This window comes from Pseudophaeobacter sp. EL27, from assembly GCF_900313025.1.
In the GTDB taxonomy this organism is placed as follows: Bacteria; Pseudomonadota; Alphaproteobacteria; order Rhodobacterales; family Rhodobacteraceae; genus Pseudophaeobacter.
This window is the reverse complement of the sequence record NZ_OMPQ01000004.1, coordinates 57,492-113,995: the sequence shown is the minus strand read 5'-3', so window position 1 is coordinate 113,995 and position 56,504 is coordinate 57,492. Positions and strand designations below refer to the sequence as shown.

The following is a 56,504-nucleotide window of genomic DNA, read 5'->3' as shown; positions in this document are numbered from 1 at the left end:
ACCAGAAGCTGTTTCCAGCCGCAGATTGACCAGTGCCCCCACAAATTCCTCGCCCATGACGCGGGCTGAAACTTCATTTTCAGCCCAGCCAGCCGCTGCAGTGACCGAGATCTGGTCTGCCCGTACGATCAGGCTAACCTTTTCACCTTCGTCCAGTTCAACCAGTTCCGAAGCCGCGCAATCGAAGGTGCCATCCGCTCCTTCCAGTACCAGCTCGCCCGATTTGCGACGTCGTGCCTTGCAGTCGAAAATCGACGACCCGCCCAAGAACCGCGCCACAAATGGTGTGGCCGGGCGCAGATAGATGTCTTCGGGGCTGCCGGCCTGTTCGATCCGGCCCTGGTTCATAATCACCACGGTGTCAGCCATTGAAAACGCCTCGGAGTGGCTGTGGGTGACATAGACGAAAGTGATGCCCAACTCGCGCTGAAGACGTTTCAGCTCTCCCTGCATCTGTACCGACAGATGCGCGTCCAGCGCCGACAGCGGTTCGTCCAGCAACAAAACAGACGGCTCCGTCACAAGACAACGCGCCAGCGCTACACGCTGGCGTTGCCCGCCAGACAGCTGGTCGACGCCGCGATTTGCGTAGCCTTCAAGCCCCAGCTTGCTTAGCCAGTCGAGCGCGCGGGTGCGCCGTTCGGCGCTGGCCACGCCATTCATCCGCAGGCCGAATTCGACGTTTTCGCGCACGGTGAGGAAAGGAAACAGCGCCAGCGACTGCCAGACCATGGGCATGTCGCGTTCCCAGATCGCCAGATCATTGATCCGCTGCCCTTCGCGCAGGATGTCGCCGCTGGTCACGTCCTCCAGCCCCGCCAGCATCCGCAGCAACGTGGATTTGCCACAGCCCGACGGCCCCATGATGGCGATGAATTTACCCTCTTCGATGTCCAGATCCAGCCGGTCGACCGCAACAGAGTCACCATAGGTCTTGTGGATGTTTTTAAGCGAGATATGCGCGTGCGACATGTGGTGGTCCCCTGGATTGGGCGCGACGGGACGCGCGGCTGTGATGTCTGTCAGAGTGTTCATGTTGGTTCTCCCGGTTCAGGCGCGCGCCAGACGGCGCAACACCAGAAACTGTGCGCCAAGGATGAGAGTGATCGAGGTGATGAAGGTGATGGAACCGATGGCGTTGATGCGCGGACTTACCGCCGATTGCAGAAAGCTGAGAATCCGGACCGAGCTTGTCTCCTCCAACCCGCCGACGAACCAGGTGACGGCGTATTCGTCGAAGCTGACGGCCATGCACAACAGGAAGGCGGCGAGGATCGAGGTCTTGGTGGACGGGATGATCACCTCGCGAAAGGCGCGCCAATTGCTGGCGCCCAGGTTTTGTGCAGCAAATTCCAGATCGCCGTCGATCTGGGAAAACCGCAACCGGATGATCGCCATGGCAAAGGGCGAGGTCAGGACGATATGGCTGACCACGATCGCCGGCAACGTGCCAGACAGGCCGATGCGCGACAGATAGGCTAGCATCGCAAGGCCAATGACAACCAGCGGGATCAACGGCGGCATTAGGGCAAAGACCAACACCAACTTCTTGCCGAAGAAGTCAAACCGATAATCCGCATAGGCCGCGGCGAACCCCATGGCGGTGGCGATCGGCGCCACGATCAGCGCGATCTTCACTGTGTTGGCAAAGGCGTCGATCACCAACGCATCAGCCAGGATCAACCGGTACCATTCCAGCGTGACGTCGCCCAGTGGGATGGTCGGAAAGCGGTCCGAGTTCAGCGAGAACACGAAATTTGTTAGGATCGGCGCATAGAGAAAGGTCAGCGCAAGACCCAGAAAAATCACGGTCAGGCGGCGGGTAAGCAGGGAAACACGCATGGCTCAGGCCCTCCGGTATGCATAAGAGATGGCGCCAAGCGCCGAGACCAGCAGCGTCGCGATCATCACCAGTGAGACCACGGCGGCGCGGGGCCATTGCTGGCCGGATTTCACGGTGTCAGCGATCAGGATGGACAGGGTCGTGAACTTGCCTCCACCAAGATAGGTTGCGGTGACAAAATCGCCAAAGCTGAAGATGAAGGCGAACAGCGCGCCCAGCACGATGCCTGGACGCACCGCCGGCAGCACCGTGGCAAAAAGCACCCGGCGCGGGCCACAGCCCAGGTTATAGGCGGCGTCGATCAGCGTTTTATCTAGCGACAACATGGAAATCGACTGGATCACGATCACCAGCGGCAGGGTCAGCGTCACCAGCCCGACCATCAGCGCTAGCGGTGTGTTCAACAGGCTGCCGCTGTCGATGCCGACGGCGGCCAGCGTCTTCATGATGATGCCGTTTTCAGTTAGATAGATCTGCCAGGAATAGATCCGCACCAGATACGAGGTGAAAAACGGCACCACGAACAGTCCCAGAACTACCATCCGCGCCTTGAGCCCAAGGAAGAAGCTGATCGCCAGCGCACAAGGCAGCGCAACTAGGCTCGCCAGAATTGCGGCGCTGATTGCAATCAGGGTGGTGCGCAAATATGCCGCCCAGAAGTAATTGGCACTCAACATCTTTTGCCAATTTTCCAGCTGAAAATCCGGCGTCAGCAGAAAATTCCGGACATCCCAAAAGCTAAGCCAGATTAGCAGGATCATCGGACCCAAAAAGAAACCGGCCAGCCAGAGTGGCAAAGGCAGGCTCCAAAGCCCGCTATACGCCAAGCGCGAAAGGCGCCGTGTGGAAATCGAAGTGGTCATGGTTTATTCCGTTTTACCCAGTGTTCCGGGCTGTTTGGCATCTGCGTTGGAAAAGCTTCCCACCACCCGGGGAGAAAGGGTGGCGGGGAGTCGAGCAGTCCTAAGCCCGCTGGCTCAGGCGCTCTTGTAGGCTGACCAAAAGTCATTCCAGTCTTCGAGTTCCTGTTGAACAGGCAGTTCGCGGATATGGATACGCTCTTTACGGATAAGGTCGATCGCATTTCCTTCGCCCTTGAACATGCCGAGATGACGTGCATCTTCTGGACGCTCCGAAATCATCTGTTCCCAAGCTGGCTTGGATGGCACGATGGCGGGGAACACATTCAGATTGGCCAAATTGAATTGACCCTTAGGACTGGAAACGTGCTGAATGAACTTTTTAGCGAGATCTGCCCGCTGAGATCCGCGCCCAATCGAAAAACTTTCGGTGAACTGAATACCACCCTGCTCAGGAATCGTTGTCGTGACGTTCGCACCATCTCGGCGCAGAACCCCAGTGATCCACTCGCCAATTCCCGGCATTACGGTCACTTCACCTGATTTCAGCGAGGAAAGAACGCCACCATAATCATAAAAGCCCCGCACCTGAGGCTTCAGGCTCAGTGTGCCGTTCATCAGCTGGCCCCAGGCCGCTTCAGAAATGTTGAAGGGTTGGCTATTCCCTTCCTTTAGGCTCAGAACGCCAAGATTGGGGAGATGCCAGTCAAAGTGGCCGACCTTGTCTTTGTGCTTTTCGTCCCACAGCATGTCATAGGACATAGCTTCTTTCACCGAAACCGCGTCGAGATTGTGTGAAATTCCTAGGAAGCCGAAACGGCTGATCACTGCATACAGCTGGTCGCCACTCCAATGGCCTGGAAATCGGTGAAACTCTGGAAAGAAGTCATCAAAGGCGTAGTCGTTTGGATCCAGCTCTTCGACAAATTTGGCGAAAACCAACTGCTGTACATATTCAGCATCCGCGTGGATCAGGTCATAAGTGCCCGGCGGGGATTGCGCCAAAAGGGCCAACATCTGTTCGCCACCCACATAATATTTCGGAGTGATCTTGACGTTATGCAGCTCTTCGAACTCGGCAACAGCATCGGGTTCTGCCTGACCATACCAGGCCAGCATGGTCATCTCAGTCGCCGTTTGTGCTCGGACGATCGACGGCATGGCAAGCGTTCCCGCAGCGATGGCGCCGGACTTCAGCAAGGCGCGTCTTGTGAGTGTAGTATTGGCCATTTTCGGTTCCTCCCTTGATGGATGAAGAGAGTATTCGGGCAAGCTGCCGCCCCAACAATCGAGCAGAATTCAGCAAGCCCCAAGTTTTTCTCAGCCTTTCAGAAGTGTGATTTTCTACCAGGAGCTGCATTGATCTCGGATGGCTTTCCAATAAGGAGTGAGCTGCACTCTAGTGTTGGCCTTGCGGGATGAATTTCATCCCATAGGGGCTATCACGAAACAGATCCGCCTCTTTCAGCAACCAGTCTTGAAAGACGCGCACCTTGGCCGATTGAGCTCGTTCCATCGGGCAGACCAGATAATAGCTTCGATCTTTCAGCACCCGGGGAATCGGGGCAGCGATGCGACCGCGCTCAATCTCGCGCGAAGCGGCGATGATACTGACCAAAGCCGCTGCGCGATTGTCCATCGCCGCCTCGATACACATGATCTCATCACTGAAACTGGCGATCGGACGGATCCCTGACCCGTCGATCCCGACCGAGGCGAACCAGGCCCGCCAATTCGGGTCGCCATCCCGAAACCCCAGCCATTCATATTCCACCAGATCGCTCGCCAGCAGGTCTTCGGCTGTGCGGATCTTTTTCTCCAGACGGCGCGAACAAATCGGGGTGACATAGTCGTCCAGCACCCATGCCGCATGTTCCGTAGGGTCCGGGCTATCGGTATAGCGGATCGACACATCCACGCTGAACCGCGCGAAATCCAACACCGTGTCTGATGCAATCACCTTGACCTCCAACTGAGGATAAAGCTGGCTGAACTTCGGTAAACGCGGGCTTAGCCAGCTCCAGGCAAAAGAGCGTGTGGTGGTGAGCACCAGTTCGCCCTCGACCTCGTCGGTGCTCAGCTGCGCAATGCCAAGGTTCAGGTTGCGAAAGGCATCGCTCACAAATGGGCGCAGTATTGCGCCCTCGGTCGTAAGCTTCAGCGATCGGGTCAAGCGGTGGAACAGCTGCGTGTCCAACTGCGTCTCCAGCGTTTTCAGTCGGTGGCTAATCGCGGTTGGGGTCAGCAACAGCTCTTCGGCCGCCAGTTTGATGCTCATATGGCGGGAGACGGCCTCGAACGCCTGCAGGCTGGTCAGGGGCGGCAATCGTTTCACGGGGTCGGTCCTCCGGTACAAAAAGCGTCGACCCCTCCGCTATCGGAGGGGTCCTTTGCTCCCGATCCTGTGATCAGCTTCGCCTTGCGCGCAAGACGTCCAACCCGGCCGCCACAATCAGAACAAGACCCGTTGTCATCAAACTCAACTCTGTTGGTACATTCATCAGAATCAGACCGTTGGCCAGCATGCCCAGCAACCAGACCCCCAGCACAACCCGCAACACTGATCCCTTGCCACCCGCAAACGGGATGCCGCCCAGCAGCACGGCGGTGAGAACACTCAGTTCCACCCCGATGCCCAGCGTGCCGGCGGGGGCAGAGTTGATGCGCGAAATGCTCATCAGCGCGGCGACGGCGACGAAGAACCCGGTCGCGGCATAAAGTCCGATGCCGATGGCCTTGACTCGAAGGCCCACCAGAAACGCGGCGCGCTGGTTGACACCCAGGGCGACGATCTGCGGCCCGATGGGCAGCAGCGCCATGACGCCAACCCCAAGGGCGATCACCGTCAGCATGATCCAGGTCAGGATCGGCAGGCCCAGCACCCGTTCATAGCCGATCACCAGAAACTCTTCGGGGAAGCCAAAGATAGGGTTGGGCGCAAGCCACTGCGCCAGACCCCGGATCAGGGTCAGCGTGCCAAGCGTCACGATGATCGGCGACATGCCCACCGCCGACACCAGCATTCCGTTGATCAGGCCCACGACTGTGCCAACCGCCAGTGTCAGCAGCACCGCGCCGGTGATCCCCAACGGTTCAAAACTCAGCCCCGCGACCACACCACACAGCGCAAGCGTGGATCCCACCGACAGGTCGATTTTGCCCGCCATCAGCAGCAGAGCAAAGGGGATCGAGATCGTCATCAGCGCAGATACCTGCACCGAAATCGCGATCCAGTTGTTGGCGGTCATAAAGACCGGCGCCTTAATGTAAAAGAACAGCGCCAGCAGTGCGATCGCCACGGGCAACGCAGCCGCCACGGCTAGTTCGAACCAATCGCGGTCCTGCTTGTCCCCCTTCGCGCGCCCACCCAGCGCGTCGCGTGTCAGTCCGGTATCCGTCATTGCACCATTTCCATCTGCGGGGCGTCGTCCGTGACCCCCTCTTGCGTTCCGTGTTCGGCCTTGTGGGCCAGTTCGATCAGCAGCTCTTCGTCATGGGGGTTGTCGATCAGGGCGACCTGCTGGCCTCGCCCCAACACCATCACCTTGTCGGCCAGATGGCAGATCTCGGTCGCGTCCGAGCTGGCGACGATGATCGTCGCGCCCTTGCGTTTGACGTCGGCCAACGCCTCGTAGAGTTCGTGCCGCGCGCCAATATCGACGCCCTGCGTGGGTTCATCGAGCAGCAGCAACTTTAACCCTGCCCCTTCAACCAGCCAGCGGCCCACCATAATCTTTTGCGCATTGCCGCCGCTGAACCGCTGCCCCTGCAGGCGCGGGTTCGGCGGCTGGATGTTGAGCCGCCGCGCCGCGCGTTCGAACTCAATCCCTTCGCGGCTGAAACTGCGCAGCATCCGGGGCATCGGAGAGCGGCCCAGATGCGGCACCAACAGGTTCTCCACCGCGGCAAAACTGGCAAACAGACTTTGTTCCTTGCGGTCGCTGGCGACCAGCGCGATCCCCTGATCCAGCGCTGCGCGGGGAGAGGCGAATTTACGCGCTTCGCCCTCGTACACCATCGCACCACCGCTTTGCGGTGCGGCGCCCGACAGGCATTCCAGCAGCTCAGTCCGCCCTGCCCCCATCAGGCCATAGATGCCCAGCACCTCACCGGGATGCAGCGCCACGTTGATGGGGCCGACAAAGGATGTCTCAAGCGCATCAAGCCGCAGCACCTCGGGTCCATCGGCTTGAAATGGGATCTTCTCCAGCCCTGTCACCAGCGCATCAGGAGAGATCGCGTCGGTCATATCGCCAATGCTCACCTCGCCCACGGGGCGGGTCCACAGGATGCGACCATCGCGCAGAATGGTGACGTCATCGGCGATCTTGGGGATCTCATCCAGGAAATGGGTGACATAGATCACACCGATCCCGTCATTGGCGACCGCCTGGCGGATCACCTCGTGCAGGGCTTTGGCCTCCTGGTCCGACAGCGAGGCCGTGGGTTCGTCCAGGATCAGAAATTTCGGCTTTAGCCGCAGGGCGCGGGCGATTTCCACCACCTTGCGCTCCCCGACCCCCAGCGATCCTAGATCGGTGCGCGGATCGATGTCATCGACCCCCAGTCGGTCCAACAGCGCGCGCGCCTGGTCGTTCTGGGCGCGGCGATCCACACGACCGCCGCACTGGATTTCGTGGCCAAGAAAGATATTCTCGGCCACACTCAACCCTTCAAAGACCTGAAAGTGCTGATAGATGATCGCCACCCCCTGGTCCTGAACCTGCCGGGGCCCAAGCCCCAGCAGTGATGCGTCCCCGACAAGGATGTCGCCGCTATCCGCATCCTGGGCGCCGCTCACACAGTTCAGCAGGGTGGATTTGCCTGCCCCATTGGCTCCGAGAAAGGCCAGAACCCGGCCTGCCTCTACCGCCAGATCCACCCCTTTGAGCACGGCGACCGGCCCATAGGATTTGCGCAGTTCATTCACCTCAAGACGCATTTTTTCGCTCCTTGTCGGGGATGCCATCAGTTGGCGTAGTTGGATAGCAGCTTGTCCAGCAGCGGTTGATCAGCCTTGCTGGCCAGAACCGTCGGCGTGTAGGCAAAGCTGGGTTCAACGTTGCGCACCGCGTTCAATGCCAGATCGACGATATTGGCGCCTAATTCGTTGATCAGGATCGCAGCTGATGCCCGATAGGCGCCGCCGTCATTCACCGCGCTCAACCCTTCGAGCGAGCCGTCCTGACCGCCTACGAACATCGTGTCTGGATTGGCGCCCGTCAGACGGATCGCACGCAGCGCGCCCACAGCGGCGTCGTCCGCCATGCCGATGATAATGTCGAGGCCCGGATGCTGCTGCATCACGGTTTCCGCTACGCGCAACCCATTGGTCTGGTCAGCGGCGTCCTGTTCGGACACAACCGTGATGCCGTTTTCGGCAAAGATCCGGGTGACTTCGGTCCAGCGCGGGCTAAGCGAAGGCAGCGGCGTCAGTGTGGTTACCAGCGCCTTGGCGTTAGTGACGTCATTGGCCTTGGCCCAGTCTACGGCGGCCTGTGCAATGATCTGGCCAGATTGTGCGTGGTCAAAGCCGACAAAGCCGTCCGACCCGTCCATTTTACCCAGATAGGTCAACCACTTGACCCCCTGCGCCTGGGCCTGGCGCTGCAGCGGCTGCAAAGCTGTAGGTTCGACCGGCAGCACGACAATGGCATCCACGCCTAGGGTAATCCAACCCTGGATTGCGTTTATCTGCTGTTCCAGATTGTTGGCCTGGGTGTTGTCATGCAGCACGGTCACGCAGCCTAGCTGGGCGGCGCGCTCATCCGCGAACCGTCGCACCTGCTTGACGATGGCGACCTCGGACACCGAATGGCTGTAGGCAACCTGATAGGTCTTGCCATCGGCGCAGGTATCCGATGCAGCAGCGCGAATCTGATCGATAGTCACGTCCTTGATGTCGGCGGCTTGCGCGCCCGCTCCTATGGCCATCGCCATGGTCAGCGCCAGTGATTTGGTAAGTTTCTTCATGGGTTCATCCCTGTTGATCTGTTGGAAGAGGTCCGCGTTTTCGCGGTTAGTATGGGTGGGTAGGGGCTACCGCAGAGGCAGCCCCTACCGGGTCATCAGAATTCAAAGACGTTGGAGTATTTCACCGACAGCGAATCCCCATCGACCAACGCAAGGAAACCTTTGGTGCGCGGATCTTCGACAAAGCGGGGCAGCGCGGCTTCGGCGGTTTCCAGCGAGGTCCAGTAGACAACCTCGACCCAGGACCCATCGGTGTTGCGCGCCAAATGGCGGGCAACAAATCCGTCGTAACCTTCCAGTACCTCGTCCATAGCCAGGGTTTCACGCAGGAATTCATCCGAGTTTGAACCATCAACCAGGTTGAACTCCAGATATTCAACGATCACTGCGTCGGTAATCGGGCGTTCATCAGCAAAGCTAGAGGTTGCAGCACCAACGAGCAAAGCCGCTGAGAGTGCAAGAGTTTTCAAGGTGGATTTCATCGTTTTTCTCCTGTTGGATTGGAAATAGGTGACCGGCGCCCAGCAACGCTGGGCGGGCAAGGCGCCGATTGGGGAGGTTCAATTGTGTTAGAGTGAGATGCGGTCGTAATGCTGCACCCATGGGCGCAAACGCTCGAAGGCAGCCGCCGCCGCCAGAACATCACCATCAGCCTGACGGCGCCCCGCTATATGCAGACCAACCGGCAAGCCTGATGCGCCCAAGCCCGCAGGTACCGATACCGAAGGATGACCAGTAAAATTGGTCAGGAAAGTTGGACACCAACCGATCAGTGGATCGATAGCAACACCATTGATCTCGCTGGGGCCTTTGGTATTTCCGTCCGTGGCGTTCTTGACCGGCATTGCCGTCACTGTCGGCGACACGATCAGATCGTATTTGGAGAAAGTCGCCTGATAGGCGTCGAACACTTCGGAACGCACCGACAGATCTCGATAGAGATCATCGGCGCTGTAATCCGGGCCTACACGTTCAACCCAGTCCAGCAGATCAGGGGCGAGGCCATGACGGTGTTCGTCAGACAGCAGATCCAGACCACTCTCTTTGATCGCGGCAAAGCTGTGGCGCATGATCGGCACGAACAGGCGACACCAGATATCGCTGTATTCGCGCTGATCCCGGGTCAGGCCGATCTTGATCTCTTCAACCTCGGCGCCTGCCTGTTCGAAGACTTTCACTGCATCGGCCACGACATCAGTAATCTCGCCTTCAACTGGAAAAACATCGAGGTTCGGGCTGAAACCGATCTTCATCCCCTTAACTCCGCGCAGGCCGGCATCCGCGAAGTCATTGAGCATGTTGTGACAGTTTGGATCGCCCGGATGTGCACCCTGCAGAACCCCAAGGCTGACAATGGCATCCTCAACAGTGCGAGTAATGGTGCCTTCAAAGATATAGGGCAGTGTATTGGCAAAAGCATTGGGCCGTACCAGTAGGGGCGTACGCCCGGCCGAGGCGCGATAGCCAACCGTGTTGGTCCAAGCCGCCGGGATACGGATAGACCCGCCGCCATCGGTGCCTTCGGCCACTGGCAACATGCCAGAAGCCACAGCCGCTGCCGATCCGCCCGATGACCCACCGGCATTGCGCGTGGGGTCAAACGGGTTGCCGGTCGGACCAAAGGCTGCGTTGTCGGTGGTGCCGCGATAGCCCATGGCGGGGCTGTTGGTTTTGCCGACAAAGATCGCGCCAGCAGCCTCCATGCTTTCTACAAAGCCGCATTTCATGTCGGCGATGTTTTCCTTTAGCTGCGGGATGCCGCCAAGGGTACTGGGCCAGCCGGGCTTGAAATCAAACAGATCCTTCATCGCTGTTGGCACGCCATGCAGCGGTCCCAGCGCATCGCCGCGCGCCACGGCCTGGTCTGCTTTTTTTGCCTCTCCCAGCGCCTCGTCAAAGGCGGTGAACACAAAGGCGTTCAGTTTGGGGTCCGCCGCCTCGATCCGTTTGATTGCGGCTTGCATCACCTCGGTCGCAGAGACCCGGCGTTCGCGGATGGCAAGCGCGGTTTCGGTGGCGCTGAGTCGGGCTAGATCAGTCACGGTACATACTTTCCTGTTGGGTCAATGGCGCCCGGTCTGGCGGGACGCTCGGTTCTAACCACAGGATCGCCGTCTGCCGGATTCCAGCAACTGAGAAAAGCTCAGCCCACGCGTGAAGATGGCGCTGTGTTGGAAAACGGTTTTTAGTACATATAGTTATAGGAAAACTGCCCCTTCCGCTTCACGAAACAGCGAGGGGGCTTTGTCCTTCCGGCCCCGGCCCATAAACTGGCCCGGACCCTCAGCCCATGCGAAAGGCCGCCCCATGACCCGACATGAAGACTTCCAGACCGGCAACGTCTTTGCCGCGACCTGCCCCTCTCGTCTGTTCCTGTCGCGGATCTCGAATAAATGGGCGCTGCTGACTGTGGATGTTCTGGGTGAGCGCCCACTGCGGGCAACCGAGCTGCGCAACCGGATGGAAGGGATATCGAAAAAGGTGATGGGCGACGTTCTCGGCGATCTGCAGGATCTTGGCCTGGTTGAACGCGCCGAATACCGCAAGTTCCCACCGCACGTGGAATACGGGTTGACCCCAAAGGGCTATTCCCTGCGCGAAGTCGTGGCCCAGCTGGACCGCTGGGTCGAACGCAATTACGGCTGACCCCGGTCAGGGGATCAGCCGTCTGATTTCATACCGGCGTGAACTCAGCCGCGCTTGCGGAACAACCCGGCCATGCCATGCGGCAGAAAAATCACCGTCAGCACCACGGCCATGCCCAGCAGCAACAAGCGATAGTCGTCGAAACTGCGCAACAGCTCGTTCCCGATCACCACGATGAACACCCCCAGCACCGCACCGGGAAACCGACCCATGCCCCCTATGGCCAGCATCACCATCGCCATCAGAAAGAATTCGGTCCCCAACACCCTTGGCGTCACCACGCCAGTGTAATGGGCATACACCCCGCCCGCCACGGCGGTGAACACTGCAGAGGCGACAAACGCCAACAGTTTGTATCGATATTCATTCACGCCGATGGCCTGCGCGAACGTGTCGGCGTCCCGCATCGCAATGAACGCAAGCCCCATCCGTCCGCGCAGGATCACGAAATAGATCAGGTAGACGCAGACAGCCCCGATCGTCAGTGACACCCAGTACCATGTCAGCTTGTCAATCGGCGACACCTGATAGCCAAAGAGGTTCAGCCAGGGGATGCCAAGCAGCCCGGTATTGCCGCCCATGCCAATGGCCCTGCCCTGCTGGATCAACGGCGGCAACGCCAGATGCACGGCGAATGTGAACAGCGCCACATATTCGCCCTTTAGCCGCAGACTCGGCATTGCAATCACCACCCCAATCACCGCGCCTATGCCAGCCGCCGCCAGAATGGCCAGCAGCGGAGTCAGCCCGGCATAGATCGACAACATCCCCGATCCGTAGGCGCCGAATGTAAAGAACACCAACTGCGCGTAGTTAAAGACCCCCGCGTACCCCAGGATCAGGTCCCAGCTGGCGATCACCACGCACCAGATGAACACCAGGATAAAGATATGGCGGATATAGCTGTCTCCGATCAGCCCGCCGACAAGGGCCAGCGCGGCGATCACCAACCAGTAGACCAGTGATTGCTGTTTCAGTCCGACACCGGTGAAGACCGACGCGATCAGCGGAGTTGCGGATTTGGATTTGGATTTGCCTAATGACATCTCAGTTCTCCCACACGCCGAACAGGCCTTTGGGGCGGATCATCAGCACGATGATCAGCATCAGCAGCCAGGCCGGCATGGCCCAGCTTGGGCCGATATAGAAAATGACGAAGGCCTCGAGCACTGCGAGGATGAAGGCCGCAACAAAGGCGCCTTTGGTGCTGCCCAGACCACCCAGAACCACGATGACAAACGCCTTGAGGAAGGGCCCCCACCCCCCTAGCGGCGACACAAGAAACACCGGCGCCAGCAGGATGCCTGCGATGCCGGTCAGCACCACCGACAGGGCGAATGTCAGGCCAAAGATCTGATTGACGTTGATCCCCACCTGGTTGGCGCCCTGCATGTCCTGACTGACCGCACGTACAGCCTGACCATAGCGGGTCGAGGACAGGAAGAATTCAAGCGCGCCGACCAACGCCAGCGAGATCACAAAGATCGACAGCTTGTACCAAGTAATGGTAATGCCGCCGACGCTCAGCGTGCCTTCGACAAAGGGGGCGATGGTTCGAGTGCCGGGGCCGAACACCAGTTGCAGCCCGTTTTCGATGATAAAGGCGAGACCAAGCGTGACCATGATCGTGTTGATCTTCCAGTTTTCGGATCCGCGCAGGGGGCGGATGATGGCGCGTTCGATCCCGATGCCGGTCAGCGCCAGCACCGGCAGCACCAGCAAAACCGCCAGCCACAGCGGTAGGCCGGGACCGTCCGCCACCAGATACCAGGCCAGGAACCCGCCCAGCGAGTAAAGCGAGCCATGGGCAAAGTTCAAAATGCGCGACGCGCCATAGACCAGCGACAGCCCCACCGCGACCACGCAGTAGACGGCGCCCTGGGTGATGCCGCTGATCAGGATTTCCAGGATCTGGGTCATAGGACCTCCTGCATGTTGTCGGTGTCGGTTTCGCGCAGCACGCCTTCTTCGATGGAATAGACCCGGTCGATCATACCGTTGAGCAGCGCCAGACTCTGTTCAACGATCAGCACCGTTAGCCCGTCCTTGTTCAGCTGCGACACAGTCTGCAGCATGGTTTCGGTCAGGTTCGGAGCGAGACCTAGCGAGGGTTCGTCAATCGCCAGCAAGGTCGGATCAGACATCAGCCCGCGCCCCAGCGCGACCATCTGCGCCTCGCCCCCGGACAGCGACCGGCACAGCTGATTGCGTCGCTCTGCCAAACGCGGATAAAGCGAAAACACCCGGTTGAGATTATGTTTCTCCGCCGCGCGTGCGGCGGGCAGATAGGCCCCAAGCAGCAGGTTTTCGAGCACTGTCATATCGGGAAATAGGCGGCGATCTTCGGCCACGTAGACCAACCCCTGCCCCACCAGTTGCGGCGCCTTCAGGCCTGCCGTATCCCCGCCGCCAAACCGAATTACTCCGGATTTGACCGGCGTCAGCCCGCAAATCGCCTTTAACAGCGTGCTCTTGCCGTGACCATTGGCGCCTACGACGGCAACCAACTCCCCCTTGTTCACAGACAGCGAGGCGTCATGCAGCACGTGAAAATCGCCGTAAAGGGCGTTGATCCCTTCGACCTCAAGCATCGTGTTTCTTTCCCAGATAGATCTCGACCACATGGTCATCGTTCAGCACCACCTGCGGGGTGTCGAGCATGACAAATTCGCCAAAGTTGATGATCAGTACCCTGTCGGCGATTTCGGCCAGCGCGCGGGTCTTATGTTCAACCATGACGATGGTGATCCCCAGCTCTTCGCGCACGTGACGGATGACCTGCAGGAACTCCACGATCTCCTCGGCGTTCAGCCCGCCAAGGGGTTCGTCCATGAAAATGATCTCGGGCCCCGTCGCTAGCGCCGCGCCCAGCATGATCCGTTTGCGGGTCAACAGGTCGGCCAGTGCGGCGTCCAATTCCAGGCTGCTTTCCAGCTGGGTCAGGAACAGTATCTCGTCCATCGAAATTCCGGTGGGTTCTCCCCGCGCCTCGGCTCCGAAAATCTGCCCCGCCAGCAGGTTTTCCCCTACTGTGAGCGAAGACAGCAACGTGGGGATCTGGAACGTCTGCGCAATCCCCAACCCACAGCGCGCGTGGCGTTTGAAGCGTGTCACGTCGCAACCGTTGAAAATTACCTGCCCGGAGCTGGCACGCAGCCCCCCGGTGCAGACATTCATCAGTGTCGATTTTCCGGCACCGTTCGGCCCCGCCACGCCCAGGATCTCTCCCCGGTCGATATGAAAGGACATGTCCGTCAGCGCCCGGAACGGTCCGAACTGCATGGTGACATTTTCCAGAGACATTTGCGTCATTGGTGGACGCTCCTCATGCTGTCAGTTGGAATGTAGGAGAAGTGGACCAGCTGCATTCCCGGGAAACAGCGGGCGCAGCCGGTCCGGAAAGGGCGTTAGCGCACCCACGCAGGCGTCACGATGTCGCCAACCTTCTGATCACCCACGACCATACGCACCCGTTCACCGTTCTGCACCTGGAACAGCTGGGCCGGCTGAGTATCCGAGCCATTGTCGATGAAGTTGCGCTCATTAAAGGCAAAAGTCCCAACAAGGCCTTCGTACTTCATCGAACGGATCGCATCGGCGACTGCGGAGTGATCGCTCGCGTCACCCACCTGCTCGACCGCAGCGGCCCACATGTAAACCATGTCATAAACCGCCGCCGCGAGGCTGACAGAGGGTTCAAACCCATAGGCTGTTTCCCAACGTTCCACAAAGGCGTTCCCTGCTGCATTGTCCTGATGAGCATTCAGCGTGAAAGACAGCAGACCTTCGGCATTGCCCTGCCGGATCACGTCATCCAGCCCGGTTGTCGCGCCGATATAACCCACGTTCAGCAGCGCCGAACCGGCGGGGTTTTCCTTGTACTGGGACAGGAAGGTGGTCGCCACCGCAGGCTCCAGCGCTTCCAGATATATCAGCGCAGGCTCGGCGGCGCGGATCTGGCTTTGGATGCCGGTCCATTCTACGGTGTCATAGGGCACTTCCTGAAAGTAAACGACTTCCCAGCCTGCAGCCTCTGCCGCTTCCGCCATGGATTTGGCGTTGTTGATGTCCCACTCAAAATCGCCATGCACGATGGCCAGTCGATTGTTTTCAAACGCATAGCCAGTGTTCAACACCATGTCGAACTGGGCCTTGCCATAGTTCAGGTCGATATCTGAAGCGTTAAAGATCGCATTGCAGCGCATCCGTTCGGCCAGGTCGATCACGCCCGCAACCGCGTCATTGTGGATATAGGGAATACCATAAGGACAGAAGGCCGGGATATCCGGCCCCATGCCGCCATAGCCGTTGATCAGGGCGCTGACGCCCTCGCGTTCGATCAGATTAGCAGCAGCAGCGGCCAACTTGTCCGGGGTCAGATCGCCGATGTCGAAGGTCACGACCTCAACCTCACTCCCCAGCAAGCCGCCCTTTGCGTTGATCTCACCTACGGCGAGATTGATCGCCTGCTCCATCGTTTCGCCATCGGCAGCGAAATACCCGGTCAACGGAATCGGCGCGCCCAGCGAAATACTGTCCGCCATCGCGATACTGCCAAGCGCCGTCATCGCACAGGCCGCAGCCCCTGTCTGGATCGCCTTGAATGTTGTTGTGAAAGCCATGTGGTTCCTCCCGTTTGGAACTTTTTCAGGTTCTTGAGCGGGCACGGTCGGCGATGCGTTGGCCGCATCCCACCGTAGCCCGGAAACAGATTCCGGGCCGGTCCGCCTGGTTGAATGAACGGCCCCTTATCCAGCAGGGCCTGATCGACGCCATCGGGAACAAACCCCGGCGGCGTTGATCCATTTCCTAACCAGTGAACCTGCAGAATCGCGCCTGAAATCTCTTCAGCCTTGGGATGAAGTTTCGTCGGGTGACAACAATGGGCTGTGATTGCGACGGTTAAGGTCGAAACCAAATTGGAGACACACATGACCAATCAGGACCGCAACAAGGCCACCGTCGCTGATATCTACGCGACCTGCTGGAACAAGAACGATATGCAGCGCGTCGATGAGATCTTTGACGAAAACGTGCGCCATGGGCTGCTGCTGGAGGGTTGGCCGTCGGGTCGCGACGGGTTCAAAAAGCTAGTGGCCTTCTGGCGCGAGGCCTTTCCCGACATCCACGAAGACGCGATTGACCTAGTCGCCGATGGCGACACGGTCATGTCCCGCTTTCGCCTGCGCGGCACGCATCAGGGCGATTTCTACGGGATTCCGGGAACAGGCCGCAAAATCGACATCTTTGGTGCCGAGTGGTTCAAGTTTGACGAGCACGGCAAGGTCACCGACTACCTTTATCACGAAGATACTCTGGGCCTGTTCTTTCAATTGGGCGTGATGCCGTTGCCACATCTTGCCATCGCAGGCGTCGACGGCGCGGAAAAGTAAGGCACAGCCCATGGACCTCTCTACCCTCCCCACTGTGCTGAGTGATGAATCCCTGTCCAACACCATGCTTGGCAATGTGGTCGAACTTTGCATCGTTACCGATGATCACGTCAAAACGATGCAGGGGCTGACCCGGCTGGGGATTGGTCCATGGGCAGTCTACACCTTTTCGCCTGAAACGGTTACCGATCAGACCTATAACGGCCAGCCTTGCGAATTTGCTCTAAAGGTCTGTTTCGCCAAATCCGGCAACATGATCTGGGAACTGATGCAACCTCTTTGGGGGCCGTCGATCTTTCAGGATTTCCTGACCCGCAATGGCGCAGGTTTTCACCACGTGGCCTATGACTGCAACGACATTCCGTGGGAAGAGCGCATCGAGGCTCTTGAAGCGCGTGGCTTTCGTATGGTGCAGTCGGGCAAGTGGATGGGGCGCAATGCTTTTGCGTTTTTCGACACAGAAGATAGCACCAGAACCACCTTTGAAACCTACCAATTTCCCGAAGAATGGGACTACCCAGAACCGGAAAGTTGGTATCCCTCCCCGCCTCCGTCAGACACGCGACAGAGAAATTTACTCCCATAACCCCGACCGACGTGCAGATCCGCCCGGCGTCGTCATTTATTAGGAGCTTCGCCATGGACAAGATCCCCGGCCTTGATTTCAGCAACCAGACCGTCATGGTTACCGGCGCCAGCCGTGGCATTGGCTACGGCGTCGCCCGCGCCTTTGCCGTGCATGGTGCCAGCGTGCACATCCTGTCCCAAGGGATCGATGTCCACAACGCCGCCACGACCTTGGCAAATGAGACTGGCCAAGAGGTAACCGGGTGGGTCTGTGACATCACCGACAGCGCGGGAGTAAAAGAGGTGTTCTCAGATATTCCCTCATTAGACGTGCTGGTCGCTAATGCCGGGCTTGAAGATGTTACACCCATTAAAGATCAGAGTGATGAAGCTGAAGCCAGGTTTCGCCGTATCATAGACATCAACATCAATGGCACATATCTCACGACCCGTGCGGCGGTGCCATTCATGGGGCAAGGTGGGCGGATCATCATCACCGCATCTATCTGGGGCACCACGGCGGAACCAGATCTCGGTGCCTATATCGCATCGAAACATGCCAATATTGGCTTTATGCGTGTCATGGCCAAAGAGCTGGGCCCGCAAGGTATTCGTGTCAACGCTGTCTGTCCTGGCTGGGTCTTGACCGGCCCTGCTTTGAACACGTTGCATGAAATGGCACAGGACCGAGATGTCTCGGAAGATGTCATCAAAGAGGAAATCAGCGCAGGCCAGTCCCTGCCTGGCGTACAAGACGTCAACGATATCGCACTGAGCTATCTGTATCTCGCCTCTCCATTAGCTGCCAACATCACCGGACAGAAGTTGAACGCCGATCGCGGGGCGGTCCAAGGATAATCAAGCATCGGATCAGGCCGAACTGGATGAAAAGGATACGCGCTCGATCCGTCCGGATCCAACGTCCCTTTCACGAGGTTCTGATCATGCAAAACATTAGAATATCTACCGCTTCGCCTGAATTTTCCTCAGTTTTCCCGGCAGACGCTTTGCTGTCTGCTGGGAAACAACAATTGCTTCCGAACAAAGGCCCTTGCCATGACTGCTCCTGCCTCTTCCTTCGATCCCGGTCTACCTGACGGCACCAACCAAAGCCTCGACATTGCGATTTCGCCCGATGGCACCCCGGAACAGGGCCGCCGCTACGACATTCCCGCGCGTTGCGGCATGGCTGTACGTGTCAAGGCAGGAGAGCTTCTGACCATCACTAACCCTGTGGGCTATCAGGTCTGTGATTTTTGGATTTTTAACGTTGATGATCTGCAAGAATACAGTTCGATGGAGCATCTGCATACCTCGATCCTGTCGCTCTTCCCCAAGGTCGGAGACGGCGTCATCTCGAACCTGCGCCGAGCGCTGATGACCATCACCGAAGACACCTCGCCCGGCATCCACGACACGGTTATCGCCAGCTGCGACCACGCGCGATATCAGCAGCTCGGCGTTGAGCACTACCACAACAACTGCACCGACAACCTGCGCCAGGCATTGATCGCCATCGGGTTACGCGCGCCTGCTGTTCCAGCCCCCTTCAATCTGTGGATGAACGTACCAGTGCAGCCAGACGGAACGCTCAGCTTTGAGCCGCCGGTGTCAAAGCCCGGTGATCACATGCGGTTCCGCGCTGAAATGGACGTTGTCGCCGTCATGTCCGCCTGCCCGCAGGATGTGACACCGGTTAACGGTGAAGGCACCTTTCCTGCAGGGCTGTCATTCCAGGTCGATCAGAGCTGACTTGTAGACTGTGATGAATGAACTGCTTCTCTCCGGTCGATGGGTGATATTGTCTCCCCATGACATCCGAACGGATCATACGTTGCTGGTCCGGTGCGGCCGGGTGGCCGAAGCCGGACCAATGGCACAGATGCGCGCACGCCACCCTGGCCTGCCCGAATTTGGCGGCGTGGACTGCGCCGTCCTTCCCGGTCTGATCAACGCCCATCACCACTGCTATGGCGTAGAGCTCTCCAATCAGTGTATCAAGGACGACTTCCTCGAACCCTGGATGTTCAACGGCCCGGCGATGGTCGATCTGCCGCCGCAATTGGCAACCGGCCATGCGGCCCTGCGCCTGCTGCAAAGCGGGGTCACTACTGTGGTGGACATGTGCGCCGCAGGGCCGGATCGCGCGCGTGCCGAAACCCGCCTGCGAGACAAGGCACAGGCCTACCGCCGCGTCGGCCTGCGCGCCGTCATCGCACCGGGCGAGCGTTGGTCAAACCGCATCATTCATGGCGCGGGCGAGGAAGCCGCGTTTCTCGCCACTCTGCCGCCGCCCCTGCACGCCCGCCTGCGCAAGGCCGAAGCCGCGCGTCAGCGACTGACGCCCGCCGACTACCTCGATCTGCTGGGCGATCTGATTGGTGAAAACGACGGGCAAACAGACTTCTGGTTCGGCCCAACCGGTCCCCAATGGATGTCCGAAGATCTGCTCGCCGACATCGCGCGCCATGCGGAACGGCTTGATGCCCGGGTGCAGACCCACGCGCTGGAAAGTCACTATGAAAACATCGAAAGTCCTCGCATTCACGGCCATTCGGCGATCGAACATTTCGCACGGCATGGTCTCCTGAATGGTCGCCTGTCTCTGGCGCATGCGGTCTGGGCGACTGACGCCGATCTGGATCAGATTGCTCGCGCCGGCACACAAATCAGCCATAATCCCGGCTCAAACCTACGACTGCGTTCCGGCATCGCGCCTGCTTCCCGGATGCGCGCGGCCGGTGTCACCACTGCGCTCGGTATGGACGGCACAACACTCGCCGGGGATGAAGACATGTTCGCCGAAATGCGTCTCGCCCTGCATCTGAACCGCCCGCCGCATTCCTCTGCCCCATCTCTCACAGCCCGCGACGTTCTGGAAATGGCGACGGTGGGTGGTGCCCGTCTGCTGGGGCGCGCGGATGAGCTGGGACAACTGCATCCGGGCTTTCTCGCAGATGCGGTGGTTCTGGATCTGACGCGTCTGCTCAGACCCTGGACGGATCCTTCCACTGACCCGGCAGAGCTAATCATTGCGCGCGCCAAGGCCTGTGATGTTCGTGATGTGCTGGTCGGGGGGCGCTCCGCCTTACTGGATGGCACGCCCGTCGGCATCAGCGAAGACGCCCTGATGGACGATCTGCGCGCCGCGCTGGACGCACAACCGCCGAACCCGGACGCCCGTGACCTACAAGCCGATCTGCACCCCTGGCTGATGGATTGGTACGCCCGCTGGGATCAGGACCACGCAAACACCCACCCCCCGGTGCAGCGCTACGGCGCCCGGCCCCTGCCGACAGGAAAGGAAACATCATGATCCGAAATCCGATCAAATGGCCGGGAGGCGCACGCTGCGCCTGTGCCATCAGTTTTGACATAGACGCCGATAGCTTGATCCACATCTCGCGCCCCCGCGATGGCCATGATCGTCTCTATCCGATCTCGATGGGCCGATACGGCCCCACCGTGGCGATCCCCCGGATCCTCGAAACCTATCGCAAATTCGGACTAAAACAGTCCTTTTTCGTCCCTGGCTGGGTGGTCGAACAATATCCCGACACGATGGAAATGATCCTGAAGGACGGCCACGAGATAGGTCATCATGGATATCTGCACGAAGATCCTACTACCCATGGCCCTGCTGAACAGCGCGAATGGTTCGAACGGACACTCGACGCGCACAAACGGGTTATTGGCAACACACCTCGCGGCTACCGCGCGCCGGTCTACAACGTCAATCAAACAGTGATCGACCTCATGGTTGAACACGGCTTTGAGTATGAAAGCTCTCTAATGGCCGACGATGTCCCCTATCTGATGAAGACGGATAAGGGATCTTTGGTTGAACTTCCTGTACATTGGGGCACGGATGATTGGCCTCCTTTTGCCCATTATGACGAAATTGGATATATGATGCCCGTGGCAGGCCCCAGCCATGGCCTACAGGGTTTTTGGGAGGAATTCGAAGCCCAGTACGAGGCGGGGGGGTTCTGGCTGGCAATTTGGCACCCCTTTCTGACCGGACGGTTGGCGCGTTGGCGTCAGGTAGAAGCCTGGCTTGAAACAGTACTGAACCTCGGCGATGTCTGGTTCGCACCGATGCACGAGATCGCAGCCCACGTGCGGGCCGAGGCGGCAAAGGATCCCAATGCCGTCCGCATCGAAAATCTGCCATATTATACCAAACCCGTATTGTTCTGATGTCCGCTGTCCTGAACCTGGCGCGAACCTTGGAGCGCGCTGACCTCCCATCTGCGAAGCATGTGTTCTTACGCAGGGATGACGCTCGGCTTTTTGAGCTGGCGCGTAGTTTCGACACCTGCGCTGCCCATGGGCTCGCCATTGGTCCTCTCGCCGGCCGGATTGTTGTTATCAAAGGCAATATTGACGTCCAAGGTTTTCCCACCAACGCCGGGTCGCGCAGTTTCACTGCCTCCCCGCCAGCCGACAGTGCACCTCTGGTACAGAACTTGGTGGATTCGGGAGGCGTGCCAATGGGGCAGGCCAACATGTCTGAATTTGCCTTTTCAGGTCTGGGGTTGAATCCGCATTTCGGCACAGCACGCAATGCTCTGGATCCTGATTTGGTGCCAGGCGGATCCTCCTCGGGCTGCGCCACAGCCGTGTCACTTGGTATCGCGGATATGGCGATTGGCACAGATACTTCGGGATCCACTCGAGTGCCTGCTGCCTGTCAGGGGATTTACGGGTTTCGCCCGACAATGGGGCGCTACAATGGCCAAGGTATCGTTCCACTGGCGCCTTCACTCGACACACCAGGGCCGATGGCGCGCAATATGATCTCGCTGTTGCAACTGGACATGGCTCTGCGCAGAGAAACAACAAACACGCCTGACATTCCGCTACCTCGGCTAATCGTCCCCGAACCCAAACATTTGGAACCCCTGCACCCGGAAATCCGCGCGATGTTCGCCTGTGCCGCCCGTGAGTTAGCCTATGCAGGTCATAGAATTGAGGTTCGAGCGTTGCCTGTCCTAGATGACCTGGGTGAGCTGTTTCGCAGGCACGGCACCCTTGTCGCTGTCGAAGCTCCAGAAACCCTCGCCGGTCTTGCTGATCTGGATGATCCCCAGATCGACCCTGTGATCCGTCAGCGTCTAAAGGCATCGCAGTCCATCGCTCCTGCTGCAGCGGCTCACATACGTGCCGCCCGTGCAACTCTGAAGACAAAGCTCGCAAAGCAGTTAGATGGTGATCTCCTCGTTTTACCTACTCTTTCTGGGCCCCCTCCACGGCTGCGGGCCGTACAGGATAACAGAGAAGCCTTTGCAACCGAGAACGCCCGTATCTTGCGGCTCAGCATGCTGGGAGCCTATCTCGACATGCCCTCGCTGGCCATGCCCTGCGGAACTCGCCCAGGCCACTCCCTGACTCTCGCGGGCGTCTCCGGTGATGATGACCGGGTACTGTGGACGGGGCAACAGATCGAACCCCTCCTCTCCCCTTTAGCATCGGAGGTACTAGCATGACCAAATCCGAAACGTTCGAAACTGACCGAGTAGAGATCGCAGCTCTGATCAAAAGCCAGTTTCGCGCATTGTGCTGGGACGAAACAACTCCGCCAGATACCCAAGTGTTGACTGCATCGTATCTGCCAGATGCACTGCTTTACGCATCGCCCCGACCAGCTAAACCGCAAACCGTTGAACAATTTGCAACCCGCATGGTTGGCTTACGCAACAACGGCTCAATGCCGGTATTCCAGGAAAAAGGCCGGGGACTGCATATCTGGATCGCGGGCAATGTTGCCATCGCCTTGGCCGGTTGCGAAATGCATGAAAACTGTACCGAGGTGACTGAAGATATCAGCGCTTTCCTGCTGGTGCGTAACCCTGACGGTTGGGCCATAGCTGGCCAGGCTTGGGACGTTCTGCCTTCAATCACCGCCACCTTCGCCGTCAATGGTCTGGATGACACCCCCTTTGACGTATGATCCTTCAGTAAAACAGGAGCACCTAACCATGCCCAAATCCCTGCTCATCATTCATTCCAGTGCCCGCGCAAACCGCTCTCTTACCCGAGAGTTAGCGCAAATTTTTGAAGATAACTGGACAGCATCAGGTGGCGGAGCGATCACCCATCGCGATGTAGGTCTGACCCCGCCCAAGATCATCAATGAGGGCTGGATCGCTGCTGCCTTTACCGACCCGGCCGAGCTAACCACTGTTCAACGTGAGGTGCTTGCTGAATCCGACGCACTCATAGAGGAAATCAAGTCCGCCGGTGTCATCGCTCTATGCGCGCCCATGTACAATTATTCGATGCCAGCTGCGCTCAAGGCGTGGTTTGATCTGATCGCGCGTGTCGGTGTCACCTTCAGTTTTGACCTGTCGCGCGGCGACACGCCGATCGAACCGATCCTGACCGGCAAGAAGCTCGTGGTGCTGTCCTCGCGCGGGGAGTTCGGCTTTGCTCCTGGCGGCGAACGCGCCCACCTTAACGGCTTGGACCCGGCCATCGCCGCCAGCGCCCACTACCTCGGCGCCGACGCACGCGAGATGGAAACCATCGCCATCGAATATCAAGAATTCGGAGACAGACGTTTCGAGGATTCTGTGGCCACGGCCCAAGCTCGCGCGAAGCAGGCAGCACGCGAATTGGCAATCTGAATCCAGAAATCAACGGATCCGGCTAAATCGCATCTCTTCAAAGATAAAAGGTAACCTGTCGCACCGTTTCAATCCGTTTGGTGCGACAACCCGGCTTTACTGTACAAATTGGTTGTGGGATCCACCGTATGAATCCAACATGATAGCTGAACGGCATGGGCAGTTGGCATCCTACAAAATACAAGACCACGAACTGGTCGGCTCACAACGAGGCGTAGAAGCAGCGTGGATCCCTTATGATTTGGTTCGATCCTGGGAGGGCATGGCGGCCACCACCGAGCAGGAAGCGTGGTCTTCAGCAGCAGCTCAACGATGCGGCAACCCAAGCCTATCTGATCATGAAAGTACTGTTTGGCATGCCCCTGAGACAAACGACTGGGGCTGCCCCGCAAACGTGACATCAGATCGATGACCGATCACGACATTAAACAGATTTGCGACCGCTTGAACAATACGCCCCGTGAACAGCCCCACTTGAGTGGTCCAAATTGAAAGTTAGTGCATGGTTGGCCTTTGCTCCATCGGGACGATGGTCTCTGGCGCAGGTGGGCGGTAGCCCAGAGCACTGTGAGGTCGTTTTGTGTTGTAGTGTTTCCTCAAGTTTTCAATGATGATCTCGGCCTCTCGTAACGAGAAAAAGACCTTACCGTTCAGCAATTCATCTCGCATCCGTTCATTGAAGCTCTCAAAGTATCCGTTCTCCCATGCACTGCCCGGCAGGACATCGCATCGCGATGTCCCGAAAGGGGTGATCCAGGCTCAATGTATGCGGTCTTGGCGCCGACAGGCGGTGTTTACACCGCCGAGAGGGGTCAACCAGCGTTCCGCAACAGGGCCGCAACCCTGCGGTAGCCATATCGACCGTATTGACGTGTCAGTTCGATCATGTCGGCGACCAAACGTTCCTCGTCAGTACGCCCCTGTGGCAATCGCCGTTGTATGGATCGATGCTGGCCCAAGACGCGACAAACACGACGTTCGGAAACCTTCATCTGACAACGTACTAGATCGATGCAAGCACGCCGACGCGAGGGGCTCAGAAGTTTCCCTTTGCGGCCTCCGACGGGATCAATTTGTCCAGTGTCAGGTCCGATACCGCCCGACGCAGGCGCTCGTTCTCCTACTGTAGCCGCTTCAGTTCCTTGAGTTGTTCCGTGCCCATTCCGCCATACTTCTTCTTCCAGCGGTAATAGGTTTGTTCAGTCACACCGATCGGTCTGATCGCGTCTATCCGAGGCATGCCTAGCCCCATCAATACTTCAACCTGTCGTAAGTTCACGACAATCTCTTCAGGTTTGGGTCTCTTAATCGCCATCTATGGTCCTCCGATGTCCTAATTTTTAGAGGCGGACCACTTCTTGGAGGGAGGCACACCTGAGGCCAACAAGAGTCGCAGTTCAGGTATCGCTCACAGATGCTAGGATTTCTCCTTTGAGCTTAGGATCTTCACAAGGCTTGAAGTTTTTTTTGGTGTGCGAACCAATTCTAACCCATCTTGAATATGGGTGAGGTGCTCGATTGTCAGTTGTTTCGCAGCACTTCTGTCTCCCCTTTCAATAGCATTCAAAATTTCATCATGCTCGTCTTCACGACAGCTGGTACCTCTGCCAGCCCCGAATAAGCCGACAATCAGCGAAGTTCGGGTCACCAACTCCTTGACAATTCGAGTTAACAACGCGTTCCCTGACACGTCGGTCATTTTCACATGGAACTCACCAGAAAGCCGAATGATTTCAGGTCGGCTCCCTCTTTGTTTGGCCTGCTTTTCAAGTGCGACATGCTCACGAAGGATTTGGATCCGGGATTGATCGATAGGAAGGCTCAGGGGGACTGTCACAATTTTGAATTACTCGTGAAACGAGGATGGGGCCATGCGTGCAATTTCTGCCAGGTTCCTAAAGACAGTTCTGATCATGGTGATGGGTTCGGCAGTAGGTAAAGAGGGGCATAAATTGAGCTGAATTCTGAGTTTTGGCCATTTTCCTGAGGCTAATATTCCCTTTCAGCCAGCTGCTGGCATGTTTCGACTTAAGTTTTTTGCCCTTTAGGTGATCCAAAAATTGTAACCATCCGTAGTCTTGGTATGATGCAGACAGTGTTAGAACATCACCAGGTAGGACAGGCGCCAAAGGGCCCGCCCAAGACAGGACGAGCCGTGCCGCAACAATCCCCGCAAATGTCACAGATGACGGTCTGGTTGGTCGCAGTGCGCGATGAGCGCGATCGCGATGCCTTTGGGTCTTTGTTCGATTATTTTGCGCCTCGTCTTAAGGGCTTCATCATGCGCTCGGGCACAGGAGCTGCCCAGGCAGAAGAGATCGTGCAGGATGTGATGTTGACCGTTTGGCGCAAGGCCACGATGTTCGATCCGCATCGCGCCCAGGCTTCTGCTTGGATTTATCAAATCGCTCGAAATCGGCAGATCGATATTATCCGCAAAGAAAACCGACCTGTTCCTGATGAGTTGGCACAGGATCCGGGTTCTGAACCGGATGCCAGTCAGATCTTGGCGTTTGATCAAGAGGCAGAGCAGTTGAAAAGCGCTCTGGACCAACTGCAACCCGACCAGAAAGAGATGATCGAGAAAGCCTATATGGGGGATCTCACCCATCAGGAAATCAGCGTTCAGACCGGGTTGCCGCTTGGCACCGTAAAATCACGAATTCGTCTTGGCCTTAACCGGCTGCGCAAAGAACTAAAGGGGTTGCGATAGATGTCTGCAATCACACACCACATTCCAGACGATATGATGGCGGCCTATGCCGCAGGCACGCTACCGCATCCTTTTGCTATGGTTGTTGCGGCCCATGTCTCACTTTGTGAGGATTGTCGTGCGACTTTGGAATCCTATCACGCTGTTGGCGGAGCCTTGCTGGAGCAGACTGCAGATATCGCTGTATCTAGTGGCTTGAAATCCAATTTGATGGCGCTGTTGGATGACCCAGTCCATCCTGAACCAGTATACGAGGCGAAGGGCATCTACCCAGGCCCGGTGATGGAGGCATTGAAAGGAAGGCAGCCGCGCTGGAGAACACTTGGGATGGGGGTGAAACAGAGCATCCTTTCAGAAACGGACGGTGGATCAGCCCGGTTGCTGTACATACCGGCGGGGCAAGCGGTTCCTGATCACAGCCACAACGGGCTGGAGTTAACACTGGTTCTACAAGGGAGCTTCAGTGATGAGACCGGTCGCTTTGGCGTTGGAGATGTAGAGATCGGCGACGAAGATCTTGAGCACACCCCAATTGCCGACGCTGGCGACGCCTGTATATGCCTTGCAGCAACAGATGCGCCATTGCGTTTCAACGCATTTATGCCGCGATTGCTGCAACCACTGTTTCGCATTTAGGTCCTGCCATACACTTCCTTCAAAAGCCCGCAGTCAGCGGGCTTTTTTTATTTAAGAACCTGTATTTAATAACATATTCGTGATGTTGAGATCTGCCAAGCCTCCTGCTGCGTACCCTTAGTACGATCCAAAGAGAAATGAAAACACACTCAATAGTTTGCTTGGAGATAGATCATGAAAACCACATTCAAAACCGCCCTCGCCGCCCTTGCCCTGGCAACATCTGTTAGCGCAGCACAGGCCAATACAATCGTAGAGATCGCAGCAGGGGACGAGCGTTTCTCGACCTTGGTGGCAGCAGTTGGCGCGGCTGGTCTGGCCGATGCCCTTTCTGGGCCGGGGCCATTTACGGTCTACGCCCCGACAAACCAGGCCTTTGCGGCATTGCCAGAAGGGACGGTTGAGACGCTGCTGAAACCGGAAAACAAAGGCCAACTGACAAATGTGCTTTTGTACCATGTGGATGATAGAAAGCTGTCTGCTGATATGATCCCAGCCGGCTCCAACTACTTCAAACCGCTGCTGACCAGCGAGCGCCTATGCATTACTGCTGGCACAGAAGGGGTGAAGATTGCCGATGGGTCCGGGCAAATGGCCAATGTCGTGATTGCAGATATTCAGGCAGACAATGGCGTGATCCATGTGATCGACAAAGTCCTGCTGCCCGGAAGCCTCCCAGCCTGTCACTAACAAAAAAAGGCCCCGCATAATGGCGGGGCCTGCCTATTTGAAACGATAGACCACCCAGTCTGGTAAAGAAGACAGCGCTTTGATGAACCAGGAAAAGGGCCGAGGAAAATCTGTCCGAAACCGCTGCCGCTGCATGGCCCGGAGCACATGATCAGCAGCCTCTTCAGCTGACATCAACTGTGGCATCGCAAATTCGTTTTTGTCCGTCAGGCGTGTTTTGATGAAGCCGGGGTTAACAAGACGTACGGCCACACCGCTGCCTCGCAGGTCGTGGCGCATGGTTTCAGCCAAACTGATCAGCGCTGCCTTGCTTGCTGCATATCCTATGGCTGCTGGCAATCCGTGATATCCTGCCAGTGATCCGACCAAGGTGATGTTCCCCTGACCCTTGGCGATAAACGCGGGCAAGACATGCCCCAGAACCCGCACAGCCCCAGCAAAATTCACCTCCATCATTGCCAGGGCTTCGGCGCTGTCCCAGTCTTGGCTTCGCATTGGGGTATAGGCGCCGGCATTGTAGATTACCCCATCGATCGGCCCCAGGTTTTTTGCAGCCTCAGCAACTGAGCGACCATCTGTTACATCCATGGCCAGTGGTGTCGCAGCCCCAAGAGCCCAGGTCAGCTCTTGTAGCCGCCCCTGTGATCTGGCGGACACAATCACGTGCGCACCGGCGCCGACCAGGCCTTTGGCGATTTCCCGCCCCAATCCTTCGCTGGCGCCAATCAGCCAATAGGTCTTTCCCCTCAAATCATTCATGAGTTGATCCTAGAAGGGGAGCTGTCAGAGACGAGTGGTTCAGGTGGTTTAGGCTTGCGCAGGAACGGCGCACCTTTGAGCCAGAGCTTCACAGCCTGCCAGTAAATCAGTGCCACAATCCGCATTGCCCCTAAGGGGCGCCGAAAAGCGACCCCGGCCAGACGCGCTGTCGTCACCGGGCGACGCAGTCCGTTCAAGGTTGCCAGAACGCCCTGGTCCCGATTTTGATAAGATATGCGAATATTGAAGGCGCGATCTGTCATTTCAAAATTGAAACGATAGGTGCCTGCTACCTGCTGAAACGGCGAGACATGCATCAGTTTATCAGCCTCGATTTGATCGGAGCGCTTGATGGTGCGGAAATCACTATGTGCACAGAAATAGCAATGGCGGTGGCCAAAGGTATTGTTCACCTCCGCAACGAATGCGCAGGGCGCACCATCTATAGTCGCAATCCAGAAACTTACGGGATTGAAATGAAACCCCAAGAAGCTCGGCTGGGTTAAAAGCAGCAGCTTTGCCTGCTCAACCGGAAACCCGCGCTGTTGCAGCAATTGTCGAAACCAGACCACCCCCTGTCCCTTACCACGAGGACCGCCGTGGTGATGGTCATGTAGTGAAAAGAGGTTGAAACGGTTGCGCGACAACAAAGGGGCAGCGCCCTCAGTCAGATCGGTCAACACGTAATCCACTCCATATCGGAAGGCGTTTTTCAGACTTCCGCGACGGGCGTGATAAGTTTGGGCTGTAACAAGTTCAATCATAGTTAGGTTACGGGAAAAAACAGAAACTGGATCACCCCGCCAACTGTTTTTTACAGAGGAAAGTGATCCGGAGCCGCCGTCCAAGCGTAATGCCTTCATTACCTAGCCTAAAATGAGGACAGCATGCTGGATCAAACTCAAGGCCCACGCCGTAAAATTGCGATTGTAGGAGGCGGCATCTCCGGACTGTCAGCAGCCTACTATCTGTCCGCCACACAGGATGTGACCCTATTTGAGGCCGCGCCGCGTCTGGGCGGACATGCACGCACTGTCCTGGCAGGCAGAAACGGTGACCAGCCGGTTGATACAGGCTTTATTGTCTTCAACTACGCCACATACCCCTATTTGACGCGGCTGTTCCGGGATCTCGACGTTCCTGTGATCAAAAGCGAGATGAGCTTTTGCGCCAGTATTGATGGTGGTGAAATCGAATATGGGCTGAACAGCCTTTCTGCGATCACAGCGCAAAAGCGCAATCTCGTCAGGCCACAGTTTTACAAGATGGTTGCCGATATCCTGCGTTTTGGTCGCGAGGCTGAGGCGGCAGCGACAGAGGATACAAAAACCATCGGTGAACTGGTGGATGAGCTGGGGCTAGGACAGTGGTTTCGCGATCTCTACCTCCTGCCCATGTGTGGGGCAATCTGGTCCACTCCGGTAACCGATGTCGACGCCTTCCCGGCAAAATCACTGGTTCGGTTTTTCCGCAATCACGCCCTTTTGGCTGGGGCTGGTCAACATCAGTGGTGGACCGTCAAAGGCGGCAGCATTGAATATGTGCGCCGTCTGGAGGCAGCCCTCCTGGCGCGCGGGTGTACCGTTCATACCGGGGCACCGATAGAACAGGTATCCCGAGACAGGCGTGGTGTTTCTCTGGTGGTGCAGGGGCAAGGGGAACAATGCTTTGATGAGGTGGTCTTTGCCTGCCATTCGGATCAGGCGCTTAAAATTCTTGGTCAGTCTGCAACTGCGGCTGAAACAGCGGCCTTAGGGGCTATACGCTACCAAACCAACTCCGCCGTTCTACATTGTGACGAAAAGCAAATGCCCAGGCGCCGCAACTGCTGGTCAAGCTGGGCCTATCGCAGCCAGGATGGGGGTGTGGGAGTGACCTATTGGATGAACCGTCTGCAAAGCATCCCTGAAAGCGATCCGCTGTTTGTGACGCTGAATCCAACCCAGCCAATACCCAACAGCAAGATCTACGATGAGGTCGCGTTCTCACATCCCGTTTTTGACCAGGCCGCGCTGCAGGCGCAACGTGAACTGCGCGCCATGCAGGGCCAGAACCACACCTGGTTCGCAGGTGCCTACAACCGCCATGGGTTTCACGAAGACGGCATCGCCAGTGCGATGCGGATTGTCCGTCTGATGAACTCCCCCGCCACTTTGACCGCAAAAGGACCCCAGCATGACAGTGACGAACAAAGCGATGAAAACGCAGTTCCTGGCAACCTGCGCGCAACTGCGTGAAGGGCGCCTGACCCTGCGCACGCCAGATGGCGCGCGCTATCAGTTCGGCGATCACGGCCCCGAAGCCGAAATGGAAATTCGCGATTGGGCTGCGGTCTCTGCGATGGCGGCCCACGGGCAGGTCGGGTTGGGTGAGGCCTATGTTCAGGGGCTGTGGGATACGCCCTCGATCGAGGGGCTGATGTCGCTGGCCATGGTAAATCGGGAATATCTGGCCAGTTATGATCAGGCCAGCCCGTTTAACCGCGTCAAGTTTCGCATCGTTGACCGCCTGTTGCGCGCCAACTCCAAACGTGGATCACGCAAGAACATCCGCGCCCATTATGACGTCGGAAACGAGTTCTATCAGCTCTGGCTGGATGAGGGCATGACCTATTCCTCGGGGCTTTTTGGCGACACGGGCGATGATCTTGCCCAGGCGCAAACGCGCAAAAACCAACGTGTCCTGTCCCGCCTCAACCAAGGTGAAAGTGTTCTGGAGATCGGTTGCGGCTGGGGTGGCTTTGCCGAACAGGCCAGCGCCGAGGGGCGCGATGTGACGGGTGTCACCATTTCGCGCAATCAACATAGCTATGCCGACTGCCGTCTTGATGGCCGCGCCGATATTCAGCTGCGCGACTACCGCGATGTGCAGGGAACCTTCGACAATATCGTTTCCATTGAGATGATCGAAGCCGTCGGCGAGAAATACTGGCCCAGCTACTTTGATACATTGAAACGCAATCTGTCAGCAGGCGGCCGTGTCATGTTGCAGGCCATCACGGTTCCCGACAGCTTCTTTGAGACCTACCGGACCTCCTCTGATTACATCCGGCAATATGTGTTCCCCGGAGGCATGTTGTTGTCGGATCAAATGATCGCAGCCCAGGCGCGGGCCGCTGGGTTGCAGGTGAAAAACTCGTTTGCCTTTGGTCAGGACTACGGCAAGACTTGCCGGATCTGGGCACAGCGTTTGGTGGCGCAGAAACGTAAGATCAAGGAACAGGGCTACGACGAAGGATTTTTCCGCAACTGGCAATACTATCTGGAGATCTGTGCAGCCTCCTTTGCAATCGGACATACAAACGTCGTCCAGGTCGAGCTCGCACATGCCTAACCTGTTGTTCAGCACCTGTCTCTGCCTCGCTCCATTTGTTACCGGGGCTGCGCTGGCCAGCAACTTGCCGAAAGGGGTAGAGCAACGCGGTGAAGCTGCCTTTAGTTTCCTGGGGTTTCAGATCTACAAGGCTCGGCTGTTCACTCAGGCTGGTCGACCGCTTGATTGGTCCCAAGATTTTGGACTTGAGCTGACCTATCAGCGCCGGTTGAGCCAATCTGATCTGGTCGAGGCCACCCTGCGCGAAATGGCCCGCATGGGAAATGCGCTGCCCATTCGGGATCAACTGGAGAAATGCTACCGATCTGTTGCACCCGGAGATATCTATCTGGCAGTCAGTGACGGGCCAGATCGGCTCGCCTTTTGGCGCAATGGAGTGGCGGTCTGCACCCTGTATCAAGACAATATCAAAACCCATTTTATGGAGATTTTTCTGGGCAATGACAGCCGGTCTGCGCGGTTCACGCGGGCACTCTTGGGCCAATGATGCTGTATCCAAGGGTCAGCCTTTACGCCCTGATGCTGGCCAGTGCCGGGATCCCATTGTATATTCACTTGCCTCAATTTGCAGCAACTGATCTGGGTTTGAGCCTCGGTTCACTCGGCGTTGTTTTACTGGCGATCAGGGCCTTTGATCTGGTGCAAGACCCCCTGATTGGTTGGGCGGTTGATCGCTGGCCACAATACCAGTCCAGCTTTGGTTGGGCTGCCGCCCTTGGTCTGGCTCTGGGATTTCCGATACTGTTTGGGTTGCAGCAGGGGGCCAATGTGTTGGTCAAAATGACCCTGATCCTGATGTTGTTGTTCTCGGCCTATAGTCTGGGAATGATCCTGCTTTATGGGCGCAGTGCAACACTGAGTGTCTCAACGAAGCCGCGCGATTTGATGACCCTCGCGACATTTCGAGAAAGCGGCATGTTGATCGGGGTGATTTTGGCCGCAATTGCTCCGGCTCTTCTGGTTGGGCTCGGCGCCAGTGGGCAAGGTTATGCCGCATTTGGTCTCTTTCTGGGGGGCTTGGCATTAGCCACGGCCCTACTGACCCGGAAGATTTGGCAGCGTCAGGCGTTAGTGGGGCAAACCTTGAGCCTTGCCAACCTATGGCAATCAGGTGCGTCAAACTTGATCATCCTGGCTGTTCTGAACAGCTTGCCAGTGGCGCTGACCTCCACTCTGTTCTTGTTCTTTGTTCAGGACTACCTGGCGATGCCCAACCTGGCAGGCCCGCTCCTGGTGCTGTTTTTTCTGTCGGCAGGGGTAAGCGTGCCCCTGTGGAACCTGCTGAGCCAAAGGATCGGTGCAAAGCCTACGCTCTTGATCGCAATGCCATTGGCAATTGCTAGCTTTGTCGGGGCAGTATTTCTGGAGCCGGGGCATGCAGTAGGGTTTACCTTTATCTGCATGGCTTCAGGCGCTGCGCTTGGCGCGGATATGTTGCTGTTGCCAGCTCTGTTCAGCCTCACATTGGTCAAAGCGGGCCTCAGCGCAGGCGCGGCCTTTGGCATATGGTCCTTTGCCGGGAAGCTCGCTCTGGCCCTAGCCGCTGCAATCGCTCTCCCCCTGCTAGAGGTCCAAGGTTTCACACCCGGAGCAGATAACACACCAGCAGCTCTTGCGGCGTTGGTCACGGCCTATGCCATCCTTCCCTGTTGTCTAAAAACTGTCGCCCTCTGCTATGCGCTGAGGCTGCCCAACGAAAGCCCTCCATCATGAAACTTCTTGCTGCCTGTCTTGCCATTTTGCTGCTTGCCATGATTGCCAAAACTTATCTGTTTAGCTTCCGGTTCCAATCCCCGCGCGACTATGCGGAAACCGGACCGCAGTTTGACCTCAAAACCCATCTGTCCGGGGAGATCCTGTCCGAAGGTCTGATCTTTGGGCCCAGCGGAAAAATGACCAATAGTTTCACCGCCAAGATGGTTGGCACCTGGGAGCGCAACACAGGGACTTTGACCGAGGAATTCACCTATTCAAATGGAAAAACTCAAAACCGAAAATGGTATCTGACACTCGGCCCCAACAATAACTTTACGGCCACTGCAGATGACTTGGTAGGGGAAGCTCAGGGCGTTGTATCCGGTTCAACTGTGCGCTTGAGCTATGAGATCATTCTACCTGAAGAGTCAGGTGGCCATATCTTACAGGCGACAGATTGGATGTATCTGACCGCAGATGGAGCGATCATGAACAAATCAGAAATGCGCAAATTCGGCCTGAAGGTTGCCGAGCTTATCGCAACAATGCGACCCATTTGAAAGCTCCGTAATATTTCGAACTAAGAGCAACCAACCCGTCTGGCCAAGGGACCTAGTTGTTTCAGCCGACACGTACGGGCCTAAAATTTGGAGATTTGAACTTTTCTGCTGTTACCCAGGCTCTAAACGCGAAAGCGAATATCTGGAGCGGTGAAGGGCAGCTATGCTCCTATTCTCTCTTGGTCAATGCGAGTGCCGCGAATGTCTTCAAGCTGTCCTTCGTAAGTTGCCTTCCTAGAGTGCGGGACAAGGAAACGAATGTCCAGAAAGGGCTGACAGCAGTCATCTACGGTTCTTGAAGGTTCGCATGACAATCGTGGCGCATGGGCAACGGCGGCTATGCGCAGGAAGCGGACTTTGCAAAGTCAAAGATCAAAAGTACTGCAAAAGCAGGCAAACAACCTAATTCGATGTCTCAGGTCGTTTTGGATGAGGTCAACTTTGCGAACCCGAATGAAGGCAGTGATCCTCAAAGGTTCAGCCCAATCTTGTGGGTTTGACCGCTAAGCACATTTGGCGCGAGAAGTTGACTTTGGTCTCGCAGCTCCGGTCGCTTCAGTTGGAGCGTCCTTTCGCAGTAAGGTTAAATGCCTCTGTGGTTGCTCATATTTCAATTTTCTGCCCGTTCAGGAGTTTCATCTGCCTCAGCGGGTCAGGAACTTAAAACAGCTCCTGAATTTGACGTAGCTCTTGGCTCAGACTTTCTGCGAAGCTTGTCGCCAAAGTTGAAGGAGGGCGGTGTGATGGTTGCAAAATCGAAACTTTCAGAACCACGCCTGGGTTGAACTTTCGGAACACGATGGGGTGCGGTTCCGGGCGCGCCTTCATGTAGCCAGCGGCCGTAATCGGATCGCAGATGCAATAGCACAGGCCATTCTCAACCAAAGTCATAGCCGGGTGAAAGTTTCGCAGTTCAAATCTCTGAACAAAACTTGATCTTTGAACTGCAAAGGCCCTCTGGGTATCAATGAGGTTCGGATGCCCTTCTTGTAGCGCGGCCATGGGACGGCCATTCAAATCTGCAGCGGTGATTTCATCCTGTTGGGCCAGTGGATCCTCCGCAGGGACCGCACAGACGCAGGCCAGCTGGAAATCCTTTGTATCGAGAGCCGCTGAATCTGTCGGCGTTTCTGACAGCCCGATGTCGTATTGTTGCGACGAGATCCACTCCTCAATGACCGATGAGGCCCGCATCATCAGCGACACCTTGACGTCTTGTTTGTCCTTCAAGAACTCCGCCACCAGTTGCGGCATCATTACCTGTGACGCGGCCGGCATGCAGGCGATTTTGAGGCGTCCCTGAGACAGCTCTCCGATTTCGCGCATGGTGCGGGTCGAGAGCGCCAGTCGGTCAAGGATGGCCTCAGCTTCCGACACAAAATAGCGGGCTTCGGGCGTTGGCACCATTTTTCTGCGTTGGCGCCGGAACAGGGACAGGCCCAGTTCGGCCTCCAGATTGGCAATCAGGGCACTGGCCGCAGGCTGAGTCCGGCCCAAGATTCGGGCGGCTTCTGAGACAGATCCCGTGCGCATGACCTCTCGAAAGGCCTGAAGTTGGCGAAAGCTCAGGTTCATGGTGAATTGATTTTCCTAGGTTTCTCCACTATCCATAGAGTAACTTTATTTATCTATCAACTTAATCGTTTTGACTTAATGCCCCCTCATCGCAACCCTTAACCAACCAGCGCAGGACAGTCTTGCGCCATGTCGGAGGGGTTCATGACACGCTTTGCCAGCATCCTGCTAACGGTCCTGATCTGCGTTGTCGCGTTGGGCCAGTTTATTCAGGTGATCACCAGATATCTCTTGGAAATCCCGGTAATGGGGCTGGAAGAAAGCCTGCTGTTTCCGACCCTCTGGCTTTATGTGCTGGGGGCCGTCAATGCCTCCCGCGAGAACACCCACATCCGCGCCAATGTGCTGGAGATCTTTCTCACGACTGAGCGTCAGCATCAGATCCTGGCCGCCATTGGCGAGGTCATCAGCCTGATCATCAGCATGTGGCTCACCTATTGGGCCTGGGATTTCGCCAAATATTCGCTGCGTGTCTGGCGCGAAAGCCCCACGCTCTATCTGCCCACCTTCTGGGTCGACTGCTCTTTGGTCATTGGCCTGGTCCTGATGATGCTTTTCACCGCCGGACACCTGCTGACCCATCTGCGCAGCATTTTTGCAAAGGACCGTTTTGATGGTTGAAATCGCTCTGCTCGCGGTACTGGTACTGGTTGTTCTGCTGACCCTTGGCGTTCCCCTGCCCTATTGTTTCGGCGCCGGCCTGATGGTGATGTATTACCTCGGTGATGTGGTGATGAAAGGCAACGTGCTTTGGGGGTTCCAGCAACTGGGCAACCCGGTGCTGCTGGCCATCCCGCTCTTTGTCCTTGCAGGCACCATCATGAGTGTCTCCGGCATCGCGGCCTCCTTGCTGAATTTCGTGAATATCTTCATCGGCCATTTGCGGGGCGGATTGGGTGTCGTGGCAACAGTATCCTGCGCCCTGATTGGGGCGATCTCTGGCTCGGGCCTGACCGGTGTTGCGGCCATCGGCCCCTTGTTGATCCCCGAGATGGAAAAACAGGGCTATCCACGGGAATATGCAACGGCACTCATTGCCAATGCTTCTCTTCTGGGTCTGCTCATCCCGCCTTCAGTGACCATGATCGTTTATGGTTGGGTGACGGACACCTCGATCCTGGCTTGTTTCCTGGCAACCCTCGGCCCCGGCCTGCTGATCATGCTCAGCTTTTCGTTGGTGAACATCCGCATGGCGCGCAAGTTCCCACTGAAACTGAATGAGCCGCCCAAAGGCGCAGCCTTTGTTGCCGAAGCCAGCAGCCGTGGTTTCAAAGCCACCCCGGCCCTGCTGATGCCAGTGATCATTCTGGGCGGCATCTATGGCGGCATCATGACCCCCACCGAAGCCGCCGCCGTGGCTGTGATCTACGCCATTCCCGTTGGTTTCCTGATCTATCGCGGGTTGGACATCCGGACCTTCCTGGGCGCAGGCCGCGAAGCCGCAACATCGGTGGGCGCGATCATGTTGATGATCCTGTTCTCGATGATCCTGAGCCAGATGTTTGTTCTGGAAAGCGTGCCACAGGCGCTGGTCGAGGCAATCTTTTCAATCACCGACAACAAGATGATCCTGCTGATCCTGATCAACATCCTGCTGTTCCTTGTCGGGATGGTCGTCAACGATGTGACCGCTATTATCCTTATCGCACCGTTGTTGTTGCCACTGATGCAGGCCATTGGGGTCAGCCCCGTCCAGTTTGCCGCCATCATGGGCGTCAATACAGCCATGGGCGGCGTCACCCCACCCTATGCCTCGATCCTGTATCTCGGCGCCCGCATCGGCAAAGTGCCGGTCACCAAAGTGATCCGCCCTGCCATGACTCTGATCCTGCTGGGTTATCTCCCCGTCGTCTTCCTGACCAGTTTCTGGCCGAACCTGTCGCTCGGACTGCCCCGCTTCTTTGGATACTAAACCCCGCCCACATCATCACAAATCTTGGAGGAGACCTACCTATGATGACTTTCCTGAAATCGACCTGCCTTGCAGCTGCTGTTCTGGCAACGGCTGGCGTGGCCACTGCTGATACACTCAAACTCAGCCATATCCGCCCGCAGGGCGCGACCATCGACAATGAGCTGCGCGCCTTTGCCGAGACAGTCTCCGAAGCAACAGATGGGTCCCTTGACCTGAACCTGTTCCCGGCCTCTGCTCTGGGCGACTACACCTCGGTACAAGAGCGTATCTCGGTTGGGGCCATTGACATGGCGGTCCAGCCCGCAGCTACCGCAGTTGACCGCCGCATGCAGATCAGCGCCTTTCCCTATGTTGCAGCCAACTGGTCCGAGGCTAAAGCGATCTACGGCCCCGGTGGCGCCATCCACGCTGCGATGAAAGATCTCTATGCCAAGCAGGACATCACCATGCTGGCAGCCTATCCCGTCTATTTTGGTGGCGTAGCGCTGCATACTGATCCTGTATCCCCAGGGGATCCGCTGGCCGCCAAAGGCATCAAGGTACGGGTTCCCGGCATCAAAAGCTTCCAGCTGACCGCAGATGCGCTTGGCTATATCAGCTCGCCCATCCCCTTTTCCGAAGCCTTCACCGCCGTACAGACCGGCGTGGTTGACGGTGTCGTGGGTTCCGGCGCCGAGGGCTACTATGCTTCGTTCCGCGATGTGACCAGCGCCTATGTTCCCGTGAACACGCATTTTGAAGTCTGGTACATGATCATCAACTCCGGTTCTCTGGCGGAGCTGAGTGATAGTGACCGTACCGCGCTGGAGGCCGCCGCGCTCGATTTTGAAGCCACCCGCTGGACCACCGCCGAAGCGGACCAGGGTGCATTTGAACAGAAGCTTGCCGATCATGGCGCCAAGATCGTTTCCCTTACCGAAGAAGAGCTGGCCGAAACTGCCGCCCATGTGCGTGCGCAGGTCTGGCCACAGGTTCTGGAAGATGTGGGCCAGGAATGGGGTCAGTCGATCCTCGACAAAATCGCGCAGTAACCTCTCCCAACTGCGCAACACCAGACAGGGCGGCCACGTGTTGATCGCCCTGTCTGTCCCACCCGTCTCCTGTCCAGACCTCCAGCGACCTTTCAAGGACATTCCACATGTTTTCATCGCTCCGCTCAACACCTGCGAAAACGGTGACTGTGACCGTAAACAGCCAATCCGTCGCAGCACCTGAGGGGCAGACTGTTTGGGCAACCATGGCCTTGGCCGGACAGCTAACAACCCGCAAGGCGGCCCTGTCAGGTGAAGACCGTAGTGCATTTTGCGCCATGGGCGTTTGCTTTGAATGCCTCGTCCAGATTGACGGAACCCCCAACCAACAAGCCTGTTTGCGGCGGGTGCGCGACGGCATGCATATTCAAACTCAAGACATCACCGAAACATCCAAGGCCCCAATACAAGGCATCCCGGAATGACCTATGACTGTGTTATCGTTGGCGCGGGTCCGGCCGGGATGAGTGCTGCCATTGAACTCGCCAACGCAGGCGCCCGGGTCCTCGTGCTGGACCGAGCACCGCGCGCGGGTGGTCAGATCTTTCGATCTGCTGCAAATAGTCCCTTGTCGGATAGCGGTGCTCTTGGCACGGACTACACTGCCGGCTCCAAACTGATTGAGCGTTTTGAGGCCAGCAACGCAGAGCATTTGAGCGAAGCTGATGTCTGGCATGTGGGGGAGGACGGCACTGTTCTTTACACCCAGGATGGTATTCCCCGTACTGTTCAAACACGCGAAATCCTGCTTTGCCCTGGCGCAATGGAACGCCCCATGCCAATCCCCGGCTGGACCCTGCCCGGTGTGATGACTGCAGGGGCGGCCCAGGTCATGCTGAAATCTGATGCAATGGTTGCCGAAAGGGCCATTTTTGCGGGATCCGGCCCCCTGCTCTACTTGATTGTAGCGCAATATCTGCGTCTTGGCGTCAAGGTCGCGGCCTTGGTCGACACCACCCCGCGTCGCAACTACCTGACATCCCTGCCAAAGGTGCCCGGCGCATTGCGCTCTTGGCCGATGATGTTCAAGGGATTGGGAATGATGCGTGAAATCGCCTCATCCGGCATTCCCGTTTTCAAAGGCGCCAGCAATCTGCGTGTTCTGGGTCAAGACATGGCCACCGGCCTGGAGTTCGGCTGCAGGGAGCAACAGCGGGTCATGAGTAATCACGTCTTCCTTCATCACGGTGTGATCCCGCACAGCAACATCTCTCGATCCTTGGGGCTCAGCCATATCTGGAATGCGGCTCAGCACTGCTGGCAGGTTCAAACCGATGCCTGGGGGCAAAGCTCGGTCCCGCATGTATCAGTGGCTGGGGATGGCGCGGGCATCATTGGCGCTGATGCGGCGCAATCCGCTGGACGTCTGACAGCCTTGAATATCCTCAAAAGACTGGGCCGCCTCACACCTGCAGAGCGGGACCGCAAAGCCAGCGAGGATCACGCTGTCCTTGCAAAAATGGCCCCTTTTCGCGCCTTTATCGATCAGCTTTACGGCCCCAGCAAATGCCTTTGCCTCCCCCAACAAGCGGACACCATTGTCTGTCGCTGTGAAGAGCGGCGCCTTCAGGATTTGAAGGAAGGCTTTGAACAAGGCGCGCGTGACCCAAACGCGCTAAAATCCCTGACCCGTTGTGGCATGGGGCCTTGTCAGGGACGCCAATGTGGCCCGATCGTCAGCAGTCTTTTGGCTGACTGGCGCCAGGAACCGGAAGCTCAGGTCGGATACTACCGCCTGCGCAGCCCGCAGCGGTTGCTGAGCCTCGAAGAGCTCAGCCGCTTTCAGTCCCGCCCACGGGGGGGCGCAGAATGAACGCAGACGTGCTGATTATCGGCGGAGGCATACAAGGCTGTTCTACCGCCTATCATCTCGCCAGAAGTGGTGCGTCGGTGATTGTACTGGAAAAGGATTACATCGCCCGACATGCATCCGGTGTGAATGCAGGCGGCGTCCGCCTTCTGGGGCGGGATCTGGCCGAAATGCCCCTCTCCAAGGCCTCGATGGAGATGTGGCAGTTGCTTGATGACATCCTGGAAGAAGACACCGGATTTCGCCAAAAATCTGTGATCAACATTGCGGTGGACGAGGTCGATATAGCAACATTGAAGGCCCGCGACAAAAAAATGCAGGCCTTGGGGCACAGCCATGAGCGGATGATTGATCAGGCGGAACTGCGGGAAATCCTGCCACATGTGCATGCGTCCTGCGTCGGCGGAGCTGTATCCGATATGGATGGCTACGCCCTGCCCTATCAAGCGACAAATGCTTTTCGTCGCGCAGCGAGGCGGTTCGGCGCGCGTTTCATCGAAGGTCAGGCTCTGAACCACCTCCGCCAGATAGGTCCGGTCTGGATTGCCCGGACCCAGGACAAAACCTATGAAGCATCAACTGTCGTCAACTGTGCAGGTGCCTGGGCAGATCAGGTTGCCATGCAGATTGGTGACAATGTCCCGCTTAGCCATGCTGCACCAATGCTGATGATCACCGCACGTCTGCCACATTTTACCGGACCAGTGGTCGGCGCGGTCAGTCGACAGCTGAGTTTCAAACAGTTCGAAAACGGCACGGTTTTGATCGGTGGTGGAGCCAAGGGGTTTGCCGACCGGGCTAACAACACGACACGACTGGACTATGCAAAACTGGCGCGTGCCGCCAAGACTGCCATCGAGTTTTTCCCAATCATGCGTAGCGCCTCCATCAACCGCATGTGGGCCGGGCTTGAGGCCTATATGCCGGACAATTTGCCAGTCATCAGCCCCGCTGCTAATGCAGATAACGCCTTTCACGCCTTTGGTTTTTCGGCGCATGGGTTTCAGATGGGCCCAATTGTCGGAAAAGTAATGGCGGACCTCGTGTTGACGGGTAAATCAGACTTTGATCTCAGTGCATTTCGCATTGACCGCTATGACCGCAAAACTCTCTGAAAGAACGGAAAAAACATGACAATCACCCGTATCGAAACCGGCGAACGAATGAGCAAGATCGTCAAACACAATGGCGTTGCCTACCTTTGCGGACAGGTTGGTGCCGGTGAAACAGTTGCAGACCAGACCCGTGACTGCATCTCACGCATTGAGGCACTTTTGGGCAAGGCAAGCTCCTCGAACGATCGGATCCTGCAGGCGATTATCTGGCTCTCTGATATGAGCGATTTCGCTGAAATGAACGCTGTTTGGGACGCCTGGGTTCCTGAGGGATCCGCCCCAGCGCGCGCCTGTGGAGAAGCTAAACTGGCACGCAAAGAACTCAGAGTAGAGATCATTGTGACAGCTGCCTGCGACACCTGATCTGATCACCACGGTCGGGCAGCCCGCGCCTTGTCGTGGGCAGCTCGCACCGACCATCTACGCCAGAATAACTCACTCTTCAGTACAGGAAAGCGACCATTCACGCGTTTGTGGTGAAAAGTAGGAGCCGTCTTTGTTGTTAAGGCAATCGAAACCAAATAATGGCTTCGACAATGACCGCTTTGGGCTGAGAGCCGACCTTCCGGCGCTTCTAGGGTTGATCACTGATCAGGCAGCCAACCTCGGCTCGGGGTAGACGGCAGCTATGCGCAGATAACGGTCTTTGCTAAGTTCGCCTTTCGGCCTGGGAACACAGCTTGCGGACGCTGCGGTGCCGCGTGAGAAGCGGTCATTGTTTAGGCTTACAGCTTGATTTTCCGGGCGAAGAGCAACACTGCGGACGAAGCTGCCGTTTGCTGAAGTCAAGAAAGTATCCGCTAAACACTAACAGTTCCATTCAACCAGGCTGTCGCTACGTCGGCAATTTCGTGGCCGAGAAGTTGATAGCGTTCCTCTATGGGATAATACGCCCATACGCCGGGTGGGTCAACCCTCAACCTGAATTCGATCCCGTCACAGCCAGCATACCCAACAGTCAATTCAGTGCGATTTTCAACTTTGAATTCATCCACTGGAAGAAAGTATGGGTATCCGTATTCGTCTCGAACGCCTTCAGGAAACACTGCGATTTAGTCACCAAAATTGGGCGACCAGCCAGCTGGCCGGGATTCTACGGTCTTCACCAAGTTCAACTCCTCATTCGTTGCGGACATTCGATGCGTTTCAGAATGAATGCAAGATGGGCTCCAAGCCGCCATGCAGCAGCGCAGCGCCATGATCCAGCACCTGGGCGTCGGTCGACGAAATCGCGGGTGACTGCTGAACGCTCAAAAAAGACACAAGGGAAACTAAAGATATTGAGACATTGAGACATTGAGACATTGAGACATTGAGACATTGAGACATTGAGACATTGAAAGACAGGAATGCCTTAGAACCTGCAACTCCGTTTTCCCTTCGAATCCTTGGATGCTTTTTCAGTAGCAGTACGGTTTTGAACACAAAGAAGTCGTTCACAACTTAGAAAATAGACGCCCGCGCAATAAGGTCTTCTTGCAAGGTGCTGCCTTCCCTGCAGGGAGGGTGGAGAATTGGGAAGTCGGTGAAAATCCGACACTGCCCCCGCAACGGTAAGGAAGATCAGGTTCGGCAATCGCCACTGGGAGGAGGATCCCGGGAAGGTGCCGTGACCGGGTGCAAACCTCTTCCAAGTCCGGAAACCAGCCTTGCAGATATGTCAAACCGCGGGTGGCGGTGGGGGCTCGGTTTTCGGACGTGATCCTCGCGCCTCCGGACTGTTCTCCCATGCCATCTGCCCAAGCAAGGCCGCGGGGCGCGGCAGGAGAGCCAGAAGTGAATAACATCCAAAGCCTATTGGCCCGTCGAAACCCAAAACATGCATTAGAACAGGCGTTTTATACCGACCCTGAGGTCTTTCAGGCTGATCTGGAAACCATTCACTATCGCGAGTGGCTGTTTGCGATTGCGGCCTGTGAATTGCAGAAATCTGGCGACTACGTCACCCATACCGTAGGGGCTTACCGCGTGATCATAGTGCGCGGTGCAGACAACCAGATCCGTGCCTTCCACAACACCTGCCGCCATCGGGGCTCTATCATTTGCAAGGCCGCAAAAGGGAATGCACCCAAACTGGTATGTCCCTATCACCAGTGGACCTACGAGCTGGACGGCTCTCTGCTTTGGGCGCGCGATATGGGACCGGATTTCGACCCCAAACAACACGGGTTGAAGACTGTGCATTCCCGCGAACTCGCGGGGTTAGTCTATATCTGCCTAGCTGACGAAGCCCCGGATTTTGAGAGCTTTGCAGAGATTGCCCGCCCCTATCTCGAACCTCATGACCTGGGAAATGCCAAAGTCGCCTTCGAAAGCTCCATTGTCGAAAGCGGCAATTGGAAACTGGTCTGGGAGAACAATCGCGAATGCTATCATTGTGGCGGCAATCACCCGGCGCTTTGCCGGACTTTCCCCGATGATCCGGCGGTCACCGGCATTGAGGGGGGCGAAACACCTGCGCATTTGCAGGCGCATTTTGACCGGTGCGAGGCCGCAGGTCTGCCGTCGCGCTTCCATTTGGATGACCACGGTCAGCACAGGCTGGCGCGGATGCCCCTGAAGGATGGCGCCGAAAGCTATACCATGGATGGGAAAGTCGCGGTACGACGCTGGCTAGGACGTGCGCCTTTTGCCGATGCTGGGTCTTTGTTGAAATTCCACTATCCCACAACCTGGAACCATTTCCTTGCGGACCACTCTTTGGTGTTTCGCGTCACGCCAATCAGCCCAACAGAAACCGAGGTAACCACAAAGTGGCTTGTCCACAAAGATGCGGTGGAAGGTGTAGATTATGATCTGCAGCGTCTGACCGAAGTTTGGGTCGCCACAAATGATGAAGACCGGCAGGTCGTCGAAGACAACCAACAAGGCATCAACAGCCCGGCCTATGTGCCCGGTCCCTATTCAGGAACCCAGGAGTCGGGAGTTCTGCAATTTGTGGAGTGGTATTGCGCCACACTGTCTGAACGCCTGGCCCCTGAAGCCCTGGCGGCGGAGTGAACGATATGACAGATCTTGTTGCCGCTCTACCTGTTTGGAAAGACAGTGAAACACTAGAATGTGTTTCGGTGGTGCCTGAGGCGCCAGATACCGCAAGCTTCAGCTTTCGTGCGCCTTCCGGTGCGCTGTTTTCCTATGAGCCGGGGCAGTTTTTGACACTCGAAATCCCAGTGCCAAACCAGCCCGGTGGTGTTGTGCATCGCACCTATACGATCTCTTCTTCCCCGTCTCGCCCGCGCTCGATCACCATTACTGCAAAGGCCCAGGCAGACAGCATTGGCACGCGCTGGATGCTGGACAACTTGCAACCAGGCATGCGCATCAAGGCGATAGGGCCTGCGGGCGTGTTCAGCAACTCCAGCAGCAAGGCCAGTCGCTATCTGTTTATCTCGGCAGGGTCAGGCATCACCCCTATGATGTCGATGACCACTTGCATGTGGGATGAGGGGCAGGAATTGGATGTTGTCTTCATCAATTGTGCCAAACGTCCCTCCGAAATCATCTTCCGCCAACGCTTGGAACAAATGGCCAGCCGCACCCCGGGGCTTGATCTAAAATTTGTGGTGGAAGACCCCGACCCGTATCGTCCCTGGACGGGTTACCAAGGGCAATTCAACCAGTTGATGCTGGGCTTGATGGCACCGGACTATCTGGATCGTGAGGTCTATTGCTGCGGGCCTGAACCCTTCATGACGGCCGTGCGCGAAGCCCTGGCCGGTCTTGGGTTTGATATGGACAACTATCACCAAGAGAGCTTTGGCGCTCCGGTTGAATCTGAAGCAGATCAGCCCGATCTGGATGACGTCGTGCTGGACAGTGATACCAGCGCAGAGATCCACTTTGCCACTTCCGGCGTTACCGCAAAAGTTGCAGAAACGGATACTGTCTTGGCAGCAGCGCGCAATGCTGGACTTAACATCCCATCGGGCTGCACCTTTGGGCTTTGTGGAACCTGCAAGGTCAAGAAATCCTCTGGCGAAGTGCATATGGTGCATAACGGCGGCATTTCAGAGGATGACATTGCAGCGGGTTACATTCTTGCCTGTTGCTCCAACCCAATCGGAAAGGTTGAGGTTGAGTTCTAGAAGATCGAAGGGGCGCCGATCGGCGCCCCTTTGCTCTAGAAATCCCAATCTTCGTCTTCGGTCGCCACAGCCTTTCCGATCACATAGGACGATCCAGAACCAGAGAAGAAGTCATGGTTTTCGCTGTCGGGACTGAGGGCGGCGAGAATGGCCGGGTTCATCTCGGAGACTTCAGGCGGGAAGAGGGCTTCAAAACCCAAATTTTGTAACGCCTTTTTGGCGTTGTAGTGGAGGAAGGCTTTGACGTCTTCGGTCAGGTCGATCTCGTCATACAGCTCTTCTGTGTACTGGTTTTCGATATCATAGAGCTCGAACATCAGACCAAAAGCATAGTCCTTCAGCTCCTGCTGGCGCGCCGCTTCCAGTTGCTCATAGCCCCGCTGAAACTTGTAGCCGATATAATAGCCATGCACCGCTTCATCGCGGATGATCAGGCGGATAAGATCGGCGGTATTGGTCAATTTTGCCCTGCTGGACCAATACATCGGCAGGTAGAACCCCGAATAGAACAGGAAGCTTTCGAGGAACACCGAGGCAATCTTACGCTTCAGCGGGTCATTTCCCGGTGCATAGGTGTTGAGGATCGCCTTGGCCTTGGCTTGCAGATGCGGGTTTTCCTCTGACCAACGGAAGGCTTCATCGATCTCTTTGGTAGAACACAGCGTGGAGAAGATTGAAGAATAGCTGCGCGCATGCACCGCCTCCATAAAGGTGATATTGGTGAGCACCGCTTCTTCGTGCGGGGTGACCGCATCCGGCATGAGCGCTGGCGCACCAACCGTGTTCTGGATGGTGTCCAGCAGGGTCAGGCCAGTGAAGACGCGAATGGTCAGCTGTTTTTCATGCTCTGTCAGCGTGGCCCAGCTCTGGATATCGTTCGACAGTGGCACCTTTTCGGGCAACCAGAAGTTCACTGTCAGGCGGTTCCAGACTTCAAGATCCTTGTCGTCCTCCAGACGGTTCCAATTGATGGCACGTGGGATGCGGGTTTGGGTCATGTCTTTCATGTCTCAGGATCCATCTTACAGGCTGCAGGATACGCAGCCTTGCACTTCGGTCCCCTCCAGGGCCTCCTGGCGCAGACGCACGTAATAGATTGTTTTGATACCTTTCTTCCAGGCGTAGATCTGCGCGCGGTTGATGTCGCGCGTGGTCGCCTCGGCCGGAAAGAACAGCGTCAGGGAAAGCCCCTGATCGACATGTTCCGTCGCGGCCGCATAGGTGTCGATCAGCGCCTCAGGGCCGATCTCATAGGCGTCCCGATAGAATTCCAGGTTTTCGTTATCCATGAAGGCGGCTGGATAATAGACCCGGCCGATTTTTCCTTCCTTGCGGATTTCGATCTTTGACACGAGCGGGTGGATCGAGGAGGTCGAGTTATTGTGTCCGTCGTCAGATTTTTTGGGTCCAAAGGCGGCCTAAACTAAGCGAGAGTTTGGCTCATCTGGTTGATTTGACTATGCTGTGAGCCTCCCCCAAAAAATTGGTCCGCGCCTATGATTAGGAAAGCGGAGGACCATAGATGGCGACGAAGAGACCGAAGCCCGAAGAGATTGTCGTGAAGTTGCGGCAGGTTGAAGTTCTGATGGGGCAAGGCATGCCCCGTATTGACGCAATCAGACAGATCAGCGTGACTGAACAAACCTACTACCGTTGGAAGAAGAAGTATGGCGGAATGGGCACGGAACAACTCAAGGAACTGAAGCGGCTACAGAAAGAGAACGAGCGTCTGCGTCGGGCGGTTTCTGTTCTGACATTAGATAAGTTGATCCTGAAGGAAGCCGCATCGGAAAACTTCTGAGCCCCTCGCGTAGGCGGGCCTGCATCGACCATGTACGTAGTCAGTTCAAGGTTTCTGAACGACGGGTTTGTCGCGTTCTGGGCCAGCACCGATCTACACAACGCCGATTACCACGTGGACGCGCTGACGAAGAACGCTTGGTTGAGGATATGATCGAGCTGACGCGCCAGTTTGGTCGATATGGCTACCGTCGAGTCGCTGCCCTGTTGAGAGACGCAGGCTGGCAAGTGAACGACAAACGCGTCGAACGGCTTTGGCGACGTGAGGGGCTTAAAGTGCCCATGAAACAACCTAAGAAAGGACGGCTCTGGCTCAATGATGGATCGTGTGTCCGTTTACGTCCTGAGTATCGCAATCACGTCTGGTCGTATGACTTCGTACACCACAGAACAGACGACGGCAGAGCCTTTAGGACGCTCAACATCTTGGATGAACACAGCCGGGAATGCCTGGCTATCCGGGGGAAGCGGAAGTTGAATTCGGCTGAAGTAATCGACGCTCTGACGGATCTATTCATCCTGCGAGGCGTGCCTGCCTAAATCAGGTTGGACAATGGCCCTGAGTTCATTGCTGAGGCCGTCAGAGACTGGATCAAGGCGGTTGGGGCAAGGACTGCCCACATCGAACCCGGGTCACCCTGGGAGAACGGATATTGTGAGAGCTTCAACGGGCGGGTGCGCGACGAGTTGCTGAACGGCGAAATCTTCTACTCGCTACGTGAAGCCCAAATCATCATTGAAAGATGGAGGAACCATTACAACACCAAACGACCACATAGTGCTCTGGGCTACCGCCCACCTGCGCCAGAGGTCATCGTTCCGATGGACCAAAGGCCAATCATGCACTAACTTTCAATGTGGACCACTCAAGTGGGGCGGCTCACGCCAAGTCGCTCTAAAAGACATTTTGCTTCTTCAGGGGAAATCAAGGCCCACTTTATTTCTGTTGAACAGGAAGGGTGGTATCTGGCTATCTTGCCTACGTTTTTCAAGTTTGAGGTGCGCACAATACTACCTCGCAGCGGTGCGGCGCCTCTACTTTAAACCTGCGCGTGGGTAGACACGGTTTCGGGTAGCTGCTGTCAGCCCAAATGCGACATTCAAATCTATGGTTGTGTTCGCCGAATAAAAAGGAGGCAGGAAACCGTCAATTTCCCCGAAAAGAGCCATTCAAAGGTACGCCCACACCGATGCAGACATGGCCCAAACTAGGCGGAGCCGCGATGCTCAGAGACCAACCGGTGCATCCCCCGCCTACCTTGGTAGCACCAGTGTTAGCGATACAGGGGCGGCCTTGCTCGCCATAGTGTCGCAATTGAACCTGAATCTAAAGTGCACCTACCGCACGATTTTGCGCATGCTTCAAATGCGCTCAGGGAGGGGCTAGCATAAATGAAACAGCCATTTACAGATCTTGAAATTAAAAAGGCCGGATCAGGTTTTTACGAGGGGCACAGCGTCGAAATCGCTTTGCTGAGTAAGGGGATCATCGTCGCGCTGGTGATTTGGGCTTTGATCTGGCCTGCAAATGCCAATGGCGTTCTTGGCAGCCTCAACTGGCGAATTCTTGAAGATTTCAACACATTCTACATCATCGTAGTTGGCTTCTTTGCGTTCTTTTTGCTGGTCGTCGCAGCCCTGCCGCAAACAGGAAAGCGGGTCATGGGCCGAAATGGAGAAGCACCGGAGTTCTCAAACTTCTCATGGTTTTCAATGATGTTTGGAGCGGGCCTGGGTGTTGGCCTAATGGTTTTTGCCACTGCCGAACCTCTAGGCCTTTGGGGATCAAACCCGCTGGTTGTTTCTGGCGCCGTTGAAGGCAACACCGCCGAAGCTCTGCAGTCTGGCTATCGCTACACCTTCTTGCACTACGGGTTTCATGCCTGGGCAATCTATGTCGTAACGGGACTGTCATTGGCCTACTACGCTTATACACGGGATATGCCACTGACAATTCGCTCAGCACTAACACCTTTGTTTGGCAAATGGGTGAACGGTATTCTTGGGCATGTAGTCGATGTCTTGGGGGTTGTCGCGACCATTCTTGGGGTTTCTGTGACGATCGGGTTTGGTGTCAGCCAGTTCATTGACGGTGTCTACGCAATTACGGGCATGGAATGGATGATGGATATGTCCGGTGACGCGCCCGCGCCGGGAACAGTTGGTCTGATTTCAGGTCTTATTGTAATCATGGGATTGTCAATCATATCGGCTGTGTCGGGTGTCGGACGCGGCGTAAAGTATCTGTCAAACCTGAACCTGGTTCTTTCAGTCATCCTATTGTTGACCTTCGTGGTGTTCGGTTCGTTCCTATTTGCGATGACCACCTATGCCAGCGCCTTTGTTGACTATATCTTGAACTTTGCCTCACTCAGCTTCGGCGCCTACGGTCCGCAATCAGCTGACGCCTTTGCTGCAGCCTTGCCTGAGGCAGCAAAACCTTTGGCTGGCGACCTTAAAGCCGGTGCCACTAATGCCTGGGGTTCCTATGATGGTTTTGTTGGCGGACTGACAGGCGCCGCAGCTGAGCTTCCAGCGGAAACTCTGGCTGCGGTGTATGAAGCTGGGAATGAAGGGCGTCAGTTTGGCTGGCAGGCTGGTTGGACAACCTTCTATTGGGCCTGGTGGATTGCCTTTTCACCCTTTGTCGGTCTGTTTCTTGCCCGGATCTCCAGAGGTCGCACCGTACGTGAATTCATCATTGGCTGCGTCTTTGCACCTGCGATGGTTTGCTTTGCCTGGATGACCATTCTGGGCGGCACAGCCATTGATCTAGAACTCAGCGGAGCGGCCGAAGGTGTAATTATCGGCGCATCCAACACATCCAAGCTTTTTGTCACTCTTGGGGAAATGATCTCTGGCGGCTTCCTATCCGGGATCACAATCATGAGCGTAGTCTTAATCATGACTTTCCTGGTCACATCTGCGGACTCGGGCATTCTGGTGATGAATACCATCATGTCCGGTGGCGAGCAGGACACTGGCATCAAACATCGTATCGTTTGGGGGGTGCTGCTGACGTTTGTAATCGGCGCACTTCTTATCGCTGGCAAGACCAATGGTGGAGCCGATCCAATGGAGGCTTTGAAAAGTGCCATGATCATTGGGGCGCTACCCTTTACCGTAGTGATGGGCCTAATGTGTCTGGCTCTGATCAAAGCGCTTTTCCGTGACGGGAAACGGGAGGCTCTGCCATCTTCGACTGACTAGGATAATCAGCACTGTTGGTTTGAGAGAGGCGTCGTGTACGGCGCCTCTCTTCAATAATCGCTTCTGTCGCGGCATCGCAGCGGTAACAGGCGGTTTTCCTAGGTTGAAAGGCGAACTTTGCAAAGGTCGCTCTCTGCGCTTCGCTGCCGTGGGTGCAGTCGCAGCATCCGATCGGGCAGCCTGAACCGCTAAAAGTCTGCTTTCGGGAAGCTGACCTTCAAATCTCGCAGATGCAGCATTGAGGGCGAAGCACGCCATGTTAGGGGCCCCTTAGGGCTGCCTGCCGCCGCTGGCAAACGTGCCATCGACCGTCCAGGCTAGCGATCACGTTGCCGCTCTGCCGCAGGGCAGCTCTGGGCCCAATTTGACCAATGCTGCGTGATGAACCAATGTCCGGTTTGACGCTTAGCGCGCAAAGTTGGGATAAAAGATGGTCGAAAAACTCTCCATAAAGGAAGCTACTCTTCTTCAGGCGGTTGCGCTCTGGTTACGTGAAGAAATGCTGTCGCACCTCGTTGATGTGTCACCCGCGCCGGACCTTTTGCACGACTTGGCTCAAAGCAACTATGAGATTAGCTGCAACGCCTTAGAACGAGTGGGTTTGCTTGCTTCTGAAGACAAATATTGGCAGGTATTGGAATCGCACGACGGCCAACCCACCTTGGGAGATTCACATAAGCGTAGCGATCTTGATCACCTTCTTGACGGGCTGGCTTGCCACTCTCACTACGTCAACGAACTGTATCAACACCACGAGGCTGTGACCCCATTTAGATATGCCTTAAACGAGGTTTGTGTTGCTATGGCCGTATGCGGATACATGGAAGCGACGTCTAAGAAGACGTTTGAATGGGCCGACGACTTCGGCCCTTGGTTGGTGCGCCATGGGGCATGGGACTTAGATGAATTTGAGCCCGCGTCGCAGGAAGACGTGAACAGTGCACTTGCAACCATCCCTGACAAAGCGAGGGAAAGGTTGTCTGGGTCTCTAGGCCGCCACAAACCAGACTTTGTACGATACTTTTTTGCCCAATGGATCGATGGCAAGTGGGAAGAACGAGAATGGCGATACGCGCCAAACGATGACTGGGACCTCAATCTAGCCGCCGGAATTTACGCTCAACTGCACGGCCAATGACTGCGGACGTTGGCGAAATTGCAGCGAACTGACGCTTTGTCCGCAGTTCTGCCGCTTAGCCGTCAAAAATGCTGCACCGTGTGTCGAATGGCTGGTTTGGTGAAGCCGCAATGCAGCAGTTGATCCACCAGCAAAAGGCAGCTCTGGGCCGCTCGCCTCACTTTGCAAAGGTCGCAATCTGCGCATTGCAGACCTCTGAAGCTAAGCAATCAACGGTCGCCGCTCAGATGATCACTAGAGGTCTGTTCCCAGCCCTAAGCAGTCATCCACAAGGAGTTCCACGCCAACAATGCCGCAGCTGCGAGGTTTGAGGGTCAGTTTCCCGAAAGCGGTCATAGAACCACCCTCGCGTTGGATCGCCTATGCCGCAGCAACACCTGCAGCAGCTATGCGCAGATACCGACCCTTGCAAAGCCCGCCTTTCGGCCAGGGAACACAGCCTTCCATCGCTGCGATGCCGCTTGAGAAGCGGTCATTGATGAGGTTGCAGCGAAAATTGGGGGCTGGAGGGCGGCAGTGCGGACTTTACTGTCGTTTTGCTTTGGGGATGAGTATATCAGCTTTGCCTTCGCTACAGGCAAGCCGTTTTCAGAAGCCGGGTAAAGGAGCTTCACAGAGAACTAGAATCGTTCTAAAGTACTTCTAGAACAATTCTAAGTATGAGCGAGTCTCGCAACCCTCTTTGCGTTAGAACTCCTGTACAATTCGAGGCTCGTCATGGACCCAGTCATCCTTGTTTTTCTTGCAGCGCTTGTCACGGCCTTGGCAACCGGTCTTGGCCCTTTACCGTTTGCTGTTTGGCGCGGAATGTCGCCCAAAGCTGTCTCCATTTGCAACGGCATCGCTGCAGGGTTGATGATCGCCGCCAGTTTCAGCCTGCTCAAGGAAGGTGTCGAGCTTAGCCCCATTCGCACGATTTTGGGTTTGCTTGGTGGTTTTGTGTTTATCGCATTCAGCCACAGCTTCATTGCACGCCACGATGATTTTCACATAGGGGCTATCCAGGGCGCCGATGCACTCAAAATGGTCATGATTGTCGGGATCATGACTTTGCATTCTGCGGCTGAGGGCGTGGGCGTGGGAGTCGCTTTTGCAGGAGAAGGCAATTTAGGAGAGTTCATTACTGCAGCTATCGCGGTACACAATATCCCCGAGGGCCTAGCGATCGCTCTTGTATTGATCCCTAGGGGGGCCAAGATCTGGCAGGCGATCGGATGGAGCGTTTTTTCGAGCTTGCCTCAACCAATCCTGGCTGTACCCGCCTTTATGTTTGTGACTTTCTTTACCCCATTCCTACCTTTTGGGCTGGGCCTGGCTGCTGGCGCTATGATCTGGATGACACTATCCGAATTGATCCCGGAGGCTCTGGAGAACGCAACCAGCCCAATGATCGCCAACGCCGTGACCATGTCGATAGCCGGCATGTTAATGTTCGAGCTTCTCTTACGAGCAATCTGACCAAGAAATCCGTGCTTTGACTTCTGTAGAATGGCAAGGGCTTTGGGCTCACTGCCATCATTCGCCGTGACAGAAGCAAGCGCGTGAGCGCCATGACCTTTGTTGCATCTGAAGTGCAGGTTACCAGTAAAATCGGCTCTGTGAAGAGACCGCCCATCCCATTCCGCCCGCTTAAAACATTTCTGACTGATCCAAAGTCATTTTTGGGCCGTATAGTGAGTAGGAGGAAGAAAAATGTTGATCAAAACTTTTAAAACCACCTGGGCGTCTCTGATGGATGGTCGGGAGAACCCGTTACAGAACATTCCACTCCCTGCAGCATATATGCTGATGCAACTCCTAGCCTGGATGTGGAGTGCAGTCTTTTCAATATCGATTGGTAGCTATTTGGCATTCGGTATTTCGTCTATCGCACATGTCTTGATTTTGAGTGCGGTTTTTACGACTCTGGTCGTGTTTCAGAGCACTCAAAATCCCAATTTGTTACAAAAGCGATAACCATGAACTGCACTCATGATGTCTCTCGTAAAAATGTGGGAGAGCATCGCGCACTGATTGTGGGGGGCTCTGGTGGAATAGGTGCTGCTTTGTCCCGCGCACTCGTATCCAAAGGCGCTGATGTGACGAACTTGTCTCGATCCAGCGATGGTTTTGATATTTCGGATCCAGACAAAGTGAAACTTCATATGGACCACCTCAGTGGAACGTTCCAAACGGTCATAGTAGCCAGCGGTATTCTCGCCTCTGTGGGGAAGAGACCTGAAAAGTCGCTGAATGAGATCGATGCTGATCACATGATGCGGGTTCTGGCTGTGAACGCGATAGGGCCAGCGCCTATGGAACGCACTCGCTATCGCCCAAGTCATCGAAATCTAAAGGCGTGGGCCGTCTTCACGGACGGCCCGGAGCTGACGTTGGCCGTGTCAGGTCAGCTGCTGTGCAGCTTCACCAAACCAGCCATTCACCCCGTGCTGCAGCACTTGTGACCACTAGAGGGTAGGACTGCGGACGAAGTGTGAAATCGCTGCGTTTGCGCAGAAGGCTGCTTTCGCGCGCTTTGTAGCCTTCATTTTAGATTGCACACGAGCTTCACACATCCAGCGGTTACAACCGTGGACTAGCCGTACAGTCTGTCCATTCCTACATAAAGCAATCCTCATCAGTCACGATGAGCTGTACGGCGACCTTACATCCCAGACTGAAGAAACCGCCATGCGATGGCACAGCCTGTGAACGGCTACTGCAACGCCTCCAACAAAGGCAGGCCCACCGCACCGCTGAGTGGCTTCGTGCGCATGATCGAGGCAATAGTAGCCGCCACATCGACCGTCTCGACGCGGCGTTCCACGCGGGCGTTTACGATACCGGCTCCAGAGAAAATGACAGGAACGTGCGTGTCATATATCCATGGTGAACCATGGGCTGAGGCCACAGTCAGACTGTCGAACTCGGCCACGAACCAGTGAGGCTCGAACACCACGTAAATGTCGCCAGATCGGTCGGCATGAAAGTTCGCCATCACCGCACGGGCGATTTTGGTATCCGGGACCGCGCCGCGCCGCAGGTTCGAGCTGGTGATGGCAAAGGCGATGCCGGGCATTTTCTGAAGCTCCGCTGCCACGGCCTCTTCGACCTCTGCCAGCGTGGCGCCTGCCGCCTCTATCGCAGCACGGTCAAGGTAAACGTAAGGGTTGGTGAAGCTATTGAGCAGGGCCTCGCCAATCCCGAACCGCTCTTTCAGCCGTGCAAACCCAGCTGACTTGGCAGCGGCTTCGAATTCGAAACTCTGGGCTTCGATGCCCAGACTGTTGAGATAACCCGGCGCCTCGGGCGCACCGTGATCGGACGATAGCACAACCAGCGTCTGGTCAAGGCCCACGCTGTCGTCAACAAAGTCAAGAAAATCCGCCAGCGTCTGGTCAAGACGTTTGAAATTGTCCTCTGCTTCAAGGCTGGACGGGCCAAAGATGTGGCCAACATAATCGGTTGACGACAAGCTGACGCTCATGAAGTCAGGCACATCATCCTGCCCTACCGCTTCTGCGCTCATCAACGCTTTGGCAAAATCCACCGTGACCTCATCTCCAGCCGGGCTGAGCGTCAGCAATGTGGTATAATACCTGTTGTCTTCCATAGGGTAGGCATGCGGAAAGGTGCGCCCGAAACCGGGGAAATCGGTCTCCCAGGGCTGATCGTCCTTGTCCCAGAACAAGTAATTCTCTGCGGGCAGCATCGGCGTCCAGACGGAATCTGCATAGGAGTTCACGAAACCCTGGAGCTCCCAATCAGACATCCATGCTGGATAGTCCTCGCGGTAAAAGGTGGAGGTGACAAAACGTCCTTCGGACTTGGAGAACCAATAGGCCTGCCCTGAATGACCCGCAAAAGAGATCGCCCCCCGGTCTTTGACGGAGACGCCAAAAACCTTGGTGTCAGGGCCATAATGCATACGGATCTCATCACCAATTGTCGAGGTCAGGATGTTACGGGGCGAGCGTCCATCCGTGGTCGCGGCGCGTTGGGTCGGGTCTATTTCAGTGCCTGCATCAACGCCCAAGGCCCCCACCAGTGGATAATCGGGATCCTGCACATTGTAAAAGGTGGTGCCTGTGCCACGGTCAAACCACAGATTGGCAACCATGCCGTGGATGCCCGGATCAGTGCCGGTAGACAGAGTAGTATGGCCAACGATTGTCTCGGTGTTTGCGTGGCGGTGATGGGCATTGGCGAAATGCACACCGCTTTTCAAAAGGCGGTTGAAACCTCCTTTTCCCAGTCCCGCGCGGAACCGATCAATCATATCGCCACGCAACTGGTCCACGGTGATCTGCAACACCAGTTTTGGCGGGGCTTCAGCTTCCTGTGCAAAAGCAGTCGTGGAAAGCAACAGGGTAGCTATACCGGCGGCATTTAGTGCGGGAATGCGGCCCAGCATGATGTCTCCAGTCATGAGAAGCTTGTGCGACTTCGAATTGGCCTGCGCCAGCGATCCGAATAACGCCACTTGGGCAAAGGACCCGCAAGCCTTGCGCCTGCGGGTCCCATTCAGAGCTTAGTTCGAGCTCGGGTT

At 56.5% G+C, this 56,504-nt stretch carries 54 protein-coding genes, 4 pseudogenes and 1 riboswitch (2 of these 59 cut by a window edge); of the genes and pseudogenes, 34 read left to right on the top strand and 24 right to left on the bottom strand.

Going from position 1 to position 56,504, the window contains the following annotated elements:
* The 10 genes from ED661_RS02470 to ED661_RS02425 form a co-directional block, all read right to left on the bottom strand.
* On the bottom strand, nt 1-972 hold the 5' portion of the coding sequence (locus ED661_RS02470; protein ID WP_122072457.1) for an ABC transporter ATP-binding protein. It extends 114 nt beyond the left edge of the window; only the first 972 of its 1,086 coding nucleotides appear in the window; the start codon lies at nt 970-972; its stop codon lies off the left edge, out of view.
* A gap of 78 nt (nt 973-1,050) precedes the next feature.
* Nucleotides 1,051-1,842 carry an ABC transporter permease gene (locus ED661_RS02465; RefSeq protein ID WP_122072376.1) on the bottom strand — a complete coding sequence of 264 codons (792 nt, stop codon included), beginning with the start codon at nt 1,840-1,842 and terminating at the stop codon, nt 1,051-1,053.
* A gap of 3 nt (nt 1,843-1,845) precedes the next feature.
* A complete protein-coding gene (locus tag ED661_RS02460) occupies nt 1,846-2,706 on the bottom strand; it encodes an ABC transporter permease (protein WP_122072375.1) in 861 nt (286 codons plus the stop codon).
* A 114-nt stretch (nt 2,707-2,820) separates the two neighbouring features.
* The gene (locus ED661_RS02455) at nt 2,821-3,933 is read right to left on the bottom strand and encodes an extracellular solute-binding protein (RefSeq protein WP_122072374.1); all 1,113 of its coding nucleotides are present in this window, start codon (nt 3,931-3,933) and stop codon (nt 2,821-2,823) included.
* A 169-nt stretch (nt 3,934-4,102) separates the two neighbouring features.
* Nucleotides 4,103-5,038 carry a LysR substrate-binding domain-containing protein gene (locus ED661_RS02450; RefSeq protein WP_122072373.1) on the bottom strand — a complete coding sequence of 312 codons (936 nt, stop codon included), beginning with the start codon at nt 5,036-5,038 and terminating at the stop codon, nt 4,103-4,105.
* Nucleotides 5,039-5,111: 73 nt separating this feature from the next.
* Entirely contained in the window at nt 5,112-6,104 is a 993-nt protein-coding gene (locus ED661_RS02445) for an ABC transporter permease (protein ID WP_122072372.1), read from the bottom strand.
* A complete protein-coding gene (locus ED661_RS02440) occupies nt 6,101-7,645 on the bottom strand; it encodes a sugar ABC transporter ATP-binding protein (RefSeq protein WP_162930010.1) in 1,545 nt (514 codons plus the stop codon). The genes ED661_RS02445 and ED661_RS02440 overlap by 4 nt, the downstream gene beginning before the upstream one ends.
* 26 nt (nt 7,646-7,671) lie before the next feature.
* Nucleotides 7,672-8,676 (bottom strand): sugar ABC transporter substrate-binding protein, encoded by a 1,005-nt coding sequence (locus tag ED661_RS02435; protein WP_122072370.1) that lies wholly within the window; start codon nt 8,674-8,676, stop codon nt 7,672-7,674.
* A 95-nt stretch (nt 8,677-8,771) separates the two neighbouring features.
* The gene (locus ED661_RS02430) at nt 8,772-9,158 is read right to left on the bottom strand and encodes a hypothetical protein (RefSeq protein WP_122072369.1); all 387 of its coding nucleotides are present in this window, start codon (nt 9,156-9,158) and stop codon (nt 8,772-8,774) included.
* Nucleotides 9,159-9,245: 87 nt separating this feature from the next.
* Entirely contained in the window at nt 9,246-10,718 is a 1,473-nt protein-coding gene (locus ED661_RS02425; RefSeq protein WP_122072368.1) for an amidase, read from the bottom strand.
* Between the two features lie 265 nt (nt 10,719-10,983).
* Here ED661_RS02425 and ED661_RS02420 point away from each other — a divergent pair, with 265 nt between their 5' ends.
* Nucleotides 10,984-11,322, top strand: coding sequence for a helix-turn-helix domain-containing protein (locus ED661_RS02420; RefSeq protein ID WP_122072367.1), 339 nt, complete (start codon nt 10,984-10,986; stop codon nt 11,320-11,322).
* A 44-nt stretch (nt 11,323-11,366) separates the two neighbouring features.
* Here the strand turns inward: ED661_RS02420 and ED661_RS02415 are convergent, their stop codons facing one another.
* The 5 genes from ED661_RS02415 to ED661_RS02395 form a co-directional block, all read right to left on the bottom strand.
* Complete coding sequence (locus ED661_RS02415; protein WP_122072366.1) at nt 11,367-12,368, bottom strand: branched-chain amino acid ABC transporter permease; 1,002 nt, start codon at nt 12,366-12,368, stop codon at nt 11,367-11,369.
* Between the two features lies 1 nt (nt 12,369).
* Nucleotides 12,370-13,242, bottom strand: a complete 873-nt coding sequence (locus tag ED661_RS02410) for a branched-chain amino acid ABC transporter permease (RefSeq protein ID WP_122072365.1) — start codon at nt 13,240-13,242, stop codon at nt 12,370-12,372.
* Entirely contained in the window at nt 13,239-13,913 is a 675-nt protein-coding gene (locus ED661_RS02405) for an ABC transporter ATP-binding protein (protein ID WP_122072364.1), read from the bottom strand. The genes ED661_RS02410 and ED661_RS02405 overlap by 4 nt, the downstream gene beginning before the upstream one ends.
* Nucleotides 13,906-14,634 carry an ABC transporter ATP-binding protein gene (locus ED661_RS02400; RefSeq protein WP_122072363.1) on the bottom strand — a complete coding sequence of 243 codons (729 nt, stop codon included), beginning with the start codon at nt 14,632-14,634 and terminating at the stop codon, nt 13,906-13,908. The genes ED661_RS02405 and ED661_RS02400 overlap by 8 nt, the downstream gene beginning before the upstream one ends.
* Nucleotides 14,635-14,729: 95 nt before the next feature.
* Complete coding sequence (locus tag ED661_RS02395) at nt 14,730-15,944, bottom strand: ABC transporter substrate-binding protein (RefSeq protein ID WP_122072362.1); 1,215 nt, start codon at nt 15,942-15,944, stop codon at nt 14,730-14,732.
* Between the two features lie 309 nt (nt 15,945-16,253).
* Between ED661_RS02395 and ED661_RS02390 the strand changes: the two genes are divergently transcribed.
* From ED661_RS02390 to ED661_RS02345, 10 genes and pseudogenes are all read left to right on the top strand, one after another.
* Entirely contained in the window at nt 16,254-16,715 is a 462-nt protein-coding gene (locus ED661_RS02390) for an ester cyclase (RefSeq protein WP_122072361.1), read from the top strand.
* Nucleotides 16,716-16,725: 10 nt separating this feature from the next.
* The gene (locus ED661_RS02385; RefSeq protein WP_122072360.1) at nt 16,726-17,301 is read left to right on the top strand and encodes a VOC family protein; all 576 of its coding nucleotides are present in this window, start codon (nt 16,726-16,728) and stop codon (nt 17,299-17,301) included.
* Between the two features lie 53 nt (nt 17,302-17,354).
* Nucleotides 17,355-18,140 carry an SDR family NAD(P)-dependent oxidoreductase gene (locus ED661_RS02380; RefSeq protein ID WP_122072359.1) on the top strand — a complete coding sequence of 262 codons (786 nt, stop codon included), beginning with the start codon at nt 17,355-17,357 and terminating at the stop codon, nt 18,138-18,140.
* A 198-nt stretch (nt 18,141-18,338) separates the two neighbouring features.
* The gene (locus ED661_RS02375) at nt 18,339-19,034 is read left to right on the top strand and encodes a DUF1989 domain-containing protein (RefSeq protein WP_122072358.1); all 696 of its coding nucleotides are present in this window, start codon (nt 18,339-18,341) and stop codon (nt 19,032-19,034) included.
* Between the two features lie 13 nt (nt 19,035-19,047).
* Nucleotides 19,048-20,598: an amidohydrolase family protein gene (locus ED661_RS02370; protein ID WP_122072357.1), complete on the top strand. Its 1,551-nt coding sequence runs from the start codon at nt 19,048-19,050 to the stop codon at nt 20,596-20,598.
* Entirely contained in the window at nt 20,595-21,482 is an 888-nt protein-coding gene (locus ED661_RS02365) for a polysaccharide deacetylase (protein WP_122072356.1), read from the top strand. Before ED661_RS02370 ends, ED661_RS02365 begins: the two co-directional genes overlap by 4 nt.
* Complete coding sequence (locus tag ED661_RS02360; RefSeq protein ID WP_122072355.1) at nt 21,482-22,771, top strand: amidase; 1,290 nt, start codon at nt 21,482-21,484, stop codon at nt 22,769-22,771. The genes ED661_RS02365 and ED661_RS02360 overlap by 1 nt, the downstream gene beginning before the upstream one ends.
* Complete coding sequence (locus ED661_RS02355; RefSeq protein ID WP_122072354.1) at nt 22,768-23,235, top strand: hypothetical protein; 468 nt, start codon at nt 22,768-22,770, stop codon at nt 23,233-23,235. Before ED661_RS02360 ends, ED661_RS02355 begins: the two co-directional genes overlap by 4 nt.
* 28 nt (nt 23,236-23,263) lie before the next feature.
* A complete protein-coding gene (locus ED661_RS02350) occupies nt 23,264-23,911 on the top strand; it encodes an FMN-dependent NADH-azoreductase (RefSeq protein ID WP_122072353.1) in 648 nt (215 codons plus the stop codon).
* A 155-nt stretch (nt 23,912-24,066) separates the two neighbouring features.
* Nucleotides 24,067-24,291: pseudogene (locus ED661_RS02345) on the top strand (transposase); the annotation flags it as partial.
* Nucleotides 24,292-24,406: 115 nt separating this feature from the next.
* Here the strand turns inward: ED661_RS02345 and ED661_RS02340 are convergent.
* Both ED661_RS02340 and ED661_RS02335 read right to left on the bottom strand, forming a co-directional pair.
* A pseudogene (locus ED661_RS02340) lies at nt 24,407-25,226 on the bottom strand (integrase core domain-containing protein).
* A gap of 102 nt (nt 25,227-25,328) precedes the next feature.
* Complete coding sequence (locus ED661_RS02335; RefSeq protein WP_162930008.1) at nt 25,329-25,748, bottom strand: FCD domain-containing protein; 420 nt, start codon at nt 25,746-25,748, stop codon at nt 25,329-25,331.
* A 339-nt stretch (nt 25,749-26,087) separates the two neighbouring features.
* Here ED661_RS02335 and ED661_RS02330 point away from each other — a divergent pair, with 339 nt between their 5' ends.
* The 3 genes from ED661_RS02330 (at nt 26,088) to ED661_RS02320 (ending at nt 27,950) form a co-directional block, all read left to right on the top strand.
* Nucleotides 26,088-26,624 carry a sigma-70 family RNA polymerase sigma factor gene (locus ED661_RS02330; protein ID WP_254054753.1) on the top strand — a complete coding sequence of 179 codons (537 nt, stop codon included), beginning with the start codon at nt 26,088-26,090 and terminating at the stop codon, nt 26,622-26,624.
* Nucleotides 26,625-27,260, top strand: coding sequence for a ChrR family anti-sigma-E factor (locus ED661_RS02325; protein WP_122072350.1), 636 nt, complete (start codon nt 26,625-26,627; stop codon nt 27,258-27,260).
* A gap of 174 nt (nt 27,261-27,434) precedes the next feature.
* Nucleotides 27,435-27,950 carry a fasciclin domain-containing protein gene (locus tag ED661_RS02320; protein WP_122072349.1) on the top strand — a complete coding sequence of 172 codons (516 nt, stop codon included), beginning with the start codon at nt 27,435-27,437 and terminating at the stop codon, nt 27,948-27,950.
* A 33-nt stretch (nt 27,951-27,983) separates the two neighbouring features.
* Here ED661_RS02320 and ED661_RS02315 read toward each other — a convergent pair whose 3' ends face one another.
* Nucleotides 27,984-28,709 (bottom strand): SDR family oxidoreductase, encoded by a 726-nt coding sequence (locus ED661_RS02315; protein WP_122072348.1) that lies wholly within the window; start codon nt 28,707-28,709, stop codon nt 27,984-27,986.
* Nucleotides 28,706-29,473: a DUF1365 domain-containing protein gene (locus tag ED661_RS02310; protein ID WP_122072347.1), complete on the bottom strand. Its 768-nt coding sequence runs from the start codon at nt 29,471-29,473 to the stop codon at nt 28,706-28,708. Before ED661_RS02310 ends, ED661_RS02315 begins: the two co-directional genes overlap by 4 nt.
* 123 nt (nt 29,474-29,596) lie before the next feature.
* Between ED661_RS02310 and ED661_RS02305 the strand changes: the two genes are divergently transcribed.
* Genes ED661_RS02305 through ED661_RS02285 form a run of 5 tightly spaced genes read left to right on the top strand, consistent with a single transcriptional unit; the run spans nt 29,597 to nt 34,297 of the window.
* Nucleotides 29,597-30,946 (top strand): NAD(P)/FAD-dependent oxidoreductase, encoded by a 1,350-nt coding sequence (locus ED661_RS02305; RefSeq protein ID WP_122072346.1) that lies wholly within the window; start codon nt 29,597-29,599, stop codon nt 30,944-30,946.
* On the top strand, nt 30,885-32,042 hold the full coding sequence (locus ED661_RS02300; RefSeq protein WP_122072345.1) for a cyclopropane-fatty-acyl-phospholipid synthase family protein: 1,158 nt from the start codon (nt 30,885-30,887) through the stop codon (nt 32,040-32,042). The genes ED661_RS02305 and ED661_RS02300 overlap by 62 nt, the downstream gene beginning before the upstream one ends.
* Nucleotides 32,035-32,529, top strand: coding sequence for a hypothetical protein (locus ED661_RS02295; protein WP_122072344.1), 495 nt, complete (start codon nt 32,035-32,037; stop codon nt 32,527-32,529). Before ED661_RS02300 ends, ED661_RS02295 begins: the two co-directional genes overlap by 8 nt.
* Nucleotides 32,526-33,755: an MFS transporter gene (locus tag ED661_RS02290; RefSeq protein ID WP_174214157.1), complete on the top strand. Its 1,230-nt coding sequence runs from the start codon at nt 32,526-32,528 to the stop codon at nt 33,753-33,755. The genes ED661_RS02295 and ED661_RS02290 overlap by 4 nt, the downstream gene beginning before the upstream one ends.
* Nucleotides 33,752-34,297, top strand: a complete 546-nt coding sequence (locus ED661_RS02285; RefSeq protein ID WP_122072343.1) for a DUF3833 domain-containing protein — start codon at nt 33,752-33,754, stop codon at nt 34,295-34,297. Before ED661_RS02290 ends, ED661_RS02285 begins: the two co-directional genes overlap by 4 nt.
* Nucleotides 34,298-34,957: 660 nt before the next feature.
* On the opposite strand, the gene ED661_RS02280 is transcribed toward ED661_RS02285, so the two are convergent.
* Nucleotides 34,958-35,872 (bottom strand): LysR substrate-binding domain-containing protein, encoded by a 915-nt coding sequence (locus ED661_RS02280; protein ID WP_122072342.1) that lies wholly within the window; start codon nt 35,870-35,872, stop codon nt 34,958-34,960.
* Between the two features lie 144 nt (nt 35,873-36,016).
* Here ED661_RS02280 and ED661_RS02275 point away from each other — a divergent pair, with 144 nt between their 5' ends.
* The 9 genes from ED661_RS02275 (at nt 36,017) to ED661_RS02235 (ending at nt 45,828) form a co-directional block, all read left to right on the top strand.
* Nucleotides 36,017-36,493 (top strand): TRAP transporter small permease, encoded by a 477-nt coding sequence (locus tag ED661_RS02275; RefSeq protein ID WP_122072455.1) that lies wholly within the window; start codon nt 36,017-36,019, stop codon nt 36,491-36,493.
* Nucleotides 36,486-37,784 carry a TRAP transporter large permease gene (locus ED661_RS02270; RefSeq protein WP_122072341.1) on the top strand — a complete coding sequence of 433 codons (1,299 nt, stop codon included), beginning with the start codon at nt 36,486-36,488 and terminating at the stop codon, nt 37,782-37,784. Before ED661_RS02275 ends, ED661_RS02270 begins: the two co-directional genes overlap by 8 nt.
* 41 nt (nt 37,785-37,825) lie before the next feature.
* Complete coding sequence (dctP, locus tag ED661_RS02265; RefSeq protein WP_122072340.1) at nt 37,826-38,818, top strand: TRAP transporter substrate-binding protein DctP; 993 nt, start codon at nt 37,826-37,828, stop codon at nt 38,816-38,818.
* 107 nt (nt 38,819-38,925) lie between these two features.
* Nucleotides 38,926-39,243: a (2Fe-2S)-binding protein gene (locus tag ED661_RS02260; RefSeq protein ID WP_122072339.1), complete on the top strand. Its 318-nt coding sequence runs from the start codon at nt 38,926-38,928 to the stop codon at nt 39,241-39,243.
* The gene (locus tag ED661_RS02255) at nt 39,240-40,631 is read left to right on the top strand and encodes an FAD/NAD(P)-binding oxidoreductase (RefSeq protein ID WP_122072338.1); all 1,392 of its coding nucleotides are present in this window, start codon (nt 39,240-39,242) and stop codon (nt 40,629-40,631) included. The genes ED661_RS02260 and ED661_RS02255 overlap by 4 nt, the downstream gene beginning before the upstream one ends.
* Nucleotides 40,628-41,743, top strand: coding sequence for an FAD-binding oxidoreductase (locus ED661_RS02250; RefSeq protein ID WP_122072337.1), 1,116 nt, complete (start codon nt 40,628-40,630; stop codon nt 41,741-41,743). Before ED661_RS02255 ends, ED661_RS02250 begins: the two co-directional genes overlap by 4 nt.
* 15 nt (nt 41,744-41,758) lie before the next feature.
* The gene (locus ED661_RS02245; RefSeq protein ID WP_122072336.1) at nt 41,759-42,106 is read left to right on the top strand and encodes a RidA family protein; all 348 of its coding nucleotides are present in this window, start codon (nt 41,759-41,761) and stop codon (nt 42,104-42,106) included.
* A gap of 1,101 nt (nt 42,107-43,207) precedes the next feature.
* A riboswitch (cobalamin riboswitch) is annotated at nt 43,208-43,410 on the top strand.
* Between the two features lie 61 nt (nt 43,411-43,471).
* Nucleotides 43,472-44,743, top strand: coding sequence for an aromatic ring-hydroxylating dioxygenase subunit alpha (locus ED661_RS02240; protein WP_122072335.1), 1,272 nt, complete (start codon nt 43,472-43,474; stop codon nt 44,741-44,743).
* Nucleotides 44,744-44,748: 5 nt separating this feature from the next.
* The gene (locus tag ED661_RS02235; protein ID WP_122072334.1) at nt 44,749-45,828 is read left to right on the top strand and encodes a hybrid-cluster NAD(P)-dependent oxidoreductase; all 1,080 of its coding nucleotides are present in this window, start codon (nt 44,749-44,751) and stop codon (nt 45,826-45,828) included.
* 35 nt (nt 45,829-45,863) lie between these two features.
* Here the strand turns inward: ED661_RS02235 and nrdF are convergent, their stop codons facing one another.
* Both nrdF and ED661_RS02225 read right to left on the bottom strand, forming a co-directional pair.
* The gene (nrdF, locus tag ED661_RS02230; protein WP_122072333.1) at nt 45,864-46,835 is read right to left on the bottom strand and encodes a class 1b ribonucleoside-diphosphate reductase subunit beta; all 972 of its coding nucleotides are present in this window, start codon (nt 46,833-46,835) and stop codon (nt 45,864-45,866) included.
* A gap of 15 nt (nt 46,836-46,850) precedes the next feature.
* Nucleotides 46,851-47,210, bottom strand: a pseudogene (locus tag ED661_RS02225) (ribonucleotide-diphosphate reductase subunit alpha); the annotation flags it as partial.
* A gap of 140 nt (nt 47,211-47,350) precedes the next feature.
* On the opposite strand from ED661_RS02225, the pseudogene ED661_RS02220 reads away from it, so the two are divergent.
* The 6 genes and pseudogenes from ED661_RS02220 (at nt 47,351) to ED661_RS02195 (ending at nt 54,420) form a co-directional block, all read left to right on the top strand.
* Nucleotides 47,351-48,477, top strand: a pseudogene (locus ED661_RS02220) (IS3 family transposase).
* Between the two features lie 543 nt (nt 48,478-49,020).
* Nucleotides 49,021-50,838 (top strand): BCCT family transporter, encoded by a 1,818-nt coding sequence (locus ED661_RS02215; protein WP_122072332.1) that lies wholly within the window; start codon nt 49,021-49,023, stop codon nt 50,836-50,838.
* 430 nt (nt 50,839-51,268) lie between these two features.
* On the top strand, nt 51,269-51,976 hold the full coding sequence (locus ED661_RS02210; protein WP_122072331.1) for a hypothetical protein: 708 nt from the start codon (nt 51,269-51,271) through the stop codon (nt 51,974-51,976).
* Nucleotides 51,977-52,693: 717 nt separating this feature from the next.
* On the top strand, nt 52,694-53,434 hold the full coding sequence (locus ED661_RS02205) for a ZIP family metal transporter (RefSeq protein ID WP_122072330.1): 741 nt from the start codon (nt 52,694-52,696) through the stop codon (nt 53,432-53,434).
* 234 nt (nt 53,435-53,668) lie between these two features.
* Nucleotides 53,669-53,932, top strand: coding sequence for a hypothetical protein (locus tag ED661_RS02200; protein WP_122072329.1), 264 nt, complete (start codon nt 53,669-53,671; stop codon nt 53,930-53,932).
* Nucleotides 53,933-53,934: 2 nt separating this feature from the next.
* Nucleotides 53,935-54,420, top strand: a complete 486-nt coding sequence (locus ED661_RS02195) for an NAD-dependent epimerase/dehydratase family protein (RefSeq protein ID WP_122072328.1) — start codon at nt 53,935-53,937, stop codon at nt 54,418-54,420.
* A gap of 251 nt (nt 54,421-54,671) precedes the next feature.
* On the opposite strand, the gene ED661_RS02190 is transcribed toward ED661_RS02195, so the two are convergent.
* Together ED661_RS02190 and ED661_RS02185 are read right to left on the bottom strand one after the other, a co-directional pair.
* Nucleotides 54,672-56,369: an alkaline phosphatase family protein gene (locus tag ED661_RS02190; protein WP_122072327.1), complete on the bottom strand. Its 1,698-nt coding sequence runs from the start codon at nt 56,367-56,369 to the stop codon at nt 54,672-54,674.
* Between the two features lie 117 nt (nt 56,370-56,486).
* Nucleotides 56,487-56,504 carry the end of an arylsulfatase gene (locus ED661_RS02185; protein ID WP_254054746.1) on the bottom strand. The gene runs 1,530 nt beyond the window's last position, so 18 of the gene's 1,548 nt are visible here — the last part of the coding sequence; the start codon falls outside the window, past its right edge; the stop codon is at nt 56,487-56,489.

What these genes read in the sequence shown, in the direction of transcription:
- nrdF (WP_122072333.1), bottom strand. Translation starts at nt 46,835, where the DNA reads ATGAAAGACATGACCCAAACCCGCATCCCACGTGCCATCAATTGGAAC.
- ED661_RS02200 (WP_122072329.1), top strand. Translation starts at nt 53,669, where the DNA reads ATGTTGATCAAAACTTTTAAAACCACCTGGGCGTCTCTGATGGATGGT.
- ED661_RS02245 (WP_122072336.1), top strand. Translation starts at nt 41,759, where the DNA reads ATGACAATCACCCGTATCGAAACCGGCGAACGAATGAGCAAGATCGTC.
- ED661_RS02380 (WP_122072359.1), top strand. Translation starts at nt 17,355, where the DNA reads ATGGACAAGATCCCCGGCCTTGATTTCAGCAACCAGACCGTCATGGTT.
- ED661_RS02355 (WP_122072354.1), top strand. Translation starts at nt 22,768, where the DNA reads ATGACCAAATCCGAAACGTTCGAAACTGACCGAGTAGAGATCGCAGCT.
- ED661_RS02190 (WP_122072327.1), bottom strand. Translation starts at nt 56,369, where the DNA reads ATGCTGGGCCGCATTCCCGCACTAAATGCCGCCGGTATAGCTACCCTG.
- ED661_RS02370 (WP_122072357.1), top strand. Translation starts at nt 19,048, where the DNA reads ATGAATGAACTGCTTCTCTCCGGTCGATGGGTGATATTGTCTCCCCAT.
- ED661_RS02195 (WP_122072328.1), top strand. Translation starts at nt 53,935, where the DNA reads ATGAACTGCACTCATGATGTCTCTCGTAAAAATGTGGGAGAGCATCGC.
- ED661_RS02455 (WP_122072374.1), bottom strand. Translation starts at nt 3,933, where the DNA reads ATGGCCAATACTACACTCACAAGACGCGCCTTGCTGAAGTCCGGCGCC.
- ED661_RS02460 (WP_122072375.1), bottom strand. Translation starts at nt 2,706, where the DNA reads ATGACCACTTCGATTTCCACACGGCGCCTTTCGCGCTTGGCGTATAGC.
- ED661_RS02235 (WP_122072334.1), top strand. Translation starts at nt 44,749, where the DNA reads ATGACAGATCTTGTTGCCGCTCTACCTGTTTGGAAAGACAGTGAAACA.
- ED661_RS02385 (WP_122072360.1), top strand. Translation starts at nt 16,726, where the DNA reads ATGGACCTCTCTACCCTCCCCACTGTGCTGAGTGATGAATCCCTGTCC.
- ED661_RS02250 (WP_122072337.1), top strand. Translation starts at nt 40,628, where the DNA reads ATGAACGCAGACGTGCTGATTATCGGCGGAGGCATACAAGGCTGTTCT.
- ED661_RS02405 (WP_122072364.1), bottom strand. Translation starts at nt 13,913, where the DNA reads ATGCTTGAGGTCGAAGGGATCAACGCCCTTTACGGCGATTTTCACGTG.
- dctP (WP_122072340.1), top strand. Translation starts at nt 37,826, where the DNA reads ATGATGACTTTCCTGAAATCGACCTGCCTTGCAGCTGCTGTTCTGGCA.
- ED661_RS02290 (WP_174214157.1), top strand. Translation starts at nt 32,526, where the DNA reads ATGATGCTGTATCCAAGGGTCAGCCTTTACGCCCTGATGCTGGCCAGT.
- ED661_RS02305 (WP_122072346.1), top strand. Translation starts at nt 29,597, where the DNA reads ATGCTGGATCAAACTCAAGGCCCACGCCGTAAAATTGCGATTGTAGGA.
- ED661_RS02255 (WP_122072338.1), top strand. Translation starts at nt 39,240, where the DNA reads ATGACCTATGACTGTGTTATCGTTGGCGCGGGTCCGGCCGGGATGAGT.
- ED661_RS02410 (WP_122072365.1), bottom strand. Translation starts at nt 13,242, where the DNA reads ATGACCCAGATCCTGGAAATCCTGATCAGCGGCATCACCCAGGGCGCC.
- ED661_RS02295 (WP_122072344.1), top strand. Translation starts at nt 32,035, where the DNA reads ATGCCTAACCTGTTGTTCAGCACCTGTCTCTGCCTCGCTCCATTTGTT.
- ED661_RS02395 (WP_122072362.1), bottom strand. Translation starts at nt 15,944, where the DNA reads ATGGCTTTCACAACAACATTCAAGGCGATCCAGACAGGGGCTGCGGCC.
- ED661_RS02415 (WP_122072366.1), bottom strand. Translation starts at nt 12,368, where the DNA reads ATGTCATTAGGCAAATCCAAATCCAAATCCGCAACTCCGCTGATCGCG.
- ED661_RS02365 (WP_122072356.1), top strand. Translation starts at nt 20,595, where the DNA reads ATGATCCGAAATCCGATCAAATGGCCGGGAGGCGCACGCTGCGCCTGT.
- ED661_RS02430 (WP_122072369.1), bottom strand. Translation starts at nt 9,158, where the DNA reads ATGAAATCCACCTTGAAAACTCTTGCACTCTCAGCGGCTTTGCTCGTT.
- ED661_RS02375 (WP_122072358.1), top strand. Translation starts at nt 18,339, where the DNA reads ATGACTGCTCCTGCCTCTTCCTTCGATCCCGGTCTACCTGACGGCACC.
- ED661_RS02215 (WP_122072332.1), top strand. Translation starts at nt 49,021, where the DNA reads ATGAAACAGCCATTTACAGATCTTGAAATTAAAAAGGCCGGATCAGGT.
- ED661_RS02330 (WP_254054753.1), top strand. Translation starts at nt 26,088, where the DNA reads ATGTCACAGATGACGGTCTGGTTGGTCGCAGTGCGCGATGAGCGCGAT.
- ED661_RS02435 (WP_122072370.1), bottom strand. Translation starts at nt 8,676, where the DNA reads ATGAAGAAACTTACCAAATCACTGGCGCTGACCATGGCGATGGCCATA.
- ED661_RS02440 (WP_162930010.1), bottom strand. Translation starts at nt 7,645, where the DNA reads ATGCGTCTTGAGGTGAATGAACTGCGCAAATCCTATGGGCCGGTCGCC.
- ED661_RS02300 (WP_122072345.1), top strand. Translation starts at nt 30,885, where the DNA reads ATGACAGTGACGAACAAAGCGATGAAAACGCAGTTCCTGGCAACCTGC.
- ED661_RS02205 (WP_122072330.1), top strand. Translation starts at nt 52,694, where the DNA reads ATGGACCCAGTCATCCTTGTTTTTCTTGCAGCGCTTGTCACGGCCTTG.
- ED661_RS02320 (WP_122072349.1), top strand. Translation starts at nt 27,435, where the DNA reads ATGAAAACCACATTCAAAACCGCCCTCGCCGCCCTTGCCCTGGCAACA.
- ED661_RS02310 (WP_122072347.1), bottom strand. Translation starts at nt 29,473, where the DNA reads ATGATTGAACTTGTTACAGCCCAAACTTATCACGCCCGTCGCGGAAGT.
- ED661_RS02350 (WP_122072353.1), top strand. Translation starts at nt 23,264, where the DNA reads ATGCCCAAATCCCTGCTCATCATTCATTCCAGTGCCCGCGCAAACCGC.
- ED661_RS02210 (WP_122072331.1), top strand. Translation starts at nt 51,269, where the DNA reads ATGGTCGAAAAACTCTCCATAAAGGAAGCTACTCTTCTTCAGGCGGTT.
- ED661_RS02240 (WP_122072335.1), top strand. Translation starts at nt 43,472, where the DNA reads ATGCCATCTGCCCAAGCAAGGCCGCGGGGCGCGGCAGGAGAGCCAGAA.
- ED661_RS02275 (WP_122072455.1), top strand. Translation starts at nt 36,017, where the DNA reads ATGACACGCTTTGCCAGCATCCTGCTAACGGTCCTGATCTGCGTTGTC.
- ED661_RS02390 (WP_122072361.1), top strand. Translation starts at nt 16,254, where the DNA reads ATGACCAATCAGGACCGCAACAAGGCCACCGTCGCTGATATCTACGCG.
- ED661_RS02360 (WP_122072355.1), top strand. Translation starts at nt 21,482, where the DNA reads ATGTCCGCTGTCCTGAACCTGGCGCGAACCTTGGAGCGCGCTGACCTC.
- ED661_RS02420 (WP_122072367.1), top strand. Translation starts at nt 10,984, where the DNA reads ATGACCCGACATGAAGACTTCCAGACCGGCAACGTCTTTGCCGCGACC.
- ED661_RS02260 (WP_122072339.1), top strand. Translation starts at nt 38,926, where the DNA reads ATGTTTTCATCGCTCCGCTCAACACCTGCGAAAACGGTGACTGTGACC.
- ED661_RS02445 (WP_122072372.1), bottom strand. Translation starts at nt 6,104, where the DNA reads ATGACGGATACCGGACTGACACGCGACGCGCTGGGTGGGCGCGCGAAG.
- ED661_RS02325 (WP_122072350.1), top strand. Translation starts at nt 26,625, where the DNA reads ATGTCTGCAATCACACACCACATTCCAGACGATATGATGGCGGCCTAT.
- ED661_RS02285 (WP_122072343.1), top strand. Translation starts at nt 33,752, where the DNA reads ATGAAACTTCTTGCTGCCTGTCTTGCCATTTTGCTGCTTGCCATGATT.
- ED661_RS02270 (WP_122072341.1), top strand. Translation starts at nt 36,486, where the DNA reads ATGGTTGAAATCGCTCTGCTCGCGGTACTGGTACTGGTTGTTCTGCTG.
- ED661_RS02465 (WP_122072376.1), bottom strand. Translation starts at nt 1,842, where the DNA reads ATGCGTGTTTCCCTGCTTACCCGCCGCCTGACCGTGATTTTTCTGGGT.
- ED661_RS02400 (WP_122072363.1), bottom strand. Translation starts at nt 14,634, where the DNA reads ATGACGCAAATGTCTCTGGAAAATGTCACCATGCAGTTCGGACCGTTC.
- ED661_RS02315 (WP_122072348.1), bottom strand. Translation starts at nt 28,709, where the DNA reads ATGAATGATTTGAGGGGAAAGACCTATTGGCTGATTGGCGCCAGCGAA.
- ED661_RS02280 (WP_122072342.1), bottom strand. Translation starts at nt 35,872, where the DNA reads ATGAACCTGAGCTTTCGCCAACTTCAGGCCTTTCGAGAGGTCATGCGC.